The organism is Clostridium sp. chh4-2 (assembly GCF_002899675.1).
Classification (GTDB): domain Bacteria; phylum Bacillota; class Clostridia; order Lachnospirales; family Lachnospiraceae; genus CHH4-2.
In genome coordinates this window covers 57672-115342 of the sequence record NZ_PKUU01000023.1, presented here as the reverse complement: position 1 = coordinate 115342, position 57671 = coordinate 57672, and the positions used below count along the sequence as shown (strand labels likewise).

The window sequence follows — 57671 nt, the reverse complement described above, 5'->3', positions numbered from 1 at the left end:
AGGTGGAAAGGGGTTTATTTATGAAAAAAAGATTTATGATGCTGGCACTCAGTTCAGTTTTAGTATTGGGAAATTTAATAGGATGTTCTTCGGGAGAAAGTACTAAGCCATCCGAGACATCGCGAAATTCGAATGAGGTGAATACTGTTCAGGACACAAGTGGAGCGGCAGGCAGTGACAAAAAAGTAACTATTGAATTTTTTCATCAGAAATACGAAAATGTCGATTTTTACAATAAGATTATTCCGCAATTTATGGAAGAAAATCCTAATATTCAAGTGAATGTAACTATGGGTGAGACAACCACCACGACATTTGTTTCAAGAGTCGCAGCCGGTAATGTCCCTGAATTTATAGGGCTATTTCCAATGTCGCAAACATATGTGCAGATGGCGCATCAGGGAATATTTAAAGATTTAAGTGATTTAGGATATGAAAAAAAGGTCAATGAAAGTATATTTAATCAATGTAAAGTTGATGATACCACATATTTTATTCCTTTTAACACAAATGCATACGGGGTATGGTACAATGTTGATCTTTTTGAAGAAAACAATTGGGAGATCCCTAAGACATATGATGAGATGTGGGAATTATGTGAAAATTTAAAACAGCAGGGTATACAGGCTTTTACTTTTCCTGATAAAAATGGTACGAGAATTGCACAAAGCTTTGACCGCATGTTGGTGGGCTGTGTAAATCATGATTTTGGTTCATTGTGTGATGGTATTAAAGACGGCACTTATGACTTAACACAGGATCAGGCATTTGTTGATTATGCAGAATCTATTTATAAGTTGAGAGAGTATGCTAACCCGGATTCTTTAGGATATGGAGACGAGGCATCATATGACGAATTTATTAATGGAAAAAGCGCTATGATGATAGAAGGAACTTGGGCATTGCCAACATTTTTATCAATGAAACCTGATTGCAATATAAAATTGGCTCCGTTACCAACCATGACAGAAAAGGAATTTTTTACAGCGGGAACTGTTGATACTGGATATGCAATATCGGCCGATGTAACTGACGAAGAATTTGAAGCATGTAAGAAATTAATGGAATTTATGCTGAGAGATGATATTGCACAAGCATTTGTAGATTGGGACAAAAATCCTACAGCATTAAACAATGTAACATATAATGTGGATCAGCTTATGGATATTAATGCGTTGATTACAGAAAACAGATATCTTCCATGTTTGTCTACGATTTGGACACAGGACTTGAGAAATGCTATTAATGAAGAAGTTCAGGCCTTGCTGCTTGATAAGGATGTAAACGTTTTTGTAAATCGCGTTCAGGAGTTAATAAAAGAATATTATAATAAATAATTTGTAAGGATAAGGAGTTATTGTTGAACTGCATCAATAACTCCTTATAATAAAGGGGAGTTTAAATGAAAAGTAAAAAAAATAAAAATAGAAATATAACTCATTTCCTTTATATTTTACCCAATCTAATACTGTATTCATTACTTTCTATACTGCCTATATGTTTAGGAATCTATTACAGTTTGACAGACTGGAATGGGATAACAAAAAATTATAATTTTGTCGGGCTGGCTAATTACATAAAAATTATAAATGACAGTCGGTTTAAAAGAGCGGTATCGTTTAACCTGCGTTATGCATGTATGTTGATTGTAGGTGTTTTAGTCATTTCTTTATGCTTAGCTCTGCTTATGAATCAACCTATTAAAGGGAAGAATGTTTTCAGAGCAATTTATTTTTTCCCTGCCTGTATCAGTATGCTCACAATTGGTTTGATTTTTAATTATATTTTTTTTGAAGGGGTTCCTATCATTGGCAATATCCTTAATATTGATTTTCTGAAAAAAAATATTTTATCAGGAAGAAAAACGGCTATTTACGGAATTTTAATTACTAATCTTTGGAAAAGTGTAGCAATTCCAACGGTATTATTAATTTCAGCCTTACAAACAATTCCAAAAGAAATAATGGAGTCTGCCGTTGTAGACGGAGCTAACGCATGGCAAAGATTTCGTTATATAACAATAAGATACATATTGCCAATTTTAAGCATCATTTTCGTCCTTATTTTAAAAGAAGGATTGATGATATATGACTATATTGTTGCACTGACAACAGGAGGGCCGGCAGGAGCTACAGAAAGTTTGACCTTGTCAATTTATAGATTGGGTTTTGAAGATTTAAGATTTGGGTATGCAATTTCACAAGCATTGATTGTTGCAGCAATAATTTGTGTAATTTCAGTGATTCAAATGAGTTATACAGATAAAAAGAAAATCTATGATTGATTCTTATATTATTGAATGGGGAAATATTAATGGTTAAGAAAAAAATATATAACAGTATCATTATTTTAATATTAAGTTTAGGTACATGCGTGATTTTCATACCATTCTATTTGACTGTCGTATCTGCGCTGAAAAATATGGGGGAGTTGTTTGATAATTTTTTTGGATTACCTAAAGTCTGGGTTTTGGATAATTTCAAATATGTTTTAAGTCGGCCGGACTATTTTATGGCTCTTGGAAATTCGTGTTTGATTACTGGAACAGCCATTGTATTTATGGTTTTATTGTTGCCAATGTGTTCTTATGCAATTTCAAGAAGAAGATTTAACTCTAAGTTTTATAATTTCCTTTACTTTTTTATGGTTGCAGGTATATTTATACCTTTTCAGGTAAAAATGCTGCCAATGGTCAAATTAATGAGTCAAATAGGCTTGATGAACAGACAAGGAGCAATCCTTTTATATATAGCAAACTCTACATGTGAAGGGATTTTTTTGCTGGTAGGATATCTGGCTTCTATGCCTACTGATTTAGAAGAAGCTGCCTATATAGACGGAGCAACTACTAATCAGGTTTTCTGCAAAATTGTAAGGCCTATTATGAAACCCATTATTTCTACAGTTGTTATTAAAAACTCACTATGGATCTGGAACGATTATTTTATGCCTTCTTTAGTTTTAAATCAATCTAATACATATCGGACGCTGACCTTATACCAATATTCATTTAAAGCTGAAAATACAACAAATTTTACAGTAGCGTTTGCTGTAATGGTTCTGTCAGTTCTGCCGATTTTTATTATTTATTGTATTTTTCAGAAAAAAATTGTGGCTGGAATGATGGAAGGGGCAGTGAAAGGATAGGTGTTAAATAGGATATGGCATATGCTGAAGTGAAACTATACTCGGAAGTTTTGAAGATGGAGACAGGAATTGGTGTTATTCTTCCTCAGAAAGTTAATGGTATTGGAATGGGGGAGGTGATACAGCTAAAGGAGCAGTATCCGGTATTATGGCTGCTCCACGGCCGCAGCGACGATCACACGATTTGGATGAGAAGAACCTCGATTGAGCGGTATGCCGCTCCTCTCGGCCTGATCGTGGTGATGCCGGAAGTCAGTTACAGCCGGTATTTAAACATGGCACACGGCCCCAGGTATTATGATTATATGACAAAAGAACTGCCTGAAATCTGTAAAAAGATGTTTCCGAAAATGAGCCAAAAGAGAGAGGATAATTACATCGCCGGACTCTCCATGGGCGGCGGAGGCGCTATGTGGATCGGCCTTCATAACCCGGATAAGTACGGCACAATCTGTATGCTGTCCACCGGAGGAATCGTGCCACTTGAAGGGCTGTGGCGGGGGAAAGAAGGAGACGCTAATTCTTCCTATATGAGATGCAACCGGGATATCTACGGTGTGGAGGACTCGGATTCTCTTGCCGGAACGGACTATGACATATTAAAGGTGATCCGGGAGACGGCAGAGAAGCAAAGCGTGCTGCCCAAGGTTTATCACGCAATGGGAACGGAGGATGTCAGATATCCGGTGGCAATGAAGATAAAGGAAGCATTTGAAAGTCTGCCGGGCAATCCGTATCAATATGAATACCATGAAGGGCCTGGAAAACATGAATGGGAATTCTGGGATACGTGGATTCGGAGATTTCTGGAGACTTTGCCACTGAAAGGAGGAAATTGATATGGCGCTGATGCAGATTCATTTTTTTTCAGAGGCATTAACGGAATGTAATTCTATGGATGTGATCCTGCCGGTGGAACGGTGGGACAGAGAATGTTATCCGGTTCTGTGGCTGATTCCTCCGGCCGGCATGGATCATACGGCATGGCAGAGAAATACGGCGGTGGAACGCCTTGCCAATGAACTTGGAATGATAGTGGCAATGCCGGATATGAAACTGAGTTTTGGAACGGATATGGTTCATGGCTTCAAATATTTTACAATGCTGACCCGGGAACTGCCGGAGCTGATAAAGGAATATTTTCCGGTGGATTTAACAAAACAATACATTGCGGGAGCAAAAGAAGGGGCATATGCGGCACTGCGGGCGGCTTTAAAATGTCCCGGCACCTACCAGATGGCGCTTGGCTTTTCCTGCGGCTCTCTGACGGACGAGATCCTGGCGGAGAGAAAAAGGGAATGGGCGGCCAATGCTTTCGGTTCAGAAGACATGGAACCGCTGCAGGATACCGAATTTTCGCTGCGGTATCTGCTTAAACAGGCGGATCAAAACGAGGTGTGCATCCACTTTGCATATGGGGAAAATGACGAGTATGCCGGGTCCTCCAGGGCGTTTGCTCAGGCGCTGGAAGAGGGCGGCGGGAATTGTGTAGAACGCCTGGAAGGCAGGCTCACCTGGGAAAATTGGTTTTCCCTCCTTCAAAAAAACATGGCAAACGAAATAAAGTAGCTTTTTTATTTTATTTTCATATGCTATACTATTCAGGATAAGCATAATGAAAATAAAGTAAAGGGGAATGCTATGATATTTCGGGATATTTGGCTTGATGTAAAGGCAGTTCAGGAACGGGACCCTGCAGCAAGGAATGCGCTGGAAGTTCTTCTGCTGTATCAGGGTGTGCATGCCCTGATCTGGCATAGATTTGCCCATTGGTTTTATAAACACAGAATGTTTTTCATTGCAAGGATGATTTCACAGCTTGCAAGGTTTTTTACGCTGATAGAGATTCACCCCGGCGCCCAGATGGGGCATGGGATTTTAATAGACCATGGCTGCGGAGTGGTGATCGGTGAAACCACCGTGGTCGGTGATAACTGTACCATCTACCAGGGAGTGACCCTGGGCGGAGTGGGAACCCAGAAGGGAAAACGCCACCCAACGTTAGGTAATAACGTGACCGTAGGTGCGGGAGCCAAGATATTAGGTTCCTTTGAAGTTGGAGACAACTGCCGGATTGCGGCCAATGCAGTATTGTTAAAGCCGCTGGAAAATAACGTGACAGCGGTGGGCGTTCCGGCCCGTCCAATTAAGATTGACGGGGTGCCGATCCCTAAGAAAAATGAAGAAAAGATGGTTTCCATGGAACATTACTGTAAGATGGAGGCCCGGGTGGAGCAGCTGGAACAGGAATTGGAACAGTTGGAAGCCAGGATGAAAGAACTATTAGCGAAAGGAAACGAATAGAATGGAAGACCGTTGCCGCGATATCGAACGGAGCATCATCAAGCAGTATCGCAAAGATATCTGGCGGCCGTTTGTTAAGGCACTGAATGAATATGAGATGATAGAAGAGGGCGACAACATCGCCGTCTGCATTTCCGGTGGTAAGGACTCCATGCTGTTAGCCAAGTGCATGCAGGAGATACGCCGCCACGGAAAGATGGATTTCGGCCTGGAGTTCATCGTGATGGACCCTGGTTATCATCCGGACAACCGGGCGCTGATCGAATCGAATGCAAAGCTGATGGGGATTCCCATCCGGATCTTTGAATCCGATATCTTTGATGTGGTGGTGGATGTGGACGAATCGCCCTGCTACCTCTGCGCCAGAATGAGAAGAGGCCATCTCTATGCCAATGCCAAGGAGCTGGGCTGCAACAAGATCGCTTTGGGCCATCATTTTGACGATGTGATTGAGACCATTCTCATGAGCATGCTGTACGGAGCCCAGGTCAATACCATGATGCCCAAGCTGCACAGTACCAATTTTGAGGGAATGGAACTGATCCGGCCGCTGTATTTGGTAAAGGAGGCCAATATTCTGGCCTGGAAGAAGTTTAATGACCTGAGATTTTTACAGTGTGCCTGCCGTTTTACGGAGCAGATTGCTAAAGAGAAGGCCCTGGAAGAAGAGGTTCACACCTCCAAGCGCCAGGAGATGAAGGAATTAATCAGCCAGTTCAGAAAGATCAATCCCCATATCGAGATGAATATCTTTAAAAGCGTGGAAAATGTGAATCTGGACGCCTGTATCGGCTATGTAAAGAAGGGCGAACGCCATCATTTTCTGGAGAATTACAAGTAACAGTCATATTAGAAAAAGCACTCACATAAACTTTCTTAGAGTAAATAAGAAGGTAAGGTGGGTGCTTTTTATGGTGGAGCTGATCAAGAAAAATATACATATGAACCGCTGGAAAGGAAATGCCGCGACTCAGATCACACTGGATGACGATTTTATTGTGCCTGATACCATGGATGACATGGAACAGGTGATTATGGATACGGGAGAAGTACAGATTGAAGCTGTGAAAAATTTGGGAGAAAAGTTGTCCATCAAAGGAAAGGTGGCGTTTCAGGTCCTCTATGCGAAGGCGGAAGGCGGCATGCAGACGTTGGGAGGCTCGATATCATTTGACGAGGTGATCAACGTACCCGGCCTGGAAGAAAAGGATTATGCAGGCGTCAGCTGGGAGCTGGAAGATTTAAACGCGGCGATGATCAACTCCAGAAAACTGAGCGTAAAAGCTATCGTCACACTGGACGTGCGTGTGGAGACCTTATACGACGCTCAGGCTGCGGCCGACGTGGTTTCGAATGCAGACCGGGCCGGTGAGGAAGTTCAGGTTGAGGTGCAGAAACGGAAGACGGATGTGGCGTCCATCGCGCTCAGGCGGAAGGATACCTACCGGATCAAAGAGGATATTACTCTTTCAGGCAGCAAGCCCAGCATGGATGCGGTTTTGTGGAGCGAGCTGAAACTGAGAGGTGTCAATACAAAACCATTGGACGGAAAAGTACATATCGACGGAGAAGTTATGGTCTTCGTCATCTATACCAGCGAAGGGGAAAGCGTTCCGGTGCAGTGGCTGGAAGAGAGCCTTCCATTTTCCGGCGAACTGGATCTGCCGGAGGCATCAGAGGAAATGATACCCGCCATATCGGTGCGCATGGTGCATAAAGATGTGGAAGCGAAGCCGGATGCCGACGGAGAACTTCGGGAATTGGAGATCGATGCGGTTCTGGAACTGGATATGAAGCTGTATGAAGAAGAGGAAATTGAACTTTTAAGCGATCTGTATTCCACCAATCGGGAGCTGGCCCTTCAGACCGGCCAGGTGTGTTTTGAACAGATTCTCGCTAAAAATACGGGAAAATGCAAAGTGACGGATAAGGTAAATGTGGACACAGAGCCCAGGATCTTACAGATCTGCCACAGCGAAGGCAGCGTTAAAATCGACGCCGTTCAGGTGGAGGAAGACACGCTGAGGATTGAAGGAGCATTGGAGGTTCAGATACTGTACCTGACCACAGATGATAAAGAACCGGTGAGATCGTATGTGACCATGCTTCCGTTCCACTATACCTCTGAAACGCCGGGAATCACGCAGGAGAGCATTTACCAGCTGGATACGGGCTTAGAACAGCTTAGCGCAGTGATGCTCAGCACGGATGTGATCGAAGTGAAGGCAGTGGTGGTTCTGGATCTTCTGGTGCTTCAGCCCGTTTGTGAAAATGTGATCGAGAGCGTAAATGTGGAGCCCATGGATGTGAAAAAACTGCAGGAGATGCCGGGAATCGTGGGTTATATTGTCCAGCCGGACGATACCTTGTGGAAGATTGCAAAGAAATTCCACACTACTGTTGAAAACATATTGGATACCAATGGTCTGACGGAAGAGAAGGTATCTTTAGGCGACAAACTAATTCTGATAAAAGAAATTGCGAAAGGCTGAAAAAAATGATATAGTAGTGGTAACAAAAGGGGAAGATTGACGGTAAAAACGTATATTTATGATACGTTTCTACCGTTGATTGGTTAACAGTCGTAAAAATACGAAGTCAGTAGATAAAATGACGGATCTGAGGGCGGCGAAGTGAACATAAGAAAAAAACTATATAAGATTTTATTTTGTCTGGCTATCTTTTTCTGCCTGAATATTTTGGGGGTACGGGCAGAGGAAAAGGATCAAAAAGATGTGGTACGGGTGGGGTATGTGCAGCTGCCGGGCTATTTTGAAAGCAGGGAGAATGGAAAATATTCGGGATACGGATATGATTTTTTAAAGGAGATATCCCAATACGCGGGCTGGGAGTACGAGTTTGTAGAGGCGACGTGGGAAGAATGCCAGACCATGCTGGAAAATGGTGAAATCGACATTTTAGGCCCGATGCTTAAAGACAGAGAAAGGCTGGAAAAGTTCGATTTTTCAAAATATGAGATCGGAACCACCTACATACAGCTCCTGGCAGGAGAAGATGCGGATGGATATGCATTCGAAGATTATGAAAGTTTTGATGGAAAAAGGGTCGGAGTAGTCGAAGGAAGTTATGGAACAGACAGTCTGGAAAACTATGAAAAGCTTCATAATTTCACCATGGATCTGAAGTTTTATAAAACACAGGAAGAGATGGATCGGGCTTTAGAATCAGGCGATATCGATCTGGTTTTCAGCATAGGCATAAGGAAGATGACGGATCAGAAGGTGGTGGCTATTTTTGATCTCAGCCATTATTATCTTGCGGTTACCAAAGGAAATAGCCGGGTTTTGGATCAGCTGAACGAGGCTTTGGACAAAATCAATTATCTGAATCCGGAGTTTCATACCGATATGTACCGGAAACATTACGGAAGCAATAAAGAAGACCGGCCTGTTTTCAGTAAGGAAGAGCTTGCATATATCGAAGAGCATCCGTCTTTAATCATTGCATATGAGCCGTTTTGGGAGCCGCTCGAATATTATGATGCTAAGCAGGATACGATGAAGGGTATCACCCGGGATCTGTTTGAACTCATTTCCGAATATACCGGAATTGAGTTCGAGTATAAGAAGGCGGACAACTATGGCAAAGCCCTTGCCCTTTTGAACGAAGGGGAAGCGGATATACTCACTGCATTTGCCAATGATTATGACTGGGCGGATATCCACGATGTGATGATATCGTCGGTGTACATGGAATTGCCCATGACATTGGTGAGCAAAACAGGAATGAATTCTTCCGAAGGGAAGGTGCTTGCCGTTCCGGACCAGTATTATGCAAGCTATTGGATTCCTTTAGGAGAGCCGGAAACCCGGGTCAGAACGTGTGAAAACATAGAGGCGTGTTTAAAAGCCATTCAGAATGGGGAAGCCGACGCGGCCTGTATGAACGTGTATTCAGCTAATCTGCTGCTGCAGAAAAATGCTTACAGTGATTTAAAGGCGGCTATTTTTAATGATTTTAATCTGCCTATCAGTATAGCAGTGTCGGAACATATGGATAAACGCCTGCTGGGCATTATTAACAAATGTATTTTTTATATATCCCAGGATGAATGGAATGAGATCATTGCGGTGAATACGCTGTACCGGGAAAAGATGACAGCCAAAGAGCTGCTGTTCGAGAATCCCAAGACGATGCTTTGGGCATTGGGAGGCCCTCTGATACTGGTGATCTTCTGCCTTGGAGTTATCGTGATCCAGAAATCCATGGCGAACAGAAAAATCACACATCTTTTGTATAGCGATACGGTGACCGGTTATGGAAACTATAATAAATTTACAAAGGATATGAAGAAACGCCTTCCTTTGGCAGAAAGCCAATACGCATTGGTCTATGTGGATATCAATAATTTCAAATACATTAACGACGCCTTTGGCTATGAGACGGGAAATGAGATGCTCAAAGTATTTTCCAACATCATCAAATCGGCGATTGGTGAAGACGATCTGTTCTCCCGGATCTTTGCCGACAATTTCATCCTTTTGGTCCGCTGTCAGGATAAAGAGAATCTGGAAAAGATGGTGAAGACCATCCGCAACGAGGCTCAGGATTTCATGAACGAGCTGGGCGTTGAATACCGGCTGACGGTGAGCTGTGGAGTTTATATTGTGGATTCCGACCTGACTTCTGTGGACAAGCTGGTGAACCGGTCGCGTTATGCCAATGAACGGGCCAAGCTCCAGGGCGGACAGGCGATTGTCTATTATTATGACGATCTTATGAGCAGCATGATGAGAGAAAAAGAACTGGAAGCGATGATGGAAAATGCGTTAAAAGAAGGGCAGTTCATCCCCTATTACCAGACGCAGCATTATGCATACGACGGCAGTCTTGCAGGGGCGGAAGCTTTGGTAAGATGGGTGGACCCGGAACGGGGAATGATCCAGCCGGGAGAATTTATCCCTCTTTTTGAAAAAAACGGTTTTATCGTAAAAGTGGATTTATCGATGTTTAACAGCGTCTGCAGCCAGATGAGAGCATGGATGGATCAGGGCATCGATATCTGCCCGATCGCCTGCAATTTTTCCCGTCTCCATCTGTATGACGAAGGATTTCCGGATAAACTCAAACGGATCGCAGACAGCTACAGGATTCCGACGTCACTTCTTACCATAGAAATCACAGAAAATGTTGCGATGCAGAACATGAATCTTTTTTTATCCTGTACTGAGAAACTAAAAGAGTACGGATTTTGTATTTCCATTGACGATTTCGGCACAGGGTATTCTTCTTTAGGAGTGCTGCAGAGGCTTGATATCGATGAACTGAAACTGGATCAGATATTCCAAAGAGGCGGAGCAGTAACTGAAAAAGACCAGGTTCTGATTGAACTGATCATAGAAGCAGCCCACAAACTGAACCTGCGCGTGGTCTGTGAAGGCGTGGAAACTCAGGAACAGGTTCTCTATATGAGAAAGATCGGCTGCGATATCATTCAGGGATATTTTTATGCAAAACCGGAAAAGACTTTGTTTCCGGACGCATGATTTGGTTCGTTTTGGGGATTATGATAGAGAACATACACACATTTAGAGGTTTTTGTATATGATACATTATAGTCGGATTTCTTCGGGGCGCCAATCCGCATCCAGCTGGTGCTTTAGATAGATACAGGACTTTAATTAAAACCTGGGCGGCAGCTGTGCTATTGCAAGGCACAGATGCCGCTTACATATTTTTGAGAGGTACGCTGGAAAGAAGGGAGCACCTGGGCCGGCGGCAGAAATGGAAAGAGAGAGGGGATTCGGTTTCGACCCTAAGTGATACTACGGCCGGCAAGGGCGAAAAAAGGCAGCGCGGCGCCATTCGCGATGAACTCTTTATGACTTCATCGCTCAGGGGGCGAAACGCTCGAAGAGCGCCTCAAATACTGATCTGGAATTCAGTATTTGTCTGCCTTTTTTCACCCTTGCCGGCCAAGTATCACTAAGGGTCTGCAAACGATCCCCTCTCTCTTTCCATTTCTGCCGCCAGCCCAGGTGCTCCCTTCTTTCCAGCTGGTGACTGGCTTGCTAAGGGAAAAATATTGTTTTTGCCAGGATGATGAAAAAGCAGGGAAGAGAGAGTACATTTTGTCTTTTAACAAAAACCTACGCCACAAAACGGTACATCATGATATAATGACATAGACTTCCTGCCATTACAAATAAATGGAAGATTTCGTGGGAACCGAAATTTTTATGGCGGGTATTGAAGATCGGAAGCTTCAGGGCATAGATGATGCCTCCTATGGTGTAGATGATGCCTCCGGCCAAAAGCCATCCGAATGCTGCCGGCGGAAGAGCTTTTACAATCTTTGTGAAGGCCAGCACACAAACCCAGCCCATAGCGATATATACAACGGAAGAGAACCACTTGGGGCATGTGATCCAGCAGGCCATGACGATGATGCCTACGATGGCGATTCCCCAGACGAGGGCCAGCATATTCCAGCCGGTTTTATCTCCGAGAACGATGACGCAGATGGGGGTATAGGTTCCGGCGATCAGGATGAAGATCATCATGTGGTCGATCTTTCGAAGCATTTTGTTGACTGCGGGGGAGATATCCAGCGTATGATAGATGGTGCTGGCCGCATAGAGCAGGATCATGCTGCTGATGAATATGACCATGGATATAATCCGGATTCGGTTGTCCGGCTGATAGGCCTTTAAAAGCAGGGGAGCGGCGGCAAATGCTGCCATAACCATACCTGCAAAGTGAGTGATTGCGCTTCCGGGATCTTTGATTTTTAATGCCATAAAAAACACCTCCAGTTAGAACTTAATAATATGTAATGTAGTTATTAAAACTACATGCTGTCATTTACTATACTATACAACTTTTAACCCAAATATGCAAGGAGAAATTAAAATGCTGCAAATATTTTTTGAAGATGAACAGATTATCGTGGTGGAAAAAACGGTGGGGATCGAATCACAGTCGTCCCACAGCTTTGAACCGGACATGGTCAGTGAGATTAAGAAACATATTAACAAGTTATCCACGGCCAAATGTGAACCATACGTGGGAGTTATCCACAGATTAGATAAGCCGGTGGGCGGCGTAATGGTATATGCAAAGACGCAAAAAGCCGCCGCAGCGCTGAGTAAACAGGTCAGTGAAGGCAAAATGACAAAAAAATATCAGGCAGTGATTTGTGGAAAACTTGTGGATAATGTGGGTAACTATGTGGATTATCTGTTGAAAGACAGTAAAAGCAATACTTCAAAAATTGTGGATAAGGGGATAAATGGTGCAAAAGAGGCAAAACTGAACTATAAAGTGATCCGCACAATCCAGGAAGGAGAAGAGGTTCTGTCCCTGGTGGAGATTGAACTTCTGACCGGACGCCACCATCAGATCCGGGTTCAGATGTCAGGCCATGGAACCCCTTTATGGGGAGACAACAAATATAATCTGCAGTTTACTCCGGCGGCAGGGGCCGGGAGAAAGAGGGGAAGCATCGCTCTTTGTTCCTGTTATCTGGCATTTTCCCATCCGGTTACGGGCAGGAAAATGAGCTTTCAGATGAAGCCGGAGTATTCGGTATTTGCCAAATTCCAGTGATATCTTGTTGACTAGACGGATACATATCCTATATAATGTGAGGACGTGCGGTGCGCTTGGAGACGGAACGAGTAGACAATGGCTGCCTATCCGCTCTGCCGGTTCACGAAAATTTTTGGAGGTATGTATCATGAAACCAAACGCAGCAAAAAAAGAAAAGCTTTCGCTTTTCGGCCGTTTTTTAAACGGTGTTGAAACCGTGGGGAACGGACTTCCTCACCCGATTACGATGTTTGCCATTCTTGCAGCGGCAATCGTTTTGATATCCGGACTCTGTTCTTACCTTGGAGTATCGGCAACAGGGGAGATGATTGACAGCAAGACCCTGGAGCTGACAGAACAGACGGTTCGTGTGGTCAGCCTGATGAATAAAGAAGGCCTGGCTTATATGCTGACTCATGTAGTCAGCAACTTTACAGGTTTTGCGCCTTTGGGCGTTGTACTTGTTACCATGCTGGGGGTTGGATGTGCAGAGGGAAGCGGTTATCTGTCCGCTTTGATGAAAAAAGCAGTATCCGTAACTCCGGCAATGATCGTAACGCCAATGCTTGTTTTTCTCGGAGTTATGTCTAATGTGGCTTCCGATATCGGTTATGTGGTTTTAATTCCCATAGGTGCCGTTGTCTTTATGGCATACGGAAGACATCCTATGGCAGGTCTTGCAGCGGCTTTTGCCGGAGTATCGGGAGGATTCAGCGCCAATCTTCTGGTGGGAACCTTAGACCCCATGCTTTCCGGTATCAGCACGGAAGCGGCCAGAATGGTCCGTGCCGATTATGTGGTTCAGCCCACATCCAACTGGTATTTTATGATTGTTTCCACGTTTGTAATTGTAGCAATAGGAACCTTTGTTACGGATAAGATCGTAGAACCAAGGCTGAAAGCTCACAAGCATACGGGAGAAGATGTAAAAGAAGCCACTGCGTTAAGCGACAGAGAGAAAAAAGCGCTGAGATGGGGAAACTTATCCCTTCTGGCTTTTGTTCTTCTTGTAGCGGCGGCGGCTCTGCCTCAGGATTCATTTCTGCGCAATGCACAGACAGGCAGTCTGATGAACGATTCACCGTTTATGTCCGGCCTGATCGTGCTGATCGCTCTTGTATTTTTTATCCCTTCTATTGTATACGGACGGGTATCCGGTACCTATAAGAATGAAAAAGATGTCTGTGCCCAGTTAGGCACCAACATGTCTTCCATGGGCGGCTATATTGCGCTGGCTTTTATTGCGGCTCAGTTTATCAGTTATTTTAATTACACAAAGCTTGGAACGATCCTGGCATTAAAAGGCGCGGATTTTCTGGGAACAGCCGGGGTAAGCGGGCCGGTGCTCATGATCTGTTTCATCCTGTTTTCTGCGGTTATCAATCTCCTGATGGGCTCCGCATCCGCAAAATGGACGATTCTGGCGCCTGTATTCGTGCCTATGTTTATGCTGTTAGGATATTCGCCGGAACTTACACAGGTGGCATACCGTATCGGAGATTCCTGTACTAATCTGATCACCCCGTTAATGTCCTATTTTGCAATGGTTGTGGTCTTTGCAAAAAAATACGATTCCGAGTCGGGAATCGGCACTTTAATTGCCACCATGCTTCCGTACAGCATTTTCTTCATGATCGGCTGGTCGGTACTTTTGATTATCTGGATGATGTTTGGACTTCCGTTGGGACCGGGTGCAAGTTTAATGGTATAGTTCCGTTATTTCGGTTGACATAAAGAAGAAAAAGTAGTATCCTTCTGATTAGGGCGCGTTGACAGAATTGTATTTGGAAAGGTGATAAAAGTGGACAGAGAGTTTTACCGGACAGTAGCAGATATATTGGAAAATGACGATTTTAAGAAGCTGAGCACATACGTTCAGCATAAATCCAGCACCAGGCTTCATCACAGCATCCATGTCTCTTACATTTCATGGAAAATTGCAAAAGCGGTGGGAAGCGACGAAGTGAAAGCGGCCAGAATCGGCCTGCTTCATGATTTTTTCCTTTATGACTGGCGTACGGATGATACTCCTCAGATGCACGCATTTTATCATCCGAAACTGGCGGCAGTGAACAGCCGTGCATATTTTAAGGTCAATGACAGGGAAGCCAGGGCAATTGAAACCCATATGTTTCCATTAGGGCCGGTGCCGACTTCATCGTTGGGATGGATCGTCACGATGGCGGATAAGATCTGTGCGGTGGATGAATTTATGCCGTGGCATGAAAAAGAACAGTGGGCAGCAGCCGCATAGCGGTGAATGCCGGAAGAACATAATAGAATTATTTTTGGGAAACGGTGTAGCTTACAGGCTATGCCGTTTCTGCGTTTTGCAAGCGAAACAGCCGCTGTACAACCGCAGAACAGAAAATTTAAAAATGCTACATAAAATCACCGGAACGGCACATAATAAGTTGTGTACAAATGAAGTACAAAACAGAAATAGGTGAGTCCATGGTGAAACCGAATGAGAAACTGAAGAGGATACTATTAATTACAGGGGTTACGGGAGTGGTTTATGCAAGCTTTAAATACTTGCTGCCTCTCGTAATTCCTTTTTTCATTGCCTATGTGATCGCTCTCGGGCTGTATCCCACCGCTTCCTGCATATCCAGGAAAATGAGCTTTCAAGTGGGCAAGAGGAATCTGCACATACCCGTCGGAATCGTGGGAGCGCTGGAACTGCTGATTCTGCTGTCAGTGGCGGGCATCTGGATTTATGCCGGAGCGCAGCGGCTTTATATAGAAAGCCGGATGCTGGTAGATCAGGTTCCCATATGGATCAGCCGGCTGGATCTTTGGCTGACCGGAAAATGCCGGATTTTCGAAACCGCTCTGTCCTTAAAGCCCGGGTGTCTGGTGGTGATTGTGAGGGACATGCTGCGGGGGCTTGGAAATTCCGTTAAAAATGGCGCGATGCCCTACCTGATGTCAAATTCCATGGCAATATTCCAGGGAATGATTCAGATCACCGTGATCTGGGTTGTAGGCCTTGTTTCCATCATGCTCTCTCTTCAGGAGATGGAGGAGTTAAAATACCGCCGGGACAATTCCATTTTTCATGAAGAATTTACATTAATCAGCCAAAGGCTGAAAATGATGGGCAACGCCTATGTTAAAACTCAGGGCCTGATCATGATCCTGACTACGGCAATCTGTATTACAGGATTATTTCTCATGAAAAATCCGTATTATATCCTGGCCGGAATCGGAATCGGGCTTTTAGACGCACTTCCCATATTCGGTACGGGAACCGTGTTTATTCCCTGGGTGATCATCGCCCTGTTCCAAGGGCAGGTTGGAACGGCCCTGACCCTTATGGCTATTTACCTGATCTGTTATTTTTTAAGAGAGATCATGGAAGCCAGAATGATGGGCAATAAAGTAGGTTTGTCGGCTCTGGAAACTCTGGTTTCCATGTACGTAGGACTGAAATTGTTCGGTGTGCTGGGATTTATCCTGGGCCCCGTAGGCCTTTTACTGATTGAAGACTTTGTTAACCTTTATAAAGAACGGGATTCCGGTTCCACTTGAAGCTGCAGCTCCGTAAGCTGTTCCGACGGGTATCTGGATGTGTGGATGTCAATCCACAAAAGCTCCAGCAGAGGCCCGCAGGCAGCCAAACCATTTTCTTTGGCATATTCAAAAAGCTGGGGAATATAAATGCTGTTTTGGCTGCAGCTGCCCCTATAACAGACGGAGAGGAAAGTGCCGCCTTCAATCTCATGTTCACCCTTTGGGTGCAGAATAAACACAGCGTCATATTCCCGGCAGCTGCCGGCCTTGGCCGAATTCAGATTCAGAAATGATCCCATCTGGTTATTTCCTATTATATATAATTTTTCCCGGTCGAAATTAACCAGCTGCTTGATCAGAATATCCATCTCCTCGTCCGTTTTATATCCCTGCATGATACGGTGGCAGGGGCGGGCGGGGAGCTCTTTTTTTATCACAATTCCGAGGGGCAGCTCCTGGGCCTTGGAGATAGTCTGCCTGCGTGACAGGATATTCTCCCTGAGCGCTGTCAGCTGTTCCATCTTTTCGTCGATCGCAGTCAGTTCTTCATCTAAAAGGGCCAGGCTGGAAGCGATGCTCCGCTCTTTCAGATAAGTTCGTATCTGTTCCATGGAAAATCCCAGCTCCCGCAGATCCCGGATCACATTGAGACACCACAAATCATTGGTGCGGTAGACCCGGTAGCCGTTCAAAGCCCGCCGTGGCACCAGAATTCCCAGTTCTTCATAATAACGGAGCACGTCGGTGCTGATTCCATACAATTTCGCCAGTTCCCCGATTTTATAATAAGTTGACATAATATCACCAATTCCTTTCCAAACGGTTTTCCGCCCGGTAAATTTGGGCGGGGGAAGGCATTTTTTCACCATATTTTTAAAAATATTAAAAGAAAATGTTAAAATACCCTTTACCTTAGTATTATACCAAGGTTTATACTCGAAGTACAACACGATTGGCAATTGTAATGATACTGTTTCCAGTTTTGAGTGTCTCTGCCGTCCGGCCAGGCTCCGGCGGTATGCAGGACCTTTCCTGTGACTTTGCAGGGCATTAGCAATTCTTAACGCGCAGAATTTTTCGTTCAAGGGAAATGTCCACCTGTTTGAGCGGAGCGAGTTTGGACATTTCCCTTGGTTTTTAGAAAAATCCTGCACGTTTAGAATTGTTTATGCCCGAAACCGGAACTGGAAAGGTCCTGCATACCGCCGGAGCCTGGCCGGACGGCAGAGACACTCAAAACTGGAAACAGTATCATCGTGAAAGAATTGGAGGAATGATTAATTATCATGAATTATGATGGAATGTCACTGAAAAAAAACTTCTGGCGGTTTATATGGCCGTCGGTGATCGCACAATGGATCTTCGCCCTGTATACCATGGTGGACGGGATGTTTGTGGCGAGAGGGGTATCGGAGGTGGCTTTATCGGCGGTGAACATCGCTTCCCCGTTTGTAAACTTTTTATTTTCTGTATCCATCCTGTTTGCGGTGGGAGCTTCCACCATTGTGGCCATTTACCTTGGACAGGGAAACCACGAGGACGCGAACCAGGTTTATACGCAGAATATGATCGTATTATCCATATTATCGTTTCTGATCATGGGCGTTGTTCTTTGGCGTATGGACGATATCGCCGCATTTTTAGGGGCTACGGAAGTTACCGTGGATTATGTGAAAACCTATTTGCTCTCGGTTGCGCCTTTTACCTGGTCATTTATCATCTCATATTCTTTTGAAATCCTTGTAAAAACAGACGGATATCCCAGGTTTGCCACCATAGCGGCCACTACAGGAGCTCTGTTAAACTGCGTTTTGGATTATCTTTTTGTCATGGTATTTCACTGGGGTGTGGGTGGAGCCGGAGTCGCAACAGGCATTTCCCAGACCGTGTTGGTAGTTATGTATCTGACTCATTTCCTGAGCCCGAAAGCCACGATTAAATTTGTAAAAGTGGTTTGGAGCGCAAAACAGCTGCTGCGGAGCATTAAGATCGGCTTAGCGTCCGGTTTAACGGAGTTTTCCGCCGGAATTACAGTCTTTCTTTTTAACCATGCGATTTTGGCCAATATTGGGGAAGACGGAATTGTCAGCTATACGATTATTGCATATGTGAGCACCATTGTGGTCATGTCCATGGCGGGAATCGCCCAGGGAACCCAGCCGCTTATCAGCTATTATTACGGAAAAGGAGAGCAGGAGAAATACAGGACTCTGTTCCGGTATGCGCTCAGCGCGACCATTGGCTTGGCGGTTGTGGCATTTATATCCGCATGGCTTGGGGCCGGACTTTTAGTAGGCATTTTCGTGTCTCCGGAGCTTTCGGAACTGAGATTATATTCGTCTCATGTATTCCGGATTTTCAGCATTTCATTCCTGGTTATGGGATTTAATGTGGTGTCTGGCGGTTTCTTTACCGCGATCGAGCGGCCGAAATCGTCGTTAGCCATATCGCTGGGCCGCGGATTTGTGATGCTGGTTGTGGCATTGAAGCTCTGCATTGGAGTGGCAGGAGGCGAAGGCATCTGGTGGGCGTCCACTGTTTCCGAGTTATTGTGCCTTCTGGTGACTGCCGGACTCATGTACCGGTATGCCAGAACCGAAAAAAGCGGGTTTATCCGTGAAAAAACTCAGGTGAAAAACTCGGGTGCCGGATACTTGACAACCAGTGAAAAATGACGTAGAATCAAGAATACAGCAAATGCAAGCAACAGACGTTGAAGAGGACTATTAAGCAGCCCACACACTACAGAGAGGGGATCAGATGGTGGAAGATCTCCGTGTCAATGGATGCCCAACCTGCCTTGGAGTCCCGTATGAAAATACGGCGTGTATCCGGCGTTAACGGAATAAAGAGAGTTCATTGCCTGAACTGGCAGAACTAATTTGGGTGGTACCGCCGAGTCATTCGGTCCCTTGTGAATTAACAGGGGCTGAATGCCCCGGCGTTTTTGTTTTATTGTTTGATGGCTGCTTTGGCAGCTGCGCTCCCAAGCGAAAGCCTTGTGGGCAGAATTCTTTGATACAGAATAGAAAAGGAGATAAAGTCATGGCAAACGACAAAAAACTGGTAGAAGCGATCACATCCATGGATGTGGATTTCGCTCAGTGGTACACAGACGTGGTAAAAAAAGCGGAATTATGTGATTATGCAAGCGTTAAAGGCTGCATGGTGATTAAACCGGCAGGATATGCGATTTGGGAGAACATCCAGAAAGAGCTGGATGCCCGTTTTAAAGCGACTGGCGTGGAGAATGTATATATGCCGATGTTCATTCCGGAAAGCCTTCTTGAAAAGGAAAAAGACCATGTAGAAGGATTTGCCCCGGAAGTTGCATGGGTAACTCACGGAGGGTTAGAGGAACTGCAGGAGAGGATGTGCGTAAGACCGACTTCTGAAACATTGTTCTGCGATTTCTACGCAAAGGATATCCAGTCTTACCGCGATCTTCCAAGACTGTACAACCAGTGGTGTTCCGTAGTGCGCTGGGAGAAGACCACAAGACCGTTCCTCCGTTCCAGAGAGTTCTTATGGCAGGAAGGCCATACCGCTCATGCTACGGCAGAAGAGGCGGAGGCAAGAACGATCCAGATGCTCAACGTATACGCTGATTTCTGTGAAGAAGTGCTGGCCATTCCGGTTATCAAGGGACAGAAGACGGATAAGGAGAAATTTGCAGGAGCCGAAGCTACCTATACCATTGAATCCTTAATGCATGACGGAAAAGCCCTTCAGTCCGGCACCAGCCACAATTTCGGAGACGGATTTGCAAAAGCATTTGACATTCAGTATGCGGCAAAAGACAATACCTTACAGTATGTACACCAGACTTCCTGGGGTATGACTACGCGTATGATCGGCGCAATCATCATGGTTCATGGCGATGACAATGGTCTTGTGCTTCCTCCAAGAATTGCTCCTACTCAGGTTGTGATCGTTCCGATCCAGCAGAAGAAGGAAGGGGTTCTGGATAAAGCCTATGAACTGAAAGGCGTTCTTTCCAACTTCCGCGTAAAAGTGGATGACAGCGATAAGAGCCCGGGCTGGAAGTTCAGCGAGTCCGAGATGCGCGGTATCCCGGTGCGCGTGGAGATCGGACCGAGAGATATTGAGAATAACCAGGCGGTTTTAGTGCGCCGTGACACTCATGAAAAGATCACCGTTTCTCTGGATGAGATCAATGAGAAAGTCGGAGAGCTGCTGGATGAGATTCACGATTCCATGCTGGAACGGGCCAGAAATCATCGTGATTCCCACACCTATGTGGCAACCGATCTGGACAGCTTCGTTAAGACGATTGAGGAAAAACCTGGATTTGTTAAGGCGATGTGGTGCGGATGCCAGGAATGTGAAGACAAGATCAAAGAGCTGACAAGCGCTACGTCACGCTGTATGCCGTTTGAGCAGGAAACGTTGTCGGATAAATGCGTATGCTGCGGAAAACCGGCAGTGAAGATGGTTTATTGGGGACGGGCATATTAGAAATTAGAGTTTTGTTCTGATAAGATTTGGACATTATGTACCTGGGGAAACTTACATCAGGGTGAATTTACATCAAGGGTGAAGGCATTTTCGAAAATGCCTTCACCCTTGATGTAAATTTCCTCGATATAAAGCCCCTTTTTGTAAAATGACTGTGAGGAGGAGAGATATGCAGATTCAGATACCGCAAGAGGTAGAGGAAATTATCGGTAAATTAAAGCAGCATGGTTATGAAGCCTATGCGGTAGGCGGATGCATCAGAGATACCCTTTTGGGCCGTGAGCCCGGGGACTGGGACATCACCACATCCGCAGCTCCGCAGCAGGTAAAAGAAGTATTTCCAAAGACAATTGATACGGGAATCCAACATGGAACGGTTACGATTATGATCAATCATGTGGGATATGAGGTAACCACTTACCGGATTGACGGAGAGTATGAAGACGGCCGTCACCCCAAGTCGGTGGAATTCACATCCAATCTGAAAGAAGACCTGCGCCGCAGGGATTTTACCATCAATGCTATGGCCTACAGCCACGAAACGGGAATTGTAGATGAATTCGGCGGCATGGAAGATCTGAAACGGAAGGTCATCCGCTGCGTGGGATGCGCGGTGGACCGTTTTACCGAGGATGCGCTCAGAATATTGAGGGCGATCCGGTTTGCCGCACAGCTTGGATTTGAGATCGAAGAAGAGACATTTGAAGCCATAAAAAAGATAGCGCCCAATATGGTTCATGTGAGCAAAGAGCGGGTGCAGACCGAACTTACCAAGCTTTTGCTGTCTCCCAATCCGGAACGGATTGAGCTGGTCTATGAAACGGGAATCAGCCCATTTGTATCGGATGCTTTTCATAAGGTCGACAGGAGCAAAATGAGTGTAAACGGCGGCCTTCCTGCGAAAAAGCACATCCGTTGGGCGGCATTTTTGAAAAATGCTGCCGATCAGGAGGTATCCTCAGTTCTTCATGATCTGAAACTGGACAACGACACCATTTACCGCGTCAGGGTTTTGGTAAAATGGCTGAAGCAGCCGTTAAAACCCGATCAGACAGAACTCCGCCGCGTGATGAGCCAGGTGGAAGCGTCTCTGTACGACGATCTGTTGGAGCTGAAAAGGATGATTTCTTTAGAGACGGAAAGCAGGGAGGAATTGGAAACAATCGTCCGGTTAAGCGCCGAGATCCGTGAACGTAGGGACTGCGTTACGTTAAAAAATCTGGCGGTCAGCGGTTCGGATGTGATAAAGGCGGGAGTTAAGCCGGGAAAAGAAGTCGGGGAGGTGTTAAACCGGCTCCTTGATCTGGTTTTAGAAGAACCGTCCAGAAATGAAAAAGAATATTTGACAGAACATATAAAAAAGATGGAGCTGTGAGCGGCTCCATCTTTTTTATATGGTATATTTTGTACCCATTACCCCTTTAATTGCTTTCTGTAAGCAGACGGCTGCATCGAAGTGACCGTGCGGAAGGCATTGATAAATGCCGACATGCTGCGGTAACCGGAGGCGTTAAATGCCTGAGTTACCGACTGGCCGCTGTTTAAGGCCTGTTTGGCGGCTTCGATTTTTTTCCCCATGATGTATTCGGAAAGATTGGTGTTGAAATACTGTTTAAATGTCCGTGAGATGTATTCACGGCTGTAAAAAAAATGATCTGCAATCTCGGCGGTGGAGGAAAGGGTCTGGAAATTCTGATCGATGTAGGTTTTGATCTGAAGAACCTTTGGGGGCAGTTTGGAAAAGCATTCTCTTCCCGGCTGGGCATGCGAATCGATCAGGAGCAGAAGCTGCAGGATACAGCTGAAGCACTGAAGAGAGATGTCCCCGTCCAGATGTGTGGTCATGTAATCCAACTGCTCCAGCAGATAGTAATACTGCCCGCGGAATTCACTGTTGACGGTGAGATAATCGGCATCGGCTTTACAGAGAAAAGCGGGAAGGCTGCCCGGCCCCAGGAATTCAAATGCCTTGGTGTCAAAATAGAACACAAAGCGGTCATACTCGCTTTTTTCGATCAGCCGGGCCGTATGGGATATGCCGGGTGGAATGCAGAGTATCCCTCCGCGAAGAGGGAACACTTCATTGCTGGATACCACATAGGTGATCTTGCCGCTTAAAAAAATACAGATTTCGTAATAGGTATGTGTATGTAATTTCTCGGGAAAAAAGGGCGGGGTATAGGGGGTGGTGCGGTGGGAATACACAAGGTTTGGACCGATAAAAAAGTCACTCCATCCGCTCTTATTGGAATAGATTTTAAAGTTATGATACTGCTCACAAGCTGGATTGTAAGAACTGCGTAAATGGTTTGTTAAATAATTGTTCATGGTACCTCCGATCATCACAAAACCGAAAATTTCATGACACATTTCCAGAAGTTTTTTCGTATTTTTTATGATATAGTTCTAATATAAAGAAAGAAACCTACAAAGTCAAGCCAGAATGAAGCGGAGGAAATGAAATGAAAAAATTACTTGCGTTAGGAATTACAGTTTCTATGGTAATGGGAATTGTTACAGGGTGCGGCGGACAAAAAACGGCAGAAACGAAGACCGGACAGGCGGAAACGAAAACAGAAACAGCCTCCGGCACCGTAAGCGCTGAGAAAGGGACAGAAGGAAGTCCGGCCGGTTCCGGGGAGCCGGTTTATATTGATCCGGATGCTGCCAATATGACCGGCACGGTACGCTTTTACACGGCTTTTGCCGGTGCAAACGGAACCGATGCGCTGATTGAAGAATTCAATGAACATTATCCCAACATCACCGTAGAATATGAGGTTTATAAGAACAGCGGCGATGGAAACGTAAGCCTGGATACTGCCATGATGGCGGGAAATGTGGATGTTCTTCTGACATTTGGCGTAAAAAATACGTCGAACCGCTGGAGCAATGGGATGCTGATGGATATCACGGACCGGCTGAAAGCAGATAATCTGGATCTGGTGAAGGAGTGGGGAACGGATGTATATACATATGAGAATGGAGCTTATGTATTTCCATCGGGAGGAATTTCCCTCTACATCGCTATTAATCAGGACAAGTGGGATGCCGCCGGTCTGGGAGAGGTTCCGGATTCCTGGACATGGGATGAATATCTGGACGCATGCCGGACTCTGACAGAGAAGGACGCATCCGGAAATGTTGCCGTTTATGGCGGTTCCGATTTCAACCAGACGGATTATTGGACCTATTCCGCCCGCCAGTCAAAAGGCGTTAACGTCTATTATGATGCGGAAGGAAATGCGGATTTTGACAATCCTATATTTAAGCAGATTCTCAAGCGGGAAGTCGATGCGGAGACGGAAGGCATCTGGTATTCCAAAGCCAACTATCTGGCGGACAGCACCAAATCGCGGGACCTATTCCTGAACGGAACTAACGCCACTACGGTGGAATCCATTCTGACCCGCTATATTACGGCAGCAGATCCTCAGTTTAGAATTACTTACGCACCTTATCCGGTGAATCAGAAGGATGAAACGAATTACATGGCAGGAGTTGTCCCGGAAGATTTTGTCGCAGTGGCCAGCAATGCAAAAGATCCTGATGCTGCCTATGCTTTTGCCAAGTATCTGGCAACCGTAGGAAGCAAATACATGTTTGCGGCAGGCCATGCAAGCACCTGGACCGGCCTGGATTCTTCGGACATCCTTGATATTACCTTCGGTTCAAAGGCGGAGGCTGAGAAATATATTGATACGGAAGCATTTAACAAATATGTGATCGCATCCAATGAGCCGGCTTATTCGGAAGATTATATCGTTGCTTATGCGGACATCCGGAGCCTCGTCGATGAGTACACAAAATACGTTTTAAATGGGGAAATGACAGTGGATGACGCGCTGGCTGAATTGCAGGAGAATGCGCAGAAAGCCATTGATGATGCAAAATAAAGGGTGTTATTGGCTTTTTTGAGAAAGAGAGAGACATATGAAGAATCAAACCAAACGGCAGCAGGCGGAAAATCGTGCAGGTTGGCTGTTTATGGCTCCCGCCATGGTCATATTTTTGACCATGGTGGTGCTTGCAGTCATCATGTCGCTTGCGCTTTCCTTTTCAGAATGGAATTTCTTATCCGGAGTGAGCGGCATTAAATGGGTGGGATTTAAGAATTTTATCCGGATTTTTGCGGACAGAAAATTTAAGATGGCTATGGCCAATACCTTGGTCTATGCAATAACCGTGGCGCCGATTTCCATCGCGCTGGCACTTTTATTCGCATTTTTACTGAATGATAAGGTCTTTTTGCGGAAATTTAACCGGATGTGTCTGTTTGTACCGTATATTTCCAGCATGGTGGCGCTGACGGCCGTGTTCCGTTTCCTGTTCAGAAGCGATGGGCCGGTCAACATGATTTTAACCACTGTATTTCATATGAACGAGGTGCCTAAATGGCTGACCAGCTCTACCCTTTGTAAAATTCCGGTGATCTGTGTGATGGTCTATGCGGGTATCGGTTTCAGCCTGATTGTTTATATGGCGGCGCTGCAAAATGTTCCGGCGGAGCTCTATGAGGCGGCCAGGGTGGACGGTGCGGGCGGATGCAGGCAATTTTTTAAGATTACGCTGCCGCTGATTTCCCCGACCACCTTCTATCTGTGCGTTGTCCGGCTGATCGCGGCTTTTAAGGCATTTACGGTGATCAATATCATGGGGATGTCAGGAAATGCTCCCAGCATGGTGACCGAGATTTACGGAAATGCGTTTAACAGCTATAAATTTGGATATGCCAGTGCGGAAGCCTGGATTCTGGTGGGGGTCATTTTAATCATCACCCTGATCCAGTTCAAGGTGCAGAAACGTTGGGTTTATTATTAAGGGGGAAGCCGGGATGAAGAAAAGGAAAACAATCAAATGGATCAATACCATCTGGGTGACAGGGTGTGGGATTCTCTTTCTCCTGCCGCTTCTGTGGATGATGTCCGCCTCCGTAAAGGCGGGATCAGAGGTATTCAGCCTGGATTTTCACTGGTTTCCGGAAACATTTCAGTGGGAGAACTACCGGAGGGTGTGGAACGACAGCAAGGTGCCGTTCTGGCATCTTTACATGAATTCCATATTCGTAGCCGTTGTGGGCACTGCCGGACAGCTTTTGGTCTCCTCCATGGCGGCCTACGCCCTGGCTAAAATTAATTTTAACGGCAAAAATATCGTATTTACCGCCATGCTCATCACCATGATGATCCCGGCGCAGGCCACGATTATTCCGCGTTATATGATGTTCTATACCATCAAAATCTATGATACTCTCTGGGCTTTGATTCTGCCGTCTCTTTTTAACATCACGTCCATCTTTTTGCTGAAGCAGTTTTATGCCGGTCTGCCGGATGAACTGATGGAAGCGGCGGTGATGGACGGCGCCTCTCATCGGGAAATCTGGCTGCGGATTATCGTTCCGCTGACGAAGCCTCCTATGGTGACCGTGACGGTTCTGGCGTTTATCAATGCCTGGAATGAGTATTTGAATGCGCTGATTTTTCTGCCGTCGAATAAGAACTTTACGGTGTCTCTTGGTATTCAGTACTGGATGCAGATGACGGACGAGTATAACCTGATGATGGCAGCTGCGGCCAGCGCCATTGTTCCCGTTATCGTGCTGTTTTTATTTACACAAAAGTATTTCATTGAAAGCATCGCCAGCACAGGCGTGAAAGGATAGATATGGAAGACAGAATTTATCGGAAACAGGATCTGCAGCATTTGAAACTGATCGCTCACAGGGGCTTTACGCCGGAGGGGCCCCAGAATTCGTTAAAAGCCTTTGAGGCGGCCGGAAAACGCGGCTTCTGGGCCATTGAGACGGATGTGCGCCGCACCAGAGACGGAGTGCTGGTCTGCTGCCACGACGAAACCATCGACAGCCTGTATGATGGCAGCGGCCGGATATGTGATGCTGACTGGAAGGAATTATCCGGGCGGCATTTTACGGAAGACAGAGGCGAGCGGATGCCGCTGTTTGAGGAGTATTTGGAGATATGCAGAAGCTATGGGGCGCTGCCCTTTATTGAGACGAAGACGATGGATGTGGAGGAGGTTGTCACGGCTGCCCTCCGGCACTTTGAGGAAGAAGAACTGGTGATTTCCAGCATCTTGATGGAACATCTTCTGACGGCAAGAGACGTGTCGGGCGGAGTATTTATCCATCATATATTCAGCACGCCGGAAACGGTGGAAATCCTGCGTCATCAGGGACGGTGCGGCGTGTCATATAACTACAGTGATTTATCAAAAGTCCCGGAACACCTGATTGAAGAAACTCATGAAAAAGGAGTTCTGGTATGCCTGCGGGCAGGGGATTCGCCGGAGACTGTACGAGAGATGGCCGGCATGGGGCTGGATTATATTCCTACAAACCGGATGACGAAGGAAGCCATGGCACAAGGTTAAAGGAGGGGCAAACATGTCGGTTCACAAAAAAGAAGCTGCCCATGATCTGATTGTGGTGGGCGGAGGAATTGCAGGAATCTGTGCGGCCATTGCGGCGGCGAGAGAGGGGATCAATACGGCGGTCGTACAGAACCGGCCGGTGTTCGGCGGTACGGCCAGCTCGGAAATCAGGATGCATATTGTGGGCGCAAACTGCCATTCCTCGAAGCCCGATTTGAGGGAGACCGGAATCCTGGAGGAACTGCTGCTGGAAAATAAGAGGCGCAATCCGTATGCATCGTTCCCGGTTTTCGATATGATTATGTGGGAAAAGGTACACATGGAGGAAAATATCACCTCATATTTAAATACCAACATGGATGATATCATCATGGAAAATGGCCGGATCAAAGGGATTGTGTGCCACCAGAACAGCACGGAGACAGAAGTGGTCCTTTACGGAGAGCTGTTTATCGATGCTACCGGACACGGCACTCTCGGTGTGATGGCAGGGGCGTCTTCCCGCATGGGAAGCGAAGCGAGAGCGGAATTTCAGGAACCCACGGCGCCGGAACGGGCGAATTGTGACACCATGGGAAATACAATCATGTTTCTGGCCGCAGACCGCGGGGAGCCGGTGCATTATGAAAAGCCAATATGGGCCAACACCTATACGGAGGAGGATTTGAAATACCGTCCTCACGCAGATAAAATCTGCGCCCAGGCGGACGGAGGCGGGATCGTAATACCTGAGGAGGGGAAAAACCAGCTGCCGGAATTTTCCAATATGGATGCCGGATATTGGTGGATTGAGCTGGGCGGAGACTATGACAATATCATTGAACAAGGCGAGGAGATCCGCGACGAGCTGCTCAAATGCGTGTACGGCGTTTGGGACCACATCAAGAACCAAGGGGATCATGGCGCGGAAAATTATGACCTGGACTGGGTCGGCATGGTGCCGGGCTACCGTGAAAGCCGGAGGCTGGAAGGCGATTACATATTGAATGAAAATGATGTGCGGGCGAACCGGATATTTGAAGACGCGGTTGCTTACGGCGGCTGGCCGATGGATGTCCATGTTCCCGGAGGGCTCCGGGATTTGAACAGCTATGGCTCCAAGGTCTATAATTTTGAGGGCTGCTATACGATTCCTTACCGCTGTTACTACAGCAGGGATATTGAAAACCTGATGATGGCGGGCAGGGATATCAGCACCTCGAAGATGGCATTTTCTTCCACCAGAGTTATGGGCACCTGTGCCGTAGGCGGTCAGGCGGTGGGAACGGCGGCGGCTCTGGCCCTCAGATACGGCTGTACTCCCAAACAGATAGGCCAGCGGCATATCCATGAGCTGCAGCAGGAACTGATGAAAAATGACTGCTTTATTCCGGGATTTGCCAATGATGATGAGGCCGATTTGGCGAGAAAAGCGGTTATCAGCGCCAGCAGCCAGGCTGAAAACTGCAGTGCCCAAAATGTAGTAAACGGAATATCCAGAAACTGCGGAGGCAGGATGAACTGCTGGAGATCGGCTCCTTTACAGGAACCGCAGACATTGTCGCTGAAGCTGATGGAGAGAAGCCCTGTTCATCAGGTGCGTCTCACATTTGACACAGATTTAAGCCATGAGATCCAGCCGTCGATGATTAAAAATGTGCGCGACAGACAGGTGAAAGGTCTGCCGGAGGTGCTGGTTAAAGATTACAGCGTGGAGTTATTATTGAATGGAACGGTTGTCTGTATGAAGGAGATCGAGAACAACGGACAGCGTTTAAATAGACTGGATTTTGACGGAGTGGAGAGCGATGAGGTACGGATCTCTGTAAAATCTGCCCACGGATGCGGCTATGCGGCGGTATTTGAAGTGAGGATTTATTAAATATCTGAAAGAGGTAATATCTCAATTTGTATAGAAGCGTCACAAATTGGACTGCAAATCCGAATTTGACATTCGGTTCGGGTATCATCGCGAAAAGAACGCTTCGTTATGGAGGAATGATATGGAACTATATTGGATTCGTCATGGACAGACCATAAGCAATGTGGAGGTGAGCCATGGAGGCTGGGCGCCAATCAGCCTGACAGGTCTGGGAAGGCAGCAGGCGGCCAGGGCCGGTGAACGGTTAAAGGATATGACGTTTGACCGTTTGTATGTGAGCGACCTGGTGAGAACGCAGGAAACAGCGGACATTATTTTCCTGGAAAGGGATCGGATTCTGGACAGCCGCATACGGGAGCACAGCGTAGGAATTCTGGAATACCAGAAGGTCAGCGAATGCGCCCAAAAGTATGGCCAGCCCTATCTGGATGCCCGGGAACGGGATGATTTTTCTTCCTATGGAGGAGAGAGCGCCGGGATGATGGCAAACCGGGTGGCAGACTTTATGAAGTCTATGGAACAGCTGGCGGCAGAGAATCCCACATGGAAGGTGGCTGTTGTAGCCCATGAGGGGTCTATTTTCTATGCCCTTTGCTATATCCTGGGAATGGGGCTGCCTAAGAAAAAACTGCCTGTCACCAACTGTTCGATCAGTAAATTTTTGTATCAGGACGGCCTGTGGAAAGTGGGAGTCTGGAATTATTCCGGTTTGGCCGATTAAGAGGAGGAAGAAATTATGAAGTCATTTATCCATGAAATCCCTAAAGCTTCCGACAATCCGCCGGTGAAGCTGCATTATGATGTGTTGGTCATAGGAGGAGGGATGAGCGGTATCTGTGCGGCCATTGCCTCCGCAAGGCAGGGGGCAAAAACCGGGCTGGTTCAGGACCGCAGCGTCTATGGCGGCAATGCCAGTTCGGAAACCAGAATGCACATTTCCGGGGCTTCCTGCCATTGGGGAAAAAAGGACGCGGCAGAGACGGGAATCCTGATGGAGCTGCAGCTGGAAAATAAATATCTGAATGATTCTTACAACTATTCCATATGGGACGGCGTTTTGTGGAGTAAAGTGAAAAACACGGAACATTTGGACAGCTATATGAACACTACCATGTATCATGTGGCCTCCGATGGCCGGGAAATCCAATATGTAGACTGCTACCAGATGTCAACGGAGGTACACTATCAGTTTACCGCAGATATCTACATAGATGCCACGGGCAATGGCACCCTGGGATATTTTGCCGGCTGTGAATACCGGGTGGGCAGGGAAGATAAGTCGGAATTCATGGAAAAAGATGCCCCGGACCGGCCGGACGGCAATACCATGGGAAACACCATTTATTTCTGTGCCCGGGACATGAAAAGACCGGTTAAATTTACAAAGCCGGACTGGGCCTGCGATCTGGATGAGAGCTGGTTTGCCCACCGTTATCATGGGGATATCACCGTCTACCATAATGCGGATGATGTGGTTGTACTGAAGCCGGGCGATGATTATGAGGATCATTCGGATGAACTGGTGGAAAAGTATGATGTGGAGTCCGGTTACTGGTGGATTGAGCTGGGGGGCGACTGGGATGACATCATCAAATCCTCAGAGGATATCCGCTATGAACTGTACAAATGTGTCTATGGCGTATGGGATCATATTAAAAACGGCGGGGATCACGGTGCGGAAAACTATGAGCTTGTGTGGGTGGGAGCCGTGGCCGGCATGAGAGAGAGCCGCCGTCTGGTTGGAGATTATATCCTGACCGAGGACGATATCCTGGAGAACCGGATTCACGAAGACGGGGTGGCATACGGCGGCTGGCCTATGGATGAACATACGGCCGGCGGATTCTGGGCAAAAGGGCAGATTCCCTCTAAAGTCAGAAGTTTTAAGGGCCTTTACTCCATTCCGTATGGCTGTTACTGCTCCAAAACCATAGGAAATCTGATGATGGCCGGGAGAAATATCAGCGCATCCAAACTGGCAATGGGTTCCACCCGAGTGATGGGAACGTGTGCCGTTGGCGGTGAAGCGGTAGGGACCGCCGCGGCTATGGCGTCGTTAACGGGCATGTCTCCAAGGGAATTCGGTAAAAAGCGGATGCAGAGTTTGCGCCAGGAGCTTCTGAAGAACGACTGTTATCTGCCGGGCGCGCGCAATGAAGATGAGAAGGATCTGGCACGTGGATGCGAAATCCGGGTAACATCTGAACAGACAGGGTATGAGGGCCGCAATGTGATAAATGGCATAGCCCGTGCTGTGGAGGGAGAATCGAACCAATGGTGTTCACAGGGAATCGGGCCTGATGGGGAAGTGCTGAGTTTAAAGCTTCCGGAGGCAAAGAAGATATCACAACTGCGCCTGACCTTTGATCCCAACCTGTCGGAAGAGAGATGCATCTCCGTGTCCAGGGCATTTATCGATAAGGAACCTGTGGGCGTGGCTAAAGAGTTGGTGAAGGATTATTGGGTAACCATCTACAAGGACGGTGATGTGGTGGATGTTCATTATATAACAGGTAATTACCAGCGTCTGAATGTGCTGAATCTCAAGGAAGATGTGTGGGCGGATCTGGTGGAGATACGGATACTGGCAACGAATGGAGATCCGGATGCGAGGATTTTTGAGGTGAGAATCTATTAAAATGGAATTAGCCTAAATTGTTATTTAACGGGGGTGGGCGTAAAGGTACGCACGGAATCGGGAGGCGGAGCCGGAAGGAGACGATTGAAGGGGGAGCCGGGCCGCCGAAGGAAGATACAGCCAAAGGGGATTCGGGATTCGCCCCTAAGAACTACTAAGACCCGTAAGAACAGAACGAGGCAGGCCAGCGCCATTCGCAGTGAACTCTTTATGACTTCGCTGCTCAGCGGCGCTTTAGAACCTGATTCGGAATTCAGTTTCTACCTGCCTCGTTCTGTTCTTCCGGGTCTAAGTAGTTCTAAAGGGGTTCCATACGATCCCCTTTGTCTGTATCTTCCTTCGGCGGCCCGGCTCCCCCTTCAATCGTCTCCTTCCGGCTCCGCCTCCCGATTCCGGGCTGGTTTTTGCTAGCCTGGTTGAAACAATGTTATTGCATTGGTATTTGGTAAACCAAATTTACATAGAACATTAAGGGATTTTCTGAAAATCCTTTCACGGTTGAGGTAAAAAAACTACTCCATCCACCAATTTTTTTCCTAAGCTAGCCAAGCAACAGCCGGAAAGAAGGGGAAACTTGGACGGGCGGCGGTAATGATAAGAGATAGGGGATCGTTTGCAGACCCTTAGAGGTACTTGGTCGGCAGAAACGGAAAAAGGCAGACAAATACTGAATTCCGAATCAGTATTTGAGGTGCCCCTTGAACGATGAAGTCATCAGGAGTTCATCGTGAATGGGCACCGCGCTGCCTTTTTCTGTCTCTGGCGGCTTAGTACCTCTTAGGGTCGAAACTCGAATCCCCTATCTCTTATCATTACCGCCGCCCGTCCAAGTTTCCCCTTCTTTCCGGCGTATCTTACATAAAATGTGAAAAAAAAGTTTGACTTGTTGTGCTTAATGTGATACTCTTCAATTAACAATGCATCATGCATGATGCATTGTTATAAAAATATACTATATTGAAGGGGGATTTTATTTATGAAAAAATGGACAGCATTACTTCTTGGCCTCACAGCATCAGCAGTACTGATTGCCTGCGGCACGGCCAAAGCACCCGAAAAAACCGATGAACCCGCAAAGAAAGCAGAAACTCCAAAGGACGATACAGAATATATTACAGCTGCAGACGGAAGCCAGGTAGCAAAACCAGAAAAATTTCCGAAAGGGCCGATTACCATATTGGTTGGTTCAACTGCCGGCGGCGGTACGGACATCATGTCCCGCGCTCTGGCGGAGCCGATGTCGGAACTTTTGGGAGTGGCGGTTAATATTGTCAACAGAGAAGGGGCCAGCGGCACCATTGCGGCGGATGAATGTGCAAAGGCGAAACCTGACGGTTATACGATTATTACAGGGATGCCGGCGCCCTGGTATATTAAACCTCATTTATCTGATTTGACCTATGATCCATTTAAAGATTTCCGCAATATCTCAGTCATTTCGCCGGACGAGCCTCTGGTAATTGTGGTACCTGCTGATTCCGAAATTGAAAGTTTTGAGCAGGTAGTTCAGATGATGAAGGACGGAGATAAGGTGGTATGGGGAACATCTAATCCGGGCTCAGTGGGAAACTGCGGGCTGAGCGATTTATTCATAAAGATGGATATCTATGGAAAATTTGAAATGGTTCCTTTTGCTGGAGCGGCGGATGCCCTGACTTCTCTGATCGGAGGACATATCACCATTTCAACTGCCGATTTGGCGGAAGCGGCTCCAAGGGTGTCCAACGGCACGTTGAAAGCTCTTGCGGTATTTGGCAATGAACGGTGTGAAGCGCTTCCCGATGTTCCCTGCCTGAAGGAATTGGGATTTGAGGATACCGACTGGGTGATTGCATTTAAGTGGGTGTCTGTTCCCGCAGAAACCCCGGATGACATCGTGGATTATCTGAAAGCGGTGATCGATACGGCAGTTATGAGCGATTCCTATAAGGAGTTTATAAAAACCCAGAATGGGCTTGACACCTACACGATGAGCGAGGCGGATTTAGATAAAAAACTGAAGGAATGCTATGATGCATATGATAAAGTCCTGACAGCGACCGGACAGCATAAATGATTCCCGCCGTCATAAGGCGGAGAAATAAGGATTTGCGCACGAAAAGAACCGTGGAGGAAGAGATGCGATGAATAAGTATAAAACTAATATTTACACATCTGTGTTTTTTATCATTTTTGGGATCGCAGTTTGGATCGCTGTGCCTTACTGCATCCGCTTTTCGGATACATACAGCATGAGAAATGAATTGCTCACCAGTTACTTCATGCCCCGCGTGCTGGTAGTCATCCTGGTGTTTAACAGCATGATTAATCTGCTGATTAACCTGATACATTATATCAGAGCATCGAAAAACGGGATGAAGATGCCCCAATATGCCGGGATTCATTGGAATAAGGAGAAACGGGCGCTTGTATTCGCCGGCATTATGCTGGTGTATACAGTTATTTTAGAATACGCGGGTTTTATAATTTCTTCCGCTTTGTGCTGCAGCGCATTGCTCGCTTATGTCCGTGATAAAAAGGTGATACATTATGCGGTCGCATTTATATTTATTGTGCTCATGTATTTTATTTTTACCAGAGTATTATACGTAAAACTGCCATAACGCAAGGAGGAAAAATGGACGCATTCTATGTGATGAAAACGATTTTTACCGTAACCAATCTGCTGTTTATGCTCCTTGGCATGGCGGCGGGCACGATTATAGGCGCGCTGCCGGGGCTTACGGCCACCATGGGAGTTGCAATTTTGCTGCCATTGACCTTTGGCATGGATTCTGTTACGGGCATGCTCACCCTGTTAGCCGTATACTGCGGTGGTATTTATGGCGGTTCCATTACGGCCGTGCTGATTAAGGCCCCGGGAACACCGGCGTCGGCGGCCACTGTTTTGGATGGGTATCCGATGGCCAGCAGGGGAGAAGGGGGAAATGCCCTGTATGCAGCGCTGGTAAGCTCTGTGATCGGGGGAATATTCAGCTGTATCATGCTGATATTTTTCGCTCCCAAACTGGCTCAGGCGGCTTTAAAATTCGGTTCTCCCGAATATTTTTCATTGGCTCTGTTTGGTTTGACCGTGATTTCCATAGCGACCAGTAAAAATGCATTTAAAGGTTTGATGATGGCATCTACAGGCCTGCTGATCACTATGATTGGAATTGATCCGATCGAAGGGGTGACCAGGTTCACTTTTGGCGTAACCAGTTTAAGCAGCGGAATCGCGTTGGTACCTGCGATGCTGGGGGCATTTGCACTGACGGAACTGTTTGCCAAGATGAGAGATTCAGACCAGGTTTCCGGTGCTGCGACCAGATATAATAAGGCAGACTTAAAGATCAAAGATGTCCTGAAATATTGGAAGACAATTTTAAAGTCCTCCTGCATCGGAACCTTTATCGGGGCGGTGCCGGGAACAGGAGCGGCCATCTCTTCTTTTCTGGCCTATAATGAGGCTAAGAGGGCCTCGAAAGAGCCGGAGACATTTGGTAAAGGGAATATAGAGGGTGTTATCGCGTCTGAAACCGCCAATAATGCGGTTACAGGAGCTACGCTGATTCCCCTTCTGACTTTGGGAATTCCGGGGGACAGCGTGACCGCCATTCTGATCGGTGCATTGATGATGCAGGGAATTGTGCCGGGGCCGACCCTGTTTACGGAAAATGTTTATTGGGTCTATGCGATTATGGGCGGTCTGCTGATTGTCAATATACTGATGTTTTTCGAAGGAAAGTTTTTCTGCCGCTTTTTTGTTAATGTTACAAAGATACCGGTAAATGTTCTGATCGCTTTGATTATGGTACTCTGCGTTCTGGGATCATTTGCCGTTAACAATACGGTGTTTGATGTGAAGGTCACATTGGTATTCGGCATTTTGTGCTATGTTTTATCGAGACTGGATTTTCCTATGACCCCATTAGTGATCTCCATGGTATTGGGAAGTCTGGCGGAACGAAATCTGCGTCAGTCGCTGGTTATGTCCGGCGGAAGCTTCTCCATATTTTTTACCAGGCCGATCAGCGTGGCATTTTTATTGATTACTTTTATTCTGTTGGCGGTTTCCGTATGGAAAACGCTTGAGGAATCGTCCAAAAAGAGCGTGGAAGAGATATTGACTGAGGCGGCCGAACGGTCGATGGAAGCTGCCGATAAGAATGCAGGAAATACGATAAGTGATAATGAAAGGAAAGAAAAAAAGTGAAAGCAATAATGGTTATGTTTGATTCTCTGAATCGAAGAATGCTGTCCACCTACGGCTGTGATTGGACTCATACGCCTAATTTTACACGTCTGCAGAACCATACGGCAGTATTTGACAATAGTTTTGTAGGAAGCATGCCGTGTATGCCGGCCCGCCGTGAACTGCATACGGGCCGGTACAATTTCTTACACCGCGCATGGGGGCCGCTGGAGCCTTTTGACGATTCCATGCCGCAGATATTGAAAGAACATGGGATCTATACCCATCTGGTTACGGATCATTACCACTATTGGGAGGATGGAGGAGCTACCTATCATTCCCGTTACAGTTCATGGGAAAGCGTCCGCGGCCAGGAGGGCGATCCATGGAAGGGGCTTGTGGGCGGGCCGGAAATCCCTGAAAAGAGGATCGGGCGCAGTATCTTTTATACTCCACATTATTATGTAAATAAAAAATATTTGAGCCAGGGAAAGTCATGTGCCGTTCAGACCTTTGACCTGGGCTTGGAATTTCTGGAAACCAACTGGGAGAAGGATCAGTGGTTTCTGCAGATTGAGGCGTTCGATCCTCATGAGCCTTTCTTTTCTCCGGACGAGTACCAAAAGCTCTATCCGCATGAATACAGCGGGCCTGAGTTCGACTGGCCGGATTATAAACAGGTAACCGAATCGCCGGAGGAAATCGATCATGTGCGAAGGCTGTACGCCGCATCGTTAAGTATGTGCGATGAGCAGCTTGGCAGAGTTCTGGATTTTATGGATGCCAACCATATGTGGGAGGATACCATGCTGATCGTATGCACCGACCATGGATTTTTATTGGGGGAACATGGCTGGTGGGCGAAAAACCGTGCTCCGTATTTCAATGAAGTAGCACATACGCCCCTTTATATATGGGACCCCAGATATGGTGTGAAGGGAGAACGGAGGAAATCGGTGGTACAGATGATTGACTTTGCCCCTACGCTGCTTAACTATTTTGGAACTCCCATACCAAAGGATATGACCGGAAAGGCTTTGGATCAGGTGATAACAGAGGACAGGCCTGTTCGTGAGACCGCATTATATGGCCTGCACGGAGCGCATATCTGCTGTACTGACGGTGAATATGTATATATGAGGGCTCCCGTTTCAAAAGAGAACCAGCCGGTATACTCCTATACACTGATGCCCACATCAAATGCCAGCTTTATGACGGAACGGGAAATAAAGACGGCCGAACTTGTGGGGCCATTGTCATTTACTAAAGGCATGAAAGTTATGAAAATGAACTTTTTTGGAAGGCCAAAAAATATCGGTATCGGGATAGAGTCATACCAGCAGGGAACCATGCTTTATGACCAGATTCATGATATTCACCAGATTAACCGGCTGGAGGATGCGCAGATCGAAAAACGCATGATTAAAAAGCTGGTTAAGGCCATGCAGGAAAATGATGCGCCTGAAGAACAGTACGAACGCCTGGGCCTTCAGGAATACGTAGAGCAGATAAGGAGTGGGGACGATGAGTGAGAGACCTAATATATTATTTTTCTTTGCGGACCAACAGCGTTATGATACGATCGGCTGTTATGGTCAAAAGCTGGATACAACGCCCAATCTGGACCGGCTTGCCAGGGAAGGAGTTAAATTTGAATATGCATTTACCTGCCAGCCCGTATGCGGACCTGCGCGGGCCTGCCTTCAGACCGGCCGTTATGCAGCGGATACCGGTTGCTACACTAACGGACGCGCATTAGATGTCAATATGGACACCATAGCCAAGAAGTTTAAGAAGACCGGTTATGAAACCGCTTATGTGGGAAAATGGCATTTGGCTTCGGATCGTCATGCAGCAGGGAACCATCTGTACGCTACCGAACCGATTCCTCTTGAACGTATGGGAGGATATGAGGATTATCTGGCAGTGTCCGATGTGCTGGAAGCGACCAGTCATGGATATGACGGATATGTATATGATAAAGAAGGAAAAAAGATGGAGTTTATCGGTTACCGCGCGGACTGCATTACCGATTATGCGATTAATTATCTTCGCTGTAAGACATCGGAAGATCCTTTTTTGCTCTTTGTTTCCTATATCGAGCCTCACCAGCAGAATGACCATGGCTGCTATGAGGGGCCAATTGGCTCAAAGGAGCGTTTTAAGGATTATGAGGTGCCTCAGGATCTGCTGTGCGGAGAGTTTGAGGGGGATTGGAAGCAGAATTATCCTGATTATCTAGGACAGTGCAGCAGTCTGGACTACAATCTGGGCCGGATAATCGATACCTTAAAAGAAAAAGGTATTTATGAGGATACGGTCATTATCTATACCAGTGACCATGGCAGCCATTTTAAAACCAGAGAAGGGGAGTATAAGAGGCAGTGCTTTGAAAGCTGTCTGCGGATTCCGTTAATTATACGCGGAGATGAATTTACCGGCGGAAAGACCTATACCGATCTGGTCAGCCTGATTAACCTGCCGCCTACGTTAATGGAACTGGCCGGTTTGCAGGTTCCTGATTATATGCCGGAAAAGTCGCTTCTGCATCTTCTTCATGATGATGAACCGTGGCAGGAAGAAGTATTTTACCAGATTTCTGAAACGGACTGTGCGCGGGGAATCCGTACCAAACGGTTTAAGTATTGTGTATGGGCACCCCATAAACAGCCGGTTCTGCGCATGAACGATACGTTCTCAGGCCAGCAGTACCATTATGAGATGATTCCGATGTGCAAAGCGGACAGTGAAAGCTATATTGAACAGTATCTGTTTGATTTGGTAGAAGATCCTGTAGAAGCTAACAATTTGGTCAAAGATCCGGCGTACTCTGACATCAGAAGCAGGCTGAGGGACCGTCTGGTGTCGCGGATGATACAGGCCGGAGAAAAAGCGCCTGTGATCTATTCTGCCGATACGCAGTTAGACAGCGAATATTGAAATTGATGCCACTGTTTATGGCCGGCAGGAGTTCGAACGGTTCCTGTTTAAAGGCAGCTGTAATGGGACTCCCCGAGGTTCCGGCTTTTTTTCTTGCAGATGTTGAAAAGAAAAAGAGTTATGATATAATGGGAAGAAATGGAAAAAACAGCGATTTATCGAAATTAATCATTAAGGCATGCATGCTTAATATAGAGATAGTGGGAGAATAATTCATGATAGGTGATAAAATATATGCGGATGCAATGAAAAAAAGCGCTTCTGATTATGTGACGGAGGTTCTTAGAAAATCTATCATTACACGTGAACTTGTTCAGGGAGAACGCTTGGTCGAGATCGATATTGCGAAAAAACTGAATGTAAGTATCACTCCGGTCCGGCATGCGTTTATGCAGCTTTCTAAAGAAGGCCTGATTGATATTTATCCCTATAAAGGCAGTTATGTTACCAAGATCACTCCAAAGCTGGTTTCTGATATGTCTGCATGCAGGATTATGCTGGAACCGGAAGCTGCTTTATATGCATACGATCATTTTATGGAAAGCGATCCTGATTATCTGATGAATATCATTGAAGAAGCCAGAAAAAGCTATCAGAAGACAGATGATCTATATGAACTGCTTCAGAATGATGTGAGACTGCACCGAAGTATCATAGAATTTTCTGATAATAAGGTGATGATGGACATGTGGGAGGCGATTAATTTCCGCGTGCTTCTTCTTCAGTCCTATGCAAAAGAGGGAAAGGAATTCAGAATCTCTTATTTTGTTAACAATCATCTGGAGATTGCGGAAGCTCTGGCACTGAAAAAGGGAAAAGAAGCATTTTCCAAGGCGGTTAAGGATCATATGATTCATTCCAGGGAAACTGATTTTACTGTTTTGTTTAAATCTATTGAGTAACAAAAGAATATCGGAACAGATAAAAAAGATTTCCTTTTCCTGATACTTGTGATACAATATGGATATTATATGTGTATCAGAGCACAAGATTGATTAAAAGAGGTGATCGTATGAGCAAGTTGAAAAAAGCCGCTTTACTAATGATAGCAGTTGTGATGAACATGATGATGTGTTTCTCCTCATTTGCAGCTCAGGAAGCAGCGCCGGCGGATGACGGAAGTTTCATTCTGATCTTCATGGGAATGGTACTGTTGATTGTGATCGTTGCGGTTGTTGTGTCCGTATCGGTGGTATCTTCCATCATTTCAGTGGCAGCAGTTCAGGATATGGAAGACTAATTAATAAGAGAATGACAGGGCTATTGCAAATCTTTATTTAGTTAACTAAGGTACGCTGGAAAGAAGGGGAAACCTGGGCGGGCGGCGGACATAGAGAAAGACAGGGGATTCGGGTTACGACCCTAAGTAATACTAGGCCGCCAAGAACGGAAAAAGGCAGCGCGGCGCCATTCACGATGAACTCTTTATGACTTCATCGTTCAGTGGCGCCTCAAATACTGATTCGGAATTCAGTATTTGTCTGCCTTTTTCCGCTCTTGCCGGCCAAGTATCACTAAGGGTCTGCACACGATCCCCTGTCTTTCTCTATGTCCGCCGCCCGCCCAGGTTTCCCCTTCTTTCCGGCTGTTGCTTGGCTAGCTGTGGAAAAAAGATTTGCTGGATGGGAGAGTAAGTTTTTACATCAAGGGTGAAGGCTTTTTCGGAAATGCTTTCACGATTTAATGTAAAGGGTGAGGTCATTTTGCGAAATGCCTTGACGTTTAAAGTAAAACCCGAAGGCGTTTTTGAAAATCCTATGGCGATCTATGTAAATGTGGTTCTAGGTAAATACTAATACACACCAATTGTTTTTAACTAGGCCAGCGAAAACCAGCATGGAATCAGGAGGCGGAGCAGGAAGAAAATGGTCTGAAAAGGCATCCGGCCGCCGAAGGAAGATACAGCCGATTGGGATCGTATGGAACCCCTTTAGAACTACTTAGGCCCGTAAGGGCAGAACGAGGCAGGTAAAAACTGATTTCCGTCTCAGTTTTTAAAGCGCCACTGAGCAGCGAAGTCATCAAGAGTTCACTGCGAATGGCGCTGGCCTGCCTCGTTCTGTCCTTACGGGTCTTAGTAGTTCTTAGGGGCGAATCCCGAATCCCAATCGGCTGTATCTTCCTTCGGCGGCCGGATGCCTTTTCAGACCATTTTCTTCCTGCTCCGCCTCCTGATTCCATGCGTCCCCTTCGCCAGCCAACTCAGTTAAATAACAAGTTTGTGTGCCAGCCTCAGAAAAAAGAGTTCATAAACACCCGTATCCAAACATAACTTAGAAGTAGCTAATAGCTTGGCGTTTGGAGGGGTGGCCGTGAATGATAAATATATGGAAGCATTAGAACAATACGGATTGGATGTAGTGGCTGTAAGGCGTGGCCGTGGTTCGTGGCTGTGTGATACCAGCCAGGGCCTGAAGCTGTTGAGGGAATATAAAGGAACCGTAAAACGGCTGGAATTTGAAGAATCCGTGATGAAACATCTGATAGAAGGCGGCAATGCCTGTGTGGATCAGTATCTGAGAAATGCAGAGGGAAATTTGATTTCCATCGCAGGAGATGGAACCAAATATATTTTGAAACAGTGGTATGAGGACAGAGAATGTAACTTAAAGGACAGCGAGGAAATCATGTGGGCGGTGGCTCAGATCGCAGCCATGCATAAAGTGTTAAAAGAGGTTGAATTTAAAGAAGAGTGGACCATGGGGTCCATCACCAGCAGGCCTTTGGCAGAGGAAATGGACCGCCACAACAGGGAACTGAAACGGGCCCGCACTTACATACGGAATAAGAGAAAGAAAACTGAATTTGAATTATGTGTGATGGGCAATTTCAACGCTTTTTACGCGCAGGCGGAAGAGGCGCTGCAGGGACTTTCCCAACTGCAGGCGGAATATGAACATGACCGGCTTTTTTTATGTCATGGAGATTTAAATCAGCATCACATTCTGATCGGAGAGCAGTACATAGCCATCACTGAATTTAACCGGATGCATTTGGGAATTCAGATGGAAGACCTGTATCATTTTATGAGAAAAGTGATGGAAAAGCACGATTGGGATGTGCCTTTGGGTCTGAATATGCTGAACGCATATGAGGAAGTTCTTCCTTTGGATGCCTTAGATCATAAATGTCTTTATTACCTGTTTTTATATCCTGAAAAGTACTGGAAACAGATTAATTTCTACTACAATGCCAATAAAGCGTGGATTCCTGCCAGAAATATCGAAAAGCTCAAAAATCTGGAGCAGCAGCAGGAGAGCAGAGAGCGCTTTCTGTCGAAAATAAAATAGGCTGTTTTACTTCCTTTTTCTGATAATTTGGGTTATAATTACAGCAAAAGAACGCAACAGGAGGGAGTAGTAACGTTTATGAAAGATTACATGGAGATTTATAAAGAATGGTTATCAAATCCGTACTTTGACGATGCGGTAAAAGCCGAGCTGAAAGCTATTGAAGGCAATGAGAATGAGATAAAAGAACGTTTTTATATGGATCTGGAATTTGGAACTGCAGGACTTCGCGGAATTATCGGAGCAGGCATCAACCGCATGAATATCTATGTGGTCAGAAGGGCAACCCAGGGGCTTGCCAATTATATTATCAAACAGGGTGGAGCAGGAAAAGGCGTTGCGATTGCGTATGACTCCCGCAGAATGTCTCCTGAATTCGCAGATGAAGCGGCCAGAACCCTGGCGGCCAATGGAATTAAAGCGTACAAATTCGAATCATTAAGACCGACACCCGAATTATCCTTTGCAGTCCGCGAGCTGGGCTGTATCGCCGGAATCAACGTGACGGCAAGCCATAATCCGCCGGAATACAACGGTTATAAGGTGTATTGGGAGGACGGCGCCCAGTTTACCCCGCCTCATGATAAAGGGGTAACAGAAGAGGTTCTGGCCATCGAAGATCTTTCTACGGTTAAGACCATGAGTGCAGAAGACGCTATGGCGGCCGGTCTTTATGAAGTGATCGGCGCAGAGATTGATGATAAATACATCGCTCACGTAAAAGCCCAGGTAGCCAATCAGGATGCCATCGATAAGATGCAGGACAGCATCAAGATCGTTTATACCCCTCTTCATGGAACCGGCAACATTCCTGTGAGAAGAGCGTTAAAAGAGATCGGTTTTGAACATGTTTATGTGGTTCCGCAGCAGGAGCTTCCGGACGGCGAATTCCCGACCGTCAGCTATCCGAATCCGGAGGCGGCAGAAGCTTTTGCGCTGGGACTTGAACTGGCAAAAGAGAAGGACGCAGACCTTGTTCTGGCTACAGACCCGGATGCGGACCGTCTCGGAGTCTATGTAAAGGATTCCAAGTCAGGCCAGTATATTCCTCTGACCGGCAACATGTCAGGTTCCCTTTTATGTGAGTATGTGCTCAGCCAGAAGAAGGAAAAGGGCCTGATTCCGGAAGACGGACAGGTTATCAAATCCATCGTTACCACCAACCTGGTGGATGCAGTTGCAGCCGCTTATAACGTGGAACTGGTGGAAGTTTTAACAGGATTTAAGTATATCGGACAGCAGATTTTAAAGGCAGAAGAGACCGGAAAGGGCAAGTACCTGTTCGGACTGGAAGAGAGCTACGGCTGCCTGATCGGCACCTATGCCCGTGATAAAGATGCGGTATCCGCAAGCGTTGCACTTTGCGAAGCGGCAGCATACTATAAGACAAAGAATATGACCTTATGGGATGCTATGGTGGCTATGTATGAGAAATACGGCTACTACAAAGATGCAGTTAAATCCATCGGCCTCAGCGGCATTGAAGGACTTGCCAAGATCCAGTCCATCATGGAAACCTTCCGCAACGATCCGCCTGCACAGGTAGGAGATTACAAGGTTCTCTCAGCAAGAGATTACAAGCTGGATACCATTAAGGATATGGTGACCGGGGAAGTGAAGCCAACCGGGCTTCCGTCCTCCAATGTGCTTTATTATGATATGAATGACGCTGCATGGCTGTGCGTAAGACCATCCGGCACAGAGCCTAAGATCAAGTTCTATTATGGAATCAAAGGCACGTCCTTAGAGGATGCGGATGCGAAGTCAGAGGCTCTTGGGGCAGCGGTGATGGAGATCGTCAATAAATTATTATAAGAGATAATTGTAGGCCAAAAGACATATAAAGGATATATTTAATAAAAAAATCCGTCATCTGTGAAGAGATTCACAGGTGCCGGATCTTTTTTACTATTTCTGCAGCAGTTCCCGGTAATATGCACTGGGGGTCATGCCCACCATTTTTTTGAACTGCTGTGAAAAATATTGTGGATTGTTTCCATAACCGACTAATTCTGCGATATCCTGAATTTTATCGGTCTCATTGCATGCTAAATATTCCTGCGCTTTTTTAATTCTTATTTCAGAAAGGTAATTCGAGAATTTCTTTCCAGTCTCTTTGAAAAATTTCCTGCTCACATAATCCACATTCATGTAAAGTTCATGTTCTGCAATATATTTTAAAGTTAAGTTCTGATTCTGAATATTGGCTTCTACAAAATTGATAATCTGTTTCGTGATAGAGCTCAACTTATTTTTGGCATCATTGCCGCTCAAAAGCTGCCTCAGTTTATCCGATATCATAATCTTCAGCCGTTCCAGGCTGCTTTCCTGATTTAACTGTGTAAGCAATTCTGTCAAGTCGGTGCCCGATAGGAAAATACCATCTGTAGAAATTTTTAAAAATAGGCTGATTGCCATTTGCCTGCAGAAATTCAGATTGCCGATTCCATCAAACAGACCTATTAAATGCTCAATCTCTTCGGGATTTCTCCGTTCTATGAATCTTTGGTAAAATCTTTCCGATTCTTCTATAAAAATGTTGTAATTGCAGGAAGCAAATATATGAAAGTTATTTATATAATAAATCATGCTGAAGCGCTTTATCTTTTCCAGGACGATAAGCAGCAGATCTTTCAGTGCAGGATAGCTTTTTATCTCAATCTCTAATTCTATATGCTGTTTTTGCAGAGGCGTTCTGATAAGATATTGAATTAGTTCCTGATAATCGTTGGAATAATCTTTGAAAAACAGCAGCATGGTATTATTGACGTAAATGCCGTGAATCGTGCTGTGAGGAGACTTTTTAATAAAATAATTCTTTACATTTTGTAAAAATTCATTCAGCGAGCCAATTTCCAGAAAGTAAATGTATAAGAGTGTATATGGGGTGTAGTAGAAATCCATATATGCTTCATAAGCGCCCATAATCACCTCAGGATTCAAGCCATTCTGGGAGATCGTATCATTAATAATGCTGGAAATGACGCTGTGATGCATATTATTTGTAATAAAAAACTGGCTGTTCCCCATCTTCATAGATAACTTTTTTTGATAGCAGTCATATGCGGTTTTCTGAATACAATCTACAATTTGCCGTTCATTGCACGGTTTGAGAAGATAATGCTTTACGCCATACTGCATGGCCGTTTTAGCGTATTCAAATTCGCCATAGCCGGAGAGAATGATGAACTGGATATTCAGCTCCATCTCTGAGATGTTTTTTATGAGCTGCAGACCATCCATGCAGGGCATTCTGATATCCGTTAATACGATGTCAGGTGATTCATCCAAAATCGTATTATAAGCCTCCAGACCGTTTTTGCAGAGCTTAATCAGTTCAATATCATATTTTTTCCAGTCAATGATGGTAGAAATCGCTTCGCGGATCACCTTTTCATCATCCACAATAATCAGTTTTAACATGTTGTATCTACCTCCGTTTTATAGGCAATTGCAATGGAAGCCGTAGCAAAACCATCTTCATTGGAAAAAGTAAGTCCATATTCTTCGCCGAACAGCAGTTTAATTCTGCGGTCGATGTTGAGGATGCCGATTCCGAATCCGTTAGCCTTGATTTCCTTATTTTTAAGCCGTTCCAAAAGATTCTCCTCCATCACAGAACCGTCATTTTGAACCTTAACTATCAACTGGTTCCCGGATTTGGTGATATGGATCAGAATATGGCACATGTCCATCATATCTTCCATACCGTAATGAATAGCATTTTCTACAAGCGGCTGAATCGTCAGAGGAGGTATAACCGCATGATCAATGTCGGGATCAGTAAAAAGCTGATAGTCCAGTTCCTCTTCAAAACGCAGTTTCTGGATAGTCATATAGCAGTTGACCAGCTCCAATTCATAAGACAGAGTGACTAAAGAGTTTTTATTGCTCAATGTAGCGCGAAGAAGGGTGCCCAAGGATTCCGCCATCTCCGATATCTTTTCATTGCCTGAAGTTTTTGCCCGCCAGTTTATAGATTCCAGTGTATTATAGAGAAAGTGAGGGTTGATCTGGGCTTCTAAAGCTTTTAGCTGCGCATCCTGTTTGAGGATTTCGTTCACATAGTTTTTATTTACAAGAGTCTGAATACGTTTCATCATCAGATGGAATTGCTGATGAAGGGTTCCGATTTCGTCAAGGCGCTCCTGATAATCATTGGAAGAATCAGGAATACTCAATTCATTTTTGCTGAATTCCTCCATTTTAAAGATAAGGGAATTAAAATGTCCTACGATGGAGCGGATAAACATATTGCTCAGAATAACAAGTACAATAGAACCTAAAAATATAATGAATACAATCAACCCAAAGGACAGTTTCAGAGAATCCGTTATGGTGTCAAATGGTATAAGATTAACATAAGTCCAGTCATAGTCGGGAATTTTACCATGAACCGCAAAGTAATCGTGTCCGTTAAACAAAACAGGTCCGTAATTTTCTTTACAAAGGACTGAAACAGAGGGAATCTCATTCACGTCCAGTTCCTTTGAAGAATAGATAATAGAGCCGGAAGAATCCGCTATGAGATAGTAAGAATCCCCATATTGTGTTACGGCGTTGTTGGCAGAGTTTACGAGAGTGTCGATATCCACGTTGATGATTAGATCACCAATGGAATCAAGAGAAAAATTTTTAATCCGGCGTATATTCCGGACCAGATAGAGACCTTCGCGATTGCCTGATTCCCATACCCATTGTGCCGGTCCGCCTTTTTCGCTGGAAATCCGAAAGATATCGTCCAGATAGGCACTGTCCGCTCTTTTTAAACGGGCCCAGTTTGTACAGCTTATAGAATACTTATTTTTAACTGCAATATAGGAAACCCCATGATTGCGGAAACGGTCAAAATAGGAGAACAGAGCGCTGTTAAGGTCCTGATCCGCATTAAAATGTGTTACCACATTGTCTGTATCTTTTATTAAAGATAAAGTATCCTGTATATTGATATCAGATATAATCAGAGAAGACAGTGTCTCTATATTTTTTAATCCGGAGGAAATCGTGCTGGATGAAAAAGAAAGATTTCCGGCGGTTGTTTTATAGAGAAGATGATTATATGTTCTGGTAAAAATGGTGAAGCATGTAATAAAAATAATTAAAAAAACCGAAAAATTAACTGACATGATAAATAGAAATTTATATTTTAAAGCCAGATTGTCTATGTGCTTTTTAATGCTGCTTATCTTGGTTTTCAAGGACTTCATAAGATTTCTCCTGATCTAAGCGTGGCTGAAGTATCATAATATTAAGGCTTCGTGTACAGAAATCTGTTATGATGAAATTATATATCAGAAATCGGTTTTCTACAAGAAAGTGTCTTAAAAGAGCGGTTTTCTGAACGAAAAAGTAAGTTTTATATACGAAATGTTACAAAATAACCAGAGATGGGAAGTAAAAAGCCGGAAAGAGCGTAAAAAAAGGTAAGTTTTCAGACATAGACAGGTCGGTTTTCACTATCACGGTTAAACGGAGAAAAAAGGTATAATTAGGACATAATCAAAAACGTGCAAAAGCATGCTGACGGACGAGGGCTGTATAGGTGCCTGACGGCAGAGCTGAATTTGACCGGCAGTCCGTTCCGGCGGCTCTGAAATGCTTAGAGATGGAGGGGAAAATGAAAAAACGATTATTTTTATTGGCTGCCTTGTGTGCCTGTATCACAGGATGTGCCGCACCGAAAGAAAGCAGCCAGACCCAGTCGGCGGTTCCCGAAAAAGCGTCTACGGTAGTGCAGGAGGCGGCATCTGCCGATAAGCTGGGAATATCCTGGTGGGGGACTCAGGCGGTTCACGAGTTTACGCTGGAAGTCTGTGAGAAGTATACGGAAAAGAGCGGTACCGAACTGGAAGCAGTTTATGCTTCATGGGGGGATTACTGGCAGAAAATGAATACTCTTTCGGCCGCCGGTGATCTGCCTGACATCATGCGTCAGGATTATGCAGTCATCACCCAATATGCGGACAAGGGGCTATTAGAGCCGTTAGACAGTTATATTGAATCAGGAAAGCTGGATATGTCCAATGTAGATCCGGTAAAACTGGAGGGCGGCAGAATCAATGGTAAGCTCTATGGAATAAATGTAGGGTCCAATGCTTTATGTATAGTCTATGATGAAGAAATGATTAAGGAGGCAGGGATGGAAGTGCCCGGGCCGGAGATGTCGTGGGAGGATTTTGAAAAGTTCTGCATCGAATTCCATGAAAAAACAGGAAAATATGGCTCTACCATATCTGATATCGTCTCAAATATCAACATTTTTGAAGTTATTGCCAGAAGCAGCGGAGGTACTCTGTATAATGAAGAAGGTTTGGGAATGGGATACGATGACGCGGTTTTGGCCGGATATTTCGACAGTGTGAAACGCATGCATGACGCCGGCGCGCTTCCATCCATTGATACCAAGGCTCAGCAGACCAGCGTGGAAGATTCGCCGTTTTCTAAAGGAGAGGCGGCAACAGAAATTGTCTGGACCGATATGTATGAATCTTTAGTAGCGGTAAAGGGAAAAGAATTGGGGCTTACAATTATCCCGGGTACCGGAGCGGATAAGGGTATGTATGTAAAACCGTCACAGTTTTTGTCTGTTACGTCATCTTCTGACAAAAAGGAGGAAGCGGTTGATTTTATTAACGCCTGGGTGAATGACAGCGATATCAACAAAATTATTGCTGGGCGCAGAGGCGTTCCTATCTCAACAGTAATGGCAGAGGAGGTGGCCGGAACTCTAAAGGGCCCCGGACAGCGGGTGTTCGAATATATGGATCTGGTTTCTGACTATGCTTCTCCCATTGACCCGCCAAATCCGGCAGGCGCATCTGAAGTTAATGCAGAATATACCAAACAGTTTGAGATGGTTCTTTTTGGCGAGTCTGATTCAGAAACGGCATCGTCTAAGTTCAGGGCCAATGCGGAAGATGCATTAAAAGCAGCTAATAAATAGAAAAAAACTGCCTGCCTGATTATTAACGGCAGGCAGTTTTCAGAAAGAAGGGACTTATATGACTGAAAAAAAACGACGCAGCCGTAGAGAAAATTTGCTGGGATATCTGATTATTTCTCCTTGGCTGGCCGGACTGCTGGTATTTACATTCATACCTATGGTCTATTCTCTGTATTTGTCATTTACCAATTTCGACGGTATCAGCACCCCCAAATGGATTGGGCTTGATAACTACATGAGGATGTTTCAGGATGAGCGGTTTTTTATATCCTTAAAAGTGACATTTACTTATGTGGCCCTTCTGGTTCCTCTGCGTCTGGCGTTTGCGCTTTTGATTGCCATGCTGCTGAATTCCAATCACAGAGGGCTGGGCATTTACCGATCGGTGTTTTATCTGCCGTCTTTATTAGGCGGGAGCGTGGCGATTGCGATCATGTGGGGGCAGCTGTTCGGTGCGGACGGAGCGATTAATTCTGTCATCCGGCTGCTGGGAGGAGAAGTAGGAATTTCGTGGATTGGGAATACCAAGACTGCTCTTGGAGTTTTAGTAGTTCTGGGTATCTGGCAGTTTGGCGCTTCCATGCTGATCTTTATTGCCGGATTGAAACAGATACCGGTTACTTATTACGAAGCAGCTACTTTGGATGGAGCTTCAGGATTGCAGAAATTTAAGAGTATCACGCTCCCAATGCTGTCGCCAGTTATCTTCTTTAATGTAATTATGCAGATCATCAATGCGTTTAAGGCCTTTAACGAAAGCTACATCATAACAAAGGGCGGACCGTTGGATAAAACACTTTTTTACGCGCTGTATATCTATAAACAGTCTTTCGAATATTTCAATATGGGATATGGAAGCGCGTTGGCCTGGGTATTGCTTCTGATTATTGCAGTTTTTGCAGTCTTTATTTTTAAGTCATCGAACAGCTGGGTCTATTATGAAACAAAGGGGGATTAATATGATAAAAAAACGGAAAGGCGCTGTCTGCTTCCATATCTTTGCTGTAATCCTGGCATTTATAATGTTATACCCTCTTTTATGGATGTTATCCAGTTCTTTGAAGCCTACGGAGCAGATCTTTGTAGATGCGGCTAATCTGATTCCCAAAGAGATCCGGTTTGAAAATTATATAAACGGCTGGAAGGGAATGGGCGGAATTAGTTTTGGAACATTTTTTAAAAATTCTTTTATCGTGGCTGTGTTCGCAACAATCGGTTCTGTTATTTCTTCCTCAATTGTGGCCTATGGATTTTCGCGTATTAAATTTAAATATAAGAATTTTTGGTTTGCCGTGATGATGGGTACTATGATGCTGCCGGAGCAGGTTCTCATCGTTCCTCAATACATATTGTTTAAGAAAATTAACTGGACGAATACATTTTTACCGTTGATTGTTCCATTTTTCTGCGCTATGCCGTTTTTTGTATTCCTGAATATGCAGTTTTTAAGAGGTCTTCCATCAGAACTGGATGAAGCGGCCGAGATTGACGGCTGCGGCAGAATCCGTATTTATACAGCTATTTTACTCCCATTGACAAAATCAGCGTTAGTTACGTCCGTCATATTTTCTTTTTATTGGAGATGGCAGGACTTTCTGGCTCCCCTCATTTTTTTAAGTGCTCCTCAAAAATATACGTTCTCTGTGGCAATTAAGATGTTTACGGACCCGACGGTTCAAAGCGACTGGGGAGCGATGTTTGCCATGGCGGTTTTATCCCTGATTCCCGTTTGCCTGCTTTTCTTCTTTTTCCAGAAATATCTGGTAGAAGGAGTGGCAACTTCCGGGCTTAAAGGATGAGTGTTTTGAAATAAATTATAAAAGAAAGAGGTATTCGTTATGTCTAAAGTTATAGCGTTTATTGGCGCGGGAAGTTTTGGATTCACTTACAAATTGGTTTCAGATATTTTGCTGAAACCGGCATTAACAGGCTGTGAATTCCGTTTCATGGATGTAAACCGGGAGAGGCTCGATAATCTGAAGCTGCTGTTGGATTATCACCTGGACCGGGTACATTATGAGAAATCGCCTGTCTATACACAGAATATGGAAGAGGCCCTTACCGGCGCAGACTTCATCATCCATCTCACCAAAATTGGTTTTTTAGAAGCGTCGGAAAAAGATATGGATATTCCGAAAAAGTATGGCTTATATCAGACTGTGGGCGATACATGCGGAGTGGGAGGAGTGTCAAGAGGGCTGCGTACCATGGTATTTTTAGAAAAGATGCTGGGAATGATTGAGAAGGTTTCGGCGCCGGGAGCTGTCGTACTTAACTATACGAATCCGCAGCAGATAAATGTGATGGCAGCTTCAAAGATCAGTAAAGTGCCTTTTATCGGATTATGCCATAGTGTTCAGGGAACAACCCGGCAAATGGCAAAAGCCATCGGCGTGTCTTATGAGGATATTACCTATGAGGCCGCAGGGATCAATCATCTGAGCTTTATTTTAAAATTTGAAAAGGACGGCAAAGATTTATACCCGGCGCTGAAGAGCAAAGCGCCGGAGCTTTATCAGAACGATATTTCCACAGATGACCAGATATTCGCATCTTTAGGAAGGGCGCGGATCGATTTAATGAACCGTTTTGGGTATATGGTTACTGAATCCAGCCAGCATTTAGGAGAGTATGTGCCATACTATATGAGAACACCGAAACTCAGAGAAGAACTGGATATCCATACGGATATATATAAGAAAAATATCGCTGCAAAAACTATGGATTTTGCCAAAAAAGTGGAGCAGGCCAAAAACAGGACACTGCCGTTTCCGGAAAACAGCGTGGAGTATGGAGCGGAGATTATCAATGCGATGATTACGGGAGTTCCATGTAAGATATATGCGAACTGCATAAATAATGGTTTGATCTCAAACCTGCCGGATGATGCCTGCGTGGAGGTGGCGTGTATGGTGGACAAAAACGGAGTACAGCCATGCAGATACGGAGAGCTGCCCATGCAGCTGGCCATGCTTTGCAGTATGGAGATCAATGTGCACCGATTGGCAGTGGAAGCATTTATAAAGAGGGATTGGAAGTATGTGTACTGGGCATTTATGGCTGATCCGTTGGTTAACAGCATTCTGACTCCGGATGAGATAAAGAGCCTGACCGTTGAGATTCTCAATGCGCAGAAAGATTATCTTCCGGAAGCACTATGGGAATGTAAGGACTGCTGATGAGAGATTACGGTTAAAATAAAGGTTTTGAATGAAAAAATCCCTTCAATCATGGGCAACCGGCAATTATCTGGGCCGACTGTTATGATTGAAGGGATTTTTTTATTGTACCCGTGAATGTTATCAGGCGGATTTCTTCTGCTCAATCGTTTCCCTAAGCTCCTTTAATGCCTCGGCAAACCGCTTGGAAGAAGCAGAAGGGTTACCCCGCAAAAGTCCTTTTTTATAAAATGTCATATGCTGTTTCATCTTCCGCCTGTTTTCAGTCAAAAGCTCCAGACGGGCATTTAAAGCAGTTTCTGTCTCGGTCTTCAGTCCGGCAACGCGCATTGCGGTATCCTGTTTCAAATCCGCAAGCTTCTGAGCTGCGTCTTCTCTTAAAACCTTTAATTCATTGACCTTAGAAGCCGTATCTTCCCTGAAATCATTGACGCGCTGGGAGGTTTCGGCTTTTAAAAGCGCCATCTGAACCTGTATGTCCTCCAATTCGGCTTTCATCTTTGTCATGGCCTCCAAAGCGCGGCCAAGGTCGAGAGCTTCCCGTACGGACTGGATGGAGTCGGCCACGAAAGAAGCGCTGATGATGCCAAGAAGCGTCAGTTCCAGCACCGGATTTAGATGAAGCACCAGGTCTTCCACCGGTTTATGGACAATTTCAGTCATAAATATAGTTAAAAATCCCCAGGCGATAGAAGAACTGAGGCAGATATAGCCATGGATGTTAAAGCGCTGGTTGCTGTAATCCCAGTATTTCATCTTAAATAACCGTTCCATAACATAGCCTGTAACATATTCCAGGATCGTCGCAGCGATTACGCCTGAGATATAGACGAGAAACAGGTTGTTTTTTACAGGAAGGGATACCCACAGCATCATCACGGCTCCGGTGCCGTAAAGCGGAAGCAGCGGAAGGCGGAGAAAGCCGCGGTTGACGAAACGGCCCTGCTTTAAGGATACATAGGTGGATTCAAAGATCCAGCCGAAAAAACAATAAATATAGAAAAATGTAAGCCAGTGATACCAAGCGTATGTGTACATAGATGAATCTCCTTTACTCAAAGCCATTGATTATTATAATAGTTGTTTTTTATAAAAAATGCAACTGTACGTAAGATTATCCGCCTCAGTGGTTACCGGAGTTTGCGGATAAGGATAAACGCTGAACAAAACCTACGTTCCGGCACGATTTTCCCCTTGCCATTCCGAAGGTTATCCGATAAAATAGGAAAGACACTGTAAGGAGGGGAATACCCTTTGGATACGAAGGAGTTTTAAAGATGAGTATATTAAATGTAGAGCATCTGAGCCATGGATTTGGCGACAGAGCCATTTTCCAGGATGTCTCTTTCCGCTTATTAAAGGGAGAACATATTGGGCTGATCGGAGCCAATGGAGAAGGAAAATCCACATTCATGAATATTATTACCGACAAGCTGATGCCGGACGAAGGAAAGGTGGAGTGGGCGAAAAATGTCCGCGTCGGATATCTGGACCAGCATGCGGTGCTGGCTCAGGGAATGACCATTCGGGATGTTTTAAAGAGCGCCTTTGCATTTCTTTTCGACATGGAAGCCCACATGAATGACATCTGTGACCGGATGGGAGAAGCATCCGAAGAGGAAATGAATCAGATGATGGAAGAACTGGGCACGATTCAGGATCTTTTAATGGCCCATGATTTCTATATTATAGATGCCAAGGTGGAAGAAGTAGGGCGCGCTTTGGGGCTGGATGAGATCGGTCTGGACAAAGACGTTACGGAATTGAGCGGAGGCCAGAGAACAAAAGTTTTACTGGGTAAGCTGCTGCTTGAAAAGCCGGATATCCTCTTATTGGACGAGCCGACCAACTATCTGGATGTGCAGCACATCGAATGGCTGAAACGGTATCTTTTGGATTATGAAAATGCATTCATTCTCATTTCCCATGATATCCCGTTTTTAAACAGCGTGGTCAACCTGATCTACCACATGGAAAATCAGCGTTTGGACCGCTATGTAGGAGATTATGATAAATTCCAGGAAGTATATGCGGTTAAAAAGTCCCAGTTAGAGGCCGCATACAAGCGCCAGCAGCAGGAAATCGCTGAGCTGGAGGATTTTGTTGCCCGCAATAAAGCCCGTGTTGCCACCAGAAATATGGCCATGTCGCGGCAGAAAAAGCTGGATAAGATGGAAGTGATCGAACTGGCCCGGGAGAAACCAAAGCCTGAATTTAACTTTATGGAAGCGCGCGCAGCAGGAAAGTACCTGTTTGAAACCCACGATCTTGTGATCGGTTATGACAAACCTCTGTCAAAACCTTTAAATCTTGTGATGGAGCGGGGAGAAAAGATCGTGCTCCGCGGCGCCAATGGAATTGGAAAGACGACGCTTTTGAAAAGCATTTTGGGATTAATCCAGCCAATCAGCGGTGAGGTAGAGCTTGGAGACTACCTGTATATCGGATATTTCGAGCAGGAGATGGCTGCCGGGAACAAGACCACATGTATTGAGGAGATCTGGAAAGAATTTCCTTCCTATACTCAGTACCAGGTCCGCGCAGCTCTGGCAAAATGCGGTCTGACCACAAAACATATCGAAAGCCAGGTCCGCGTGCTGAGCGGCGGGGAGCAGGCAAAAGTGCGTTTGTGCAAGCTGATAAACAGGGAGACCAATATCCTTTTACTGGACGAGCCCACCAACCATCTGGACGTGGAGGCCAAAGAAGAACTGAGACGGGCGCTGAAGGCCTATAAGGGAAGCATCTTGCTGATCTGCCATGAACCTGAATTTTACGAAGGATTGGCCACAAAGGTGTGGGATTGCAGTGAATGGTCTCTTTTAGTATAGATACGCACGGAATCGGGAGGCGAACCAGGAAGGCGAAGCGTTCAAGGGGCATTCGGGCCGGAGGAGGAAGAACAAGCCAAATGGAATTCGGGATTCACCCCTAAGAGATACTAAGGCCCATAAGGGCAGAACGAGACAGGCCAGCGCCATTCGCAGTGAACTCTTTATGACTTCACGGCTCAGTGGCGCTTTAGAAGCTGATTCGGAATTCAGCTTCTACCTGCCTCGTTCTGCTCTTATGGGCCTAAGTATCTCTTAGGGGTTCCATACGATCCCAGATGTCTTTATCTTCTGCCGTCGGCCCTGCGGCCCGTTCCGGCTTTCTCTTTCGTGCTGGTTTTCGCTGGCCTGATTAAAAAAATATTTGGTACAAGTAAAAAACCAAACGCCTGCGGGGTTGGCAGGCGTTTGGTTTCACTTTAGGAATGGTAGGTATAATATGTAAATAAGAAAATGTTATAGGGGCAGGATGCTTTTGCATCCCGTATGAGTATGAAAAAGTTTTATTAACTAGTTCTCTTATATTATGCCAGCTATTTGTGAGTAAAGTATGGCTATTCCATAAAAAAATAATAAAAACAATAACGAAAGAATTAAAAAAGTATATCTGCTATTGATTAATTTTACGCCACTGTTCCGGTGTGACATGATAGTATTTTTTGAAATAGCGAATAAAGCTTTGTACTGTGTTATAACCTACCAGTGCAGCCACATCTTTAATGCGCAGGGAGGGATCGTCAAGAAGCTTTTTGGCATTTTCCATGCGGACGGTGGTTAACGTTTCTAATAATGTTTCATTTCTCTCAGCTTTAAAAAGGTTGCTCAGATAGTTGGGGGAGAGATGGACATATTCTGCTATATCTACGATTGAAATATCTGAACTGTAATTTTCCCCAATGAATTCGAGCACCTGCCCGATTATGTCGCTGTACTGGCGCTGGCTTTTCAGCTGCAGCAGGTCCAGGCTGTGTTCCAAAAAGGACAGCAGGTTATGTTTAAGAGAAAAGAGATCATCCGTTTCCCTGATCCGCCGGTACAGCTGGTAATTATTGTATTCCGGGTTATCATAGACGCCGCCTAAGGATACCACATGTTTATATACGGAGCTCTCTATTTCAAAAACCAGGTAAATTAAATAGAGATAATTGCTTTCCGGCACGGAAGTATATGGTTCAAGCAGATCGAGGGCGGCAGACAGCACTCCATCCCGGTCCTGTTCCGCTATTTTGGTCAGCAGAGTATCTAAATCGGGTTTTGGATAAATGTTCTCCCCATTGTTTTCTTCCGGGTTGAGATTGATGATTTCCGCCTGATTTAAGGCGGTAAACGGCTGTTCATGCAGCTTTTTTAAGGCCTCATTATAATAAGTCGGAATGGACTCGATCTCATCAAAACAAGTGCTGATGCCGATAATTGCCGTATATTTTTTGTCCGTGAACTCCTGTTTTAAGCAGCCGGCGATTTTAAGAACCGATTCGGCGCTCAGGGACGTGTTCAGCAAAACGGTGAGATTATGAGGGTCCGTTATGGTGATATTGTAAAAGGAGTCGGAAACCAGGCGGGACAGCGTGTCGGAAAAAGATTTCCGTATCTCCCTTGGAATTGGCTGCTTAAATTTAAGAAGCAGCAGGTAAAAAAACGGGTGCTCCAATGTCAGCTTCAGCGTAGAGCTGAGCTGGAGGAAATCTTCCTTATTAAATTCCGAAGCAATCAAAAATTCGTGAAGCGAATAGGTCTCCGCATAGGACCGGGTGATCGTATACTGCTGTTCCAGCTCCCGTTTCTGTTCATACAGATTGGACATGGCATTTGACAGCAGATAGTATTCATTGGGCTGATTGGTCTGAGGCAGCAAATGCATGGGAATCTCAAACTTCTGAAGCAGCTGTTTTAGCGGCCGGTACAGCAGGTAGGAGACAAATAAGATTGCCAGTATGGAGATCAGAATGATGACCACAAATGGCAGCGCCAGACTTCCGGTGGTCTGGATAATGCTGTCCGTGAAATAAGTGTAATTCTGTACGGACAGGGTATACAGGCCGAAATCCGGCAGAAACTGGTAACATAAAAAATATTTCTCTTTGTGAATGGTCAGCGCAGACCATCCTGGGGAATCGGATTTCTCCTGTTGGGCCAGCAGGTTGGAAAAATCGTCCAGAATTTCAGCCTTTGGCACATGATCCGTCTGAAATTCATAAAGAGGTGAAAGACCGGAATCCAGAATAAAAAACGATCCGGTTGGCTGGCCGGTATTGTTAAGGGTGGCAAATGCTTCCGGATGCACGTTGACGATTATTGTGACCGGAGTCCCCGCGCTGTGGTTATACACCTGTTTTACATAGCTGAGCAGCGTGACCGGTTTCGCCTGCGTTACGGCTGTGCTCCGATCCACCGTGCGAAGTGGCTTTAGTCCGGTGGAGGAATAGAG

The 57671-nt window shown here is 45.5% G+C and carries 44 protein-coding genes (1 of these 44 only partly in view); 37 read left to right on the top strand and 7 right to left on the bottom strand.

Features of this window, described 5'->3' with window-relative positions:
• The first annotated feature begins 20 nt into the window (after positions 1–20).
• The 9 genes from C0033_RS20945 to C0033_RS20905 all read left to right on the top strand — a co-directional run bounded on the left by C0033_RS20945 (position 21) and on the right by C0033_RS20905 (position 10958).
• Positions 21–1337, top strand: coding sequence for an extracellular solute-binding protein (locus C0033_RS20945; RefSeq protein WP_103229859.1), 1317 nt, complete (start codon positions 21–23; stop codon positions 1335–1337).
• A gap of 65 nt (positions 1338–1402) precedes the next feature.
• The gene (locus C0033_RS20940; RefSeq protein WP_103229858.1) at positions 1403–2284 is read left to right on the top strand and encodes a sugar ABC transporter permease; all 882 of its coding nucleotides are present in this window, start codon (positions 1403–1405) and stop codon (positions 2282–2284) included.
• Between the two features lie 29 nt (positions 2285–2313).
• Positions 2314–3147 carry a carbohydrate ABC transporter permease gene (locus C0033_RS20935; protein WP_103229857.1) on the top strand — a complete coding sequence of 278 codons (834 nt, stop codon included), beginning with the start codon at positions 2314–2316 and terminating at the stop codon, positions 3145–3147.
• Between the two features lie 14 nt (positions 3148–3161).
• Positions 3162–3986, top strand: coding sequence for an alpha/beta hydrolase family protein (locus tag C0033_RS20930; protein WP_103229856.1), 825 nt, complete (start codon positions 3162–3164; stop codon positions 3984–3986).
• 1 nt (position 3987) lies between these two features.
• Positions 3988–4716: an alpha/beta hydrolase-fold protein gene (locus C0033_RS20925; protein WP_103229855.1), complete on the top strand. Its 729-nt coding sequence runs from the start codon at positions 3988–3990 to the stop codon at positions 4714–4716.
• A 72-nt stretch (positions 4717–4788) separates the two neighbouring features.
• Positions 4789–5451, top strand: a complete 663-nt coding sequence (cysE, locus tag C0033_RS20920) for a serine O-acetyltransferase (RefSeq protein ID WP_103229854.1) — start codon at positions 4789–4791, stop codon at positions 5449–5451.
• 1 nt (position 5452) lies between these two features.
• Positions 5453–6292: an ATP-binding protein gene (locus C0033_RS20915; protein ID WP_103229853.1), complete on the top strand. Its 840-nt coding sequence runs from the start codon at positions 5453–5455 to the stop codon at positions 6290–6292.
• Positions 6293–6362: 70 nt separating this feature from the next.
• Positions 6363–7943, top strand: coding sequence for an SPOCS domain-containing protein (locus C0033_RS20910; RefSeq protein ID WP_103229852.1), 1581 nt, complete (start codon positions 6363–6365; stop codon positions 7941–7943).
• 141 nt (positions 7944–8084) lie between these two features.
• Positions 8085–10958, top strand: a complete 2874-nt coding sequence (locus tag C0033_RS20905) for an EAL domain-containing protein (RefSeq protein ID WP_103229851.1) — start codon at positions 8085–8087, stop codon at positions 10956–10958.
• A 603-nt stretch (positions 10959–11561) separates the two neighbouring features.
• Here the strand turns inward: C0033_RS20905 and C0033_RS20900 are convergent.
• Positions 11562–12212 carry a hemolysin III family protein gene (locus C0033_RS20900; RefSeq protein WP_103229850.1) on the bottom strand — a complete coding sequence of 217 codons (651 nt, stop codon included), beginning with the start codon at positions 12210–12212 and terminating at the stop codon, positions 11562–11564.
• A gap of 112 nt (positions 12213–12324) precedes the next feature.
• On the opposite strand from C0033_RS20900, the gene C0033_RS20895 reads away from it, so the two are divergent.
• From C0033_RS20895 to C0033_RS20880, 4 genes are all read left to right on the top strand, one after another.
• The gene (locus C0033_RS20895; protein WP_103229849.1) at positions 12325–13020 is read left to right on the top strand and encodes an RluA family pseudouridine synthase; all 696 of its coding nucleotides are present in this window, start codon (positions 12325–12327) and stop codon (positions 13018–13020) included.
• 130 nt (positions 13021–13150) lie between these two features.
• The gene (locus C0033_RS20890; protein WP_103229848.1) at positions 13151–14713 is read left to right on the top strand and encodes an AbgT family transporter; all 1563 of its coding nucleotides are present in this window, start codon (positions 13151–13153) and stop codon (positions 14711–14713) included.
• A 90-nt stretch (positions 14714–14803) separates the two neighbouring features.
• Positions 14804–15256 carry an HD domain-containing protein gene (locus tag C0033_RS20885; RefSeq protein ID WP_242984567.1) on the top strand — a complete coding sequence of 151 codons (453 nt, stop codon included), beginning with the start codon at positions 14804–14806 and terminating at the stop codon, positions 15254–15256.
• A gap of 170 nt (positions 15257–15426) precedes the next feature.
• Entirely contained in the window at positions 15427–16536 is a 1110-nt protein-coding gene (locus tag C0033_RS20880; protein ID WP_180994839.1) for an AI-2E family transporter, read from the top strand.
• Here C0033_RS20880 and C0033_RS20875 read toward each other — a convergent pair.
• A complete protein-coding gene (locus tag C0033_RS20875) occupies positions 16506–17315 on the bottom strand; it encodes a MerR family transcriptional regulator (RefSeq protein ID WP_103229869.1) in 810 nt (269 codons plus the stop codon). The genes C0033_RS20880 and C0033_RS20875 overlap by 31 nt on opposite strands.
• A 504-nt stretch (positions 17316–17819) precedes the next feature.
• Between C0033_RS20875 and C0033_RS20870 the strand changes: the two genes are divergently transcribed.
• The 3 genes from C0033_RS20870 (at position 17820) to C0033_RS20860 (ending at position 22372) form a co-directional block, all read left to right on the top strand.
• Positions 17820–19193, top strand: coding sequence for an MATE family efflux transporter (locus tag C0033_RS20870; protein ID WP_347501205.1), 1374 nt, complete (start codon positions 17820–17822; stop codon positions 19191–19193).
• A gap of 370 nt (positions 19194–19563) precedes the next feature.
• Entirely contained in the window at positions 19564–20997 is a 1434-nt protein-coding gene (gene proS, locus C0033_RS20865) for a proline--tRNA ligase (RefSeq protein WP_103229844.1), read from the top strand.
• Positions 20998–21166: 169 nt separating this feature from the next.
• Entirely contained in the window at positions 21167–22372 is a 1206-nt protein-coding gene (locus tag C0033_RS20860) for a CCA tRNA nucleotidyltransferase (protein WP_103229843.1), read from the top strand.
• Positions 22373–22410: 38 nt separating this feature from the next.
• Here the strand turns inward: C0033_RS20860 and C0033_RS20855 are convergent, their stop codons facing one another.
• Entirely contained in the window at positions 22411–23325 is a 915-nt protein-coding gene (locus tag C0033_RS20855) for a helix-turn-helix domain-containing protein (RefSeq protein ID WP_180994838.1), read from the bottom strand.
• Between the two features lie 134 nt (positions 23326–23459).
• Here C0033_RS20855 and C0033_RS20850 point away from each other — a divergent pair, with 134 nt between their 5' ends.
• From C0033_RS20850 to C0033_RS20775, 16 genes are all read left to right on the top strand, one after another.
• Entirely contained in the window at positions 23460–24893 is a 1434-nt protein-coding gene (locus C0033_RS20850; protein WP_103229841.1) for an extracellular solute-binding protein, read from the top strand.
• A 37-nt stretch (positions 24894–24930) separates the two neighbouring features.
• Positions 24931–25818: a sugar ABC transporter permease gene (locus C0033_RS20845; RefSeq protein WP_103229840.1), complete on the top strand. Its 888-nt coding sequence runs from the start codon at positions 24931–24933 to the stop codon at positions 25816–25818.
• Between the two features lie 13 nt (positions 25819–25831).
• Entirely contained in the window at positions 25832–26659 is an 828-nt protein-coding gene (locus C0033_RS20840) for a carbohydrate ABC transporter permease (RefSeq protein WP_103229839.1), read from the top strand.
• Between the two features lie 2 nt (positions 26660–26661).
• On the top strand, positions 26662–27387 hold the full coding sequence (locus tag C0033_RS20835; RefSeq protein ID WP_103229838.1) for a glycerophosphodiester phosphodiesterase family protein: 726 nt from the start codon (positions 26662–26664) through the stop codon (positions 27385–27387).
• Positions 27388–27400: 13 nt separating this feature from the next.
• On the top strand, positions 27401–29248 hold the full coding sequence (locus tag C0033_RS20830; RefSeq protein WP_103229837.1) for an FAD-dependent oxidoreductase: 1848 nt from the start codon (positions 27401–27403) through the stop codon (positions 29246–29248).
• Positions 29249–29369: 121 nt separating this feature from the next.
• On the top strand, positions 29370–29969 hold the full coding sequence (locus C0033_RS20825; RefSeq protein ID WP_103229836.1) for a histidine phosphatase family protein: 600 nt from the start codon (positions 29370–29372) through the stop codon (positions 29967–29969).
• 15 nt (positions 29970–29984) lie between these two features.
• On the top strand, positions 29985–31886 hold the full coding sequence (locus C0033_RS20820) for an FAD-dependent oxidoreductase (protein WP_103229835.1): 1902 nt from the start codon (positions 29985–29987) through the stop codon (positions 31884–31886).
• Positions 31887–32862: 976 nt separating this feature from the next.
• Positions 32863–33942, top strand: a complete 1080-nt coding sequence (locus C0033_RS20815; RefSeq protein WP_103229834.1) for a tripartite tricarboxylate transporter substrate binding protein — start codon at positions 32863–32865, stop codon at positions 33940–33942.
• Between the two features lie 67 nt (positions 33943–34009).
• Positions 34010–34489 (top strand): tripartite tricarboxylate transporter TctB family protein, encoded by a 480-nt coding sequence (locus C0033_RS20810; protein WP_103229833.1) that lies wholly within the window; start codon positions 34010–34012, stop codon positions 34487–34489.
• Between the two features lie 14 nt (positions 34490–34503).
• Entirely contained in the window at positions 34504–36081 is a 1578-nt protein-coding gene (locus C0033_RS20805; RefSeq protein WP_103229832.1) for a tripartite tricarboxylate transporter permease, read from the top strand.
• Positions 36078–37592 carry a sulfatase gene (locus C0033_RS20800; protein ID WP_103229831.1) on the top strand — a complete coding sequence of 505 codons (1515 nt, stop codon included), beginning with the start codon at positions 36078–36080 and terminating at the stop codon, positions 37590–37592. Before C0033_RS20805 ends, C0033_RS20800 begins: the two co-directional genes overlap by 4 nt.
• Positions 37585–39000, top strand: a complete 1416-nt coding sequence (locus C0033_RS20795) for a sulfatase-like hydrolase/transferase (RefSeq protein WP_103229830.1) — start codon at positions 37585–37587, stop codon at positions 38998–39000. The genes C0033_RS20800 and C0033_RS20795 overlap by 8 nt, the downstream gene beginning before the upstream one ends.
• 215 nt (positions 39001–39215) lie before the next feature.
• Complete coding sequence (locus C0033_RS20790) at positions 39216–39902, top strand: GntR family transcriptional regulator (protein ID WP_103229829.1); 687 nt, start codon at positions 39216–39218, stop codon at positions 39900–39902.
• Between the two features lie 110 nt (positions 39903–40012).
• Entirely contained in the window at positions 40013–40240 is a 228-nt protein-coding gene (locus C0033_RS20785; protein ID WP_103229828.1) for a hypothetical protein, read from the top strand.
• Between the two features lie 1072 nt (positions 40241–41312).
• Entirely contained in the window at positions 41313–42290 is a 978-nt protein-coding gene (locus C0033_RS20780; protein WP_103229827.1) for a spore coat protein CotS, read from the top strand.
• A gap of 78 nt (positions 42291–42368) precedes the next feature.
• Positions 42369–44105: a phospho-sugar mutase gene (locus tag C0033_RS20775; protein ID WP_103229826.1), complete on the top strand. Its 1737-nt coding sequence runs from the start codon at positions 42369–42371 to the stop codon at positions 44103–44105.
• 93 nt (positions 44106–44198) lie between these two features.
• Here C0033_RS20775 and C0033_RS20770 read toward each other — a convergent pair whose 3' ends face one another.
• Positions 44199–45713: a response regulator gene (locus tag C0033_RS20770; protein ID WP_103229825.1), complete on the bottom strand. Its 1515-nt coding sequence runs from the start codon at positions 45711–45713 to the stop codon at positions 44199–44201.
• Positions 45707–47497: a sensor histidine kinase gene (locus C0033_RS20765; protein ID WP_103229824.1), complete on the bottom strand. Its 1791-nt coding sequence runs from the start codon at positions 47495–47497 to the stop codon at positions 45707–45709. The genes C0033_RS20770 and C0033_RS20765 overlap by 7 nt, the downstream gene beginning before the upstream one ends.
• Positions 47498–47907: 410 nt before the next feature.
• Here C0033_RS20765 and C0033_RS20760 point away from each other — a divergent pair, with 410 nt between their 5' ends.
• From C0033_RS20760 to C0033_RS20745, 4 genes are read left to right on the top strand one after another with little or no spacing between them, the layout of a single operon-like run.
• Positions 47908–49233: an extracellular solute-binding protein gene (locus tag C0033_RS20760; RefSeq protein ID WP_180994837.1), complete on the top strand. Its 1326-nt coding sequence runs from the start codon at positions 47908–47910 to the stop codon at positions 49231–49233.
• A 58-nt stretch (positions 49234–49291) separates the two neighbouring features.
• A complete protein-coding gene (locus C0033_RS20755) occupies positions 49292–50191 on the top strand; it encodes a sugar ABC transporter permease (protein WP_103229822.1) in 900 nt (299 codons plus the stop codon).
• Position 50192: 1 nt separating this feature from the next.
• A complete protein-coding gene (locus C0033_RS20750) occupies positions 50193–51032 on the top strand; it encodes a carbohydrate ABC transporter permease (protein ID WP_103229821.1) in 840 nt (279 codons plus the stop codon).
• 39 nt (positions 51033–51071) lie between these two features.
• A complete protein-coding gene (locus C0033_RS20745; RefSeq protein WP_103229820.1) occupies positions 51072–52412 on the top strand; it encodes an alpha-glucosidase/alpha-galactosidase in 1341 nt (446 codons plus the stop codon).
• A 123-nt stretch (positions 52413–52535) separates the two neighbouring features.
• Here C0033_RS20745 and C0033_RS20740 read toward each other — a convergent pair whose 3' ends face one another.
• A complete protein-coding gene (locus tag C0033_RS20740; protein ID WP_103229819.1) occupies positions 52536–53450 on the bottom strand; it encodes a putative ABC transporter permease in 915 nt (304 codons plus the stop codon).
• Between the two features lie 239 nt (positions 53451–53689).
• Here C0033_RS20740 and C0033_RS20735 point away from each other — a divergent pair, with 239 nt between their 5' ends.
• Complete coding sequence (locus C0033_RS20735; RefSeq protein ID WP_103229818.1) at positions 53690–55243, top strand: ABC-F family ATP-binding cassette domain-containing protein; 1554 nt, start codon at positions 53690–53692, stop codon at positions 55241–55243.
• Between the two features lie 610 nt (positions 55244–55853).
• Here C0033_RS20735 and C0033_RS20730 read toward each other — a convergent pair.
• A protein-coding gene (locus C0033_RS20730; protein ID WP_103229817.1) for a helix-turn-helix domain-containing protein crosses the window boundary here: on the bottom strand, positions 55854–57671 show its 3' portion. 444 nt of this gene lie beyond the right edge of the window; only the last 1818 of its 2262 coding nucleotides appear in the window; its start codon lies off the right edge, out of view; it ends in the stop codon at positions 55854–55856.

Excerpts from the sequence above, each read along its gene's own strand:
- C0033_RS20945 (WP_103229859.1), top strand. The coding sequence starts at position 21 with ATGAAAAAAAGATTTATGATGCTGGCACTCAGTTCAGTTTTAGTATTG.
- C0033_RS20940 (WP_103229858.1), top strand. The coding sequence starts at position 1,403 with ATGAAAAGTAAAAAAAATAAAAATAGAAATATAACTCATTTCCTTTAT.
- C0033_RS20935 (WP_103229857.1), top strand. The coding sequence starts at position 2,314 with ATGGTTAAGAAAAAAATATATAACAGTATCATTATTTTAATATTAAGT.
- C0033_RS20930 (WP_103229856.1), top strand. The coding sequence starts at position 3,162 with ATGGCATATGCTGAAGTGAAACTATACTCGGAAGTTTTGAAGATGGAG.
- C0033_RS20925 (WP_103229855.1), top strand. The coding sequence starts at position 3,988 with ATGGCGCTGATGCAGATTCATTTTTTTTCAGAGGCATTAACGGAATGT.
- cysE (WP_103229854.1), top strand. The coding sequence starts at position 4,789 with ATGATATTTCGGGATATTTGGCTTGATGTAAAGGCAGTTCAGGAACGG.
- C0033_RS20915 (WP_103229853.1), top strand. The coding sequence starts at position 5,453 with ATGGAAGACCGTTGCCGCGATATCGAACGGAGCATCATCAAGCAGTAT.
- C0033_RS20910 (WP_103229852.1), top strand. The coding sequence starts at position 6,363 with ATGGTGGAGCTGATCAAGAAAAATATACATATGAACCGCTGGAAAGGA.
- C0033_RS20900 (WP_103229850.1), bottom strand. The coding sequence starts at position 12,212 with ATGGCATTAAAAATCAAAGATCCCGGAAGCGCAATCACTCACTTTGCA.
- C0033_RS20895 (WP_103229849.1), top strand. The coding sequence starts at position 12,325 with ATGCTGCAAATATTTTTTGAAGATGAACAGATTATCGTGGTGGAAAAA.
- C0033_RS20890 (WP_103229848.1), top strand. The coding sequence starts at position 13,151 with ATGAAACCAAACGCAGCAAAAAAAGAAAAGCTTTCGCTTTTCGGCCGT.
- C0033_RS20880 (WP_180994839.1), top strand. The coding sequence starts at position 15,427 with ATGAAGTACAAAACAGAAATAGGTGAGTCCATGGTGAAACCGAATGAG.
- C0033_RS20875 (WP_103229869.1), bottom strand. The coding sequence starts at position 17,315 with ATGTCAACTTATTATAAAATCGGGGAACTGGCGAAATTGTATGGAATC.
- C0033_RS20870 (WP_347501205.1), top strand. The coding sequence starts at position 17,820 with ATGTCACTGAAAAAAAACTTCTGGCGGTTTATATGGCCGTCGGTGATC.
- proS (WP_103229844.1), top strand. The coding sequence starts at position 19,564 with ATGGCAAACGACAAAAAACTGGTAGAAGCGATCACATCCATGGATGTG.
- C0033_RS20860 (WP_103229843.1), top strand. The coding sequence starts at position 21,167 with ATGCAGATTCAGATACCGCAAGAGGTAGAGGAAATTATCGGTAAATTA.
- C0033_RS20855 (WP_180994838.1), bottom strand. The coding sequence starts at position 23,325 with ATGAACAATTATTTAACAAACCATTTACGCAGTTCTTACAATCCAGCT.
- C0033_RS20850 (WP_103229841.1), top strand. The coding sequence starts at position 23,460 with ATGAAAAAATTACTTGCGTTAGGAATTACAGTTTCTATGGTAATGGGA.
- C0033_RS20845 (WP_103229840.1), top strand. The coding sequence starts at position 24,931 with ATGAAGAATCAAACCAAACGGCAGCAGGCGGAAAATCGTGCAGGTTGG.
- C0033_RS20840 (WP_103229839.1), top strand. The coding sequence starts at position 25,832 with ATGAAGAAAAGGAAAACAATCAAATGGATCAATACCATCTGGGTGACA.
- C0033_RS20835 (WP_103229838.1), top strand. The coding sequence starts at position 26,662 with ATGGAAGACAGAATTTATCGGAAACAGGATCTGCAGCATTTGAAACTG.
- C0033_RS20830 (WP_103229837.1), top strand. The coding sequence starts at position 27,401 with ATGTCGGTTCACAAAAAAGAAGCTGCCCATGATCTGATTGTGGTGGGC.
- C0033_RS20825 (WP_103229836.1), top strand. The coding sequence starts at position 29,370 with ATGGAACTATATTGGATTCGTCATGGACAGACCATAAGCAATGTGGAG.
- C0033_RS20820 (WP_103229835.1), top strand. The coding sequence starts at position 29,985 with ATGAAGTCATTTATCCATGAAATCCCTAAAGCTTCCGACAATCCGCCG.
- C0033_RS20815 (WP_103229834.1), top strand. The coding sequence starts at position 32,863 with ATGAAAAAATGGACAGCATTACTTCTTGGCCTCACAGCATCAGCAGTA.
- C0033_RS20810 (WP_103229833.1), top strand. The coding sequence starts at position 34,010 with ATGAATAAGTATAAAACTAATATTTACACATCTGTGTTTTTTATCATT.
- C0033_RS20805 (WP_103229832.1), top strand. The coding sequence starts at position 34,504 with ATGGACGCATTCTATGTGATGAAAACGATTTTTACCGTAACCAATCTG.
- C0033_RS20795 (WP_103229830.1), top strand. The coding sequence starts at position 37,585 with ATGAGTGAGAGACCTAATATATTATTTTTCTTTGCGGACCAACAGCGT.
- C0033_RS20790 (WP_103229829.1), top strand. The coding sequence starts at position 39,216 with ATGATAGGTGATAAAATATATGCGGATGCAATGAAAAAAAGCGCTTCT.
- C0033_RS20785 (WP_103229828.1), top strand. The coding sequence starts at position 40,013 with ATGAGCAAGTTGAAAAAAGCCGCTTTACTAATGATAGCAGTTGTGATG.
- C0033_RS20775 (WP_103229826.1), top strand. The coding sequence starts at position 42,369 with ATGAAAGATTACATGGAGATTTATAAAGAATGGTTATCAAATCCGTAC.
- C0033_RS20770 (WP_103229825.1), bottom strand. The coding sequence starts at position 45,713 with ATGTTAAAACTGATTATTGTGGATGATGAAAAGGTGATCCGCGAAGCG.
- C0033_RS20765 (WP_103229824.1), bottom strand. The coding sequence starts at position 47,497 with ATGAAGTCCTTGAAAACCAAGATAAGCAGCATTAAAAAGCACATAGAC.
- C0033_RS20760 (WP_180994837.1), top strand. The coding sequence starts at position 47,908 with ATGAAAAAACGATTATTTTTATTGGCTGCCTTGTGTGCCTGTATCACA.
- C0033_RS20755 (WP_103229822.1), top strand. The coding sequence starts at position 49,292 with ATGACTGAAAAAAAACGACGCAGCCGTAGAGAAAATTTGCTGGGATAT.
- C0033_RS20750 (WP_103229821.1), top strand. The coding sequence starts at position 50,193 with ATGATAAAAAAACGGAAAGGCGCTGTCTGCTTCCATATCTTTGCTGTA.
- C0033_RS20745 (WP_103229820.1), top strand. The coding sequence starts at position 51,072 with ATGTCTAAAGTTATAGCGTTTATTGGCGCGGGAAGTTTTGGATTCACT.
- C0033_RS20740 (WP_103229819.1), bottom strand. The coding sequence starts at position 53,450 with ATGTACACATACGCTTGGTATCACTGGCTTACATTTTTCTATATTTAT.
- C0033_RS20735 (WP_103229818.1), top strand. The coding sequence starts at position 53,690 with ATGAGTATATTAAATGTAGAGCATCTGAGCCATGGATTTGGCGACAGA.